We start from the raw sequence: 57,671 nt of genomic DNA, 5'->3' as shown, positions 1-57,671 counted from the left end.
GTGACCTCGACCGGTCCGGGCGCCCCTGCCGACGTGCTCTACACGTCCGGCACGACCGGCAGCCCGAAGGGCGTGCTGCTCACCCACGACATGCTGCTGCGCACGGCGTACGGCAGTGCCTTCGGCCGGGCCTTCCAGGATGGTCGCCGGGTGCTGTTCTCCCTGCCGATGTACCACGTCTACGGCTACGTCGAGGGCCTGCTCGCGACGCTCTTCGTCGGCGGCTCGATCGTGCCACAGCTGACGTTCACCCCTGCCGCGACGCTGGCGGCGATCGAGCGTCACCACGTCGACGACGTGCTGCTCATCCCGACGATGACCCAGGCCCTGCTCGACGAGGTCCAGACGGGTGGGCCGGTCCACGACCTGTCGTCGCTGAGCTCCATGATCTCCTCCGGCGGCGTCTCCCCCACCGGACTGTGGCACCGGATCGAGGCCGTCCTCGGCCCCCTCGAGCTCACCACGGGCTACGGGATGAGCGAGACCACCGCCTCGACCACCGTCACCCGGCCCGACGACCCCCGTGAGCGCCGCCTCAGCACCAACGGCAGGCTGCGCGACGTCGGCGTCGCCGGCGACCCCGCCCTGGGCGGCCGGCTCGCGGTCTACCGCGTCGTCGACCCCGCCACCGGCGCGGTGCTCGGGGTCGACCAGGTCGGCGAGCTCCAGGTGCGCGGGCCCGGGGTCACCCCCGGCTACCACCGCAAGCCCGAGGAGGACGCCGCCGCCTTCACCGCCGACGGCTGGCTCCGCACGGGCGACCTGGGCCGCCTCGACGCCGACGACTACCTCACGCTCGTAGGACGCAGCAAGGACTGCTACCGCTGCGGCGGAGAGCAGGTCGTGCCCAAGGAGATCGAGGACGTGCTGACCTCGCACGAGGCCGTCAACCAGGCCCACGTCGTGCCGCTCCCCGATCGGCGGATGGGCGAGGTCGGCGTCGCCTACGTCGTCCTGCGCCCCGGCCGCGCCGTCGACGTCGACGAGCTCCTCGCCCTGTGCACCGCCCGTCTGGCCCGCTTCAAGGTCCCCCGGCACGTGGTGGCCATCGGCGCCCACGAGGTGCCGGTCACCCCCAGCGGGCGGCCCCGCAAGTTCCTGCTCGCCGAGCGCGCCCGCGCCGAGCTCCAGCCGACCGGCGCCGCGTCGTGACCCGCGAGGCGGCCGGCAAGGAGCCCGCAGGGCCCCCGGTGGCGATCGTGACCGGGGCGGCCCGCGGCATCGGCGCCGAGATCGCCGTGCGTCTGGCCGACGACGGACACGACGTCGCTGTCGTCGACCTCGACGAGGCCGCGTGCGCGAAGACCGTGACTCGTGTGAGGGAACGGGGCCGGCGAGCGCTGGCCGTCGGGGCCGACGTGTCGCGGGAGGACACCGTCGTCACCGGCGTGGCCCGGGTGGCCGAGGAGCTCGGTCCCCCGCTGGTGCTGGTCAACAACGCGGGGGTCCTGCGCAACGGCCTCGCCTTCAAGATGAGCCTCGACGACTGGGACACCGTGGTCGACGTCAACCTGCGCTCCGCGTTCCTGATGAGCAGGGAGGCCCAGCGCCACATGACCGCACGCGGCTGGGGCCGCATCGTCAACCTGTCCTCGATCGCCGCCCTCGGCACCGTGGGCCAGGCCAACTACTCCGCGGCCAAGGCCGGGCTCCAGGGTCTCACCAAGACCCTCGCCCTCGAGCTGGGTCGCTACGGCGTGACCGTCAACGCCGTCGCGCCGGGCTTCACCGTCACCGAGATGACGCGGGCCCTGGCCGAGCGTGCCGGCGTGTCCTTCGACGACCTGGTCTCCGAGCAGGTGGCCGGGATCGCGGTGGGGAGGGCCGGCGCGCCCGACGACATCGCCCAGGCGGTGTCGTTCTTCGCCGACGTGCGATCCGGCTTCGTGACCGGCCAGGTCCTCTACGTCGCCGGCGGTCCCCACGGCTGAGGCCGGGGCGGGCCCGACGCACACGCACAGCGGCCCGGTCGTCCGAGGACGACCGGGCCGCTGCTTCCCCCGGGACCCGGGGCCGACTCACCAGTCGGCGGGGCCGTACTCGATGAGGCCGCGGATGTTGGTGCCGGCGTTCATGTCGGCGTAGCCCTGGTTGATGTCCTCCAGGCGGTAGCGGGTGGTGATCAGCTCGTCGAGCATGAGCTCGCCCTCCATGTAGAGGCGCAGCAGGTTGGGGATGTCGAAGCGCGGGTTGCCCGAGCCGAAGATCGCGCCCTGCAGCCGCTTCTGGAGCAGGGTCAGCTCGAAGAGGCTGAGGCTGACGTCGGTGTCGAGCATGGAGCCCATGCCGGTGACGACCGCCGTGCCGCCCTTGCCGACCAGCGACAGGGTGCCGGCGATGTCCTCGCCGCGGATGCGGCCCACGCAGATGATCGCCTTCTGGGCCATCGCACCCCACGTCAGATCGGTGACCGGCGCCGTCGCCTCCTCGATGCTGGCGTAGGCGTGGGTGGCGCCGAGCTTCATCGCCATCTCACGCTTGAACGGCACGGGGTCGATCGCGACGATGTGACGGGCGCCGGCAGCACGGGCGCCCTGCACGGCGTTGGCGCCGATGCCGCCGACGCCGACCACGACCACGGTCTCGCCGGCCCGCACGTCGGCGGCGTAGACCGAGGAGCCCCATCCGGTGGTGACACCGCAGCCCACGAGGGCGGCCTTGTCGAGCGGGATGTCGGGCAGGATCTTGATCGCCGAGGCCTCGTGCACGGTGACGTAGGGCGAGAAGGTGCCGAGCAGGCACATCGGCGAGGCGTTCTGCCCCTTCACCTGGATGCGGTTGGTGCTGTCAGCGATGGCCTGGCCGGTGAGCAGCGTCGCACCGAGGTCGCAGAGGTTCTGGTGACCGCGGGCGCAGGCTGCGCACTGCCCGCAGGAGGGGATGAAGCCGAGGACGACGTGGTCGCCCTCCTTGACGCTGGTGACACCGGGGCCGACCTTGGTCACGACCCCCGCGCCCTCGTGCCCTCCGATGAAGGGGAACGCGCCGGGCTCCACCATCGGGATGTCGCCGACGCGCACGTGCTCGTCGGAGTGGCACAGGCCGGAGGCGGCGAGCTGCACCTGCACCTCGTTGGCGACCGGGTCGCCGAGCTCCACCTCCTCGACCTGCCAGTCCTGGTCGGCTCCCCACAACACTGCTGCTTTGGTCTTCACGCGCTTGTCCTTTGGTCGGTCCTGACGGTGCTGGGTGGTCCCGAGAGGGTCGTGCTGGCTGGTACGTCGTGCCGGTCGGCGCCGCGGTGCGGCGCCGCTCAGCGCTGGATGGCCTTGGTCTCGAGGAACTCCTCGATGCCCGCCGGGCCGGCCTCGCGGCCCAGGCCCGACTGCTTGTAGCCGCCGAACGGAGCCGCGGGGTTGAACGCTCCGCCGTTGACCTCGATCTGGCCGGCTCGCAGCCGCTTGGCCACGCGCAGCGCTCGCTCGTCGTCGCCGGACCACACCGCGCCGGCGAGGCCGTAGTCGGTGTCGTTGGCGATCGCGACGGCCTCCTCCTCGTCGGAGTAGGGGAGGATCGAGAGCACGGGGCCGAAGATCTCCTCCCGGGCGATGGTCATGTCGTTGGTGACGTCGCTGAAGATCGTCGGCGCCACGAAGTAACCGCTCTCGTGCTCGTTCTCCAGGCCCCCGACCACCAGGCGCGCGCCCTCGTCGATGCCGGTCTGGATGAAGCCCCGCACCTTCTCGTGCTGGGTGGCGTTGACCAGCGGGCCGAGCACGCTGGACTCCTGGTCCCACGGGCCCGTGGTGTAGGTCGCGGCGACGCGGGTGGCGATCTCCTCGACCTCGGCGAGACGCGAGGCCGGCACGAGCATCCGGGTGAGGGCGGTGCAGGCCTGGCCGCAGTTGAGGTAGGCGTTGGCCAGTCCCCCGGTGACGGCCTGCTCGAGGTCGGCGTCATCGAGGATGACGTTGGCCGACTTGCCGCCGAGCTCGAGCGCGACCCGCTTCACCGTGCCGGCGGCGACCTCGGCGATCCGCTTGCCGGCTCGCGTCGAGCCGGTGAAGGAGATCATGTCGACGTCGCGGTGCGCGACGAGAGCCTCGCCGACCCCGGGCCCGTTGCCGTGGACCATGTTGAAGACACCGGCCGGAAGGCCGATCTCGTCGAAGATCTCGGCGAGGGCCACCACCAGGAGCGGGGTGACCTCGGTGGGCTTCACCACCACGGTGCAGCCGGCGGCGAAGGCCGCGGCCACCTTGAGGGCCACCTGGTGCAGGGGGAAGTTCCACGGCGTGATGCAGCCGACCACGCCCACCGGCTCGCGCACGATGAGGGAGTTCCCGATCTCGGTGCCCTCGAAGTCGTAGGAGGTGGCCAGGTCGGCGTAGTAGCCGAAGTTGAAGATCGGCAGGCCCAGCTGCACGGCCTTGACCGCCTCGAGCGGGGCTCCGATGTCCCGCGACCCGAGCTCGGCGAGGGCCTCCATCCGCTCGACGAGCAGCTCGGAGGTCCGGGTGAGGTAGGCCGCCCGCTCGGAGGGGGCCAGGGCCGCCCAGGCGGGGAAGGCGGCCCGCGCGGCGGCGACGGCCTTGTCGACGTCGGCGGCGGCGCCCTCGGCGACCTCGGCGATGACCTGCTCGGTGACCGGGCTGCGCACCTCGATGCGCCCGGGCGCGTCGGAAGCGACCCACCGCCCGTCGATGTAGAGGGCTGTGGCGTCGACGACCTCGTCGGCACGGAGGCCGGCGAGCATCGCCTCGAGGGTCGGGCTGGCGAGCGTGCTCTGCGACATGGAAAGCGTCCTTCGCGAAGGGCCTGGCGGGCCGGATGGCTGCGTGTCGCCAGGGGCACTCCGAGTCGTGCGCCGGGCTGTGGTGTCGATCACATCACCCTGCGGGATCGGGCGTCAACCCTCGTGTTGACAAAAGTCCCGGGAAGGCCAGGGGGCCTCCGTCCCCAGCGCCCTCGGGCCGGTCGGGGAAGGGCAGGCACGCAGGGCGCACCGCCGCTCGCAGCACCTCGGAGGCCGTGCCCGCTAGGGCGTCCGGCCCCACACGGGTGGGCGCTTCTCGGCGAAGGCGCGTGCACCCTCGCGAGCGTCGTCGGAAGCGGCGAGCGCCTCGAGCAGCTCGTCCTGACGGGCCACGTCGTCGGCCGAGGGCGCGAGCCGCCGGTCGAGCAGCTCCTTGCTCGCCCGCAGCGAGCCCGGCGCGCTGGCCGCGACCTGGCGCGCGAGGGCCAGGGCGCGGTCGAGCGCCTCCCCAGGCGGCGTCACCTCGTTGACCAGGCCCCACCGCTCCGCCTCCTGCGCCGAGAACGGCTCCCCCGTGAGAGCGCACCGCATCGCGACCGCCCGGGGCACGCGTGCGGAGAGCCGCAGGAGGCCACCCGCCCCCGCCACCAGGCCAAGCCTGGCCTCGGGGAGGCCGAGACGCGCGTCCAGGGCGGCCACGACGAGGTCGCAGGCCAGCACGATCTCGAAGCCACCCGCGAGGGCTGTGCCCTCGACGGCGGCCACCAGCGGCTTGACCGGCGGCCGACGGGTGAAGCCGAGACCGCGGCCGGGCACCTCCGGACGCTGCCCGGTGGCGAGGAATGTCTTGAGGTCCATGCCGGCGCAGAAGTGGCCGCCGGCGCCGGTGAGCACCCCCACGGCCAGGCCCGGATCGTCGTCGAGGCCGTCGAGCGCCTCGGCCAGGGCGGTCGCGGTCGGGAGGTCGAGGGCGTTACGCACCGCGGGGCGGTCGAGGGTGACCACGCGCACCGCCCCGACGTCCTCGACACCGACCGCGGCCCCCATCAGTCCGCCTGCCGCGACTTCTTGAGCGCCGAGCGGGCCGCCAGTCGGTCGGAGACCACGACCCCGCTCGCCACCTTCCCGCCGACCACGGTGACGAAGCCGGCCACGTCCATCACGGCGCTGCCGCCCGAGCCGTCGGCCGCCGCGCCGCCGAGGCGCCCGTGGAAGGCGACCCGCGAGCCAGCCGACACCACCACGTCGACCTCCCCGCCGTGCGCCGTCAGCGCAGGGCCGGCGTCGTCGAGGTCCGCGTCGTCCCAGACCACGCCCTCGACCGCTGGCAGCCCTGCCTCCAGCCACGCCAGCACGACGGACTCGGCGGCCGGGTCGGCGGGCTCCGCGGGGGTGTCCCACGGCGCGACGGCCGGCGAGCCGACCGGGTCGGGCGTGCCCGAGGCGAGCTGTCGACGCCGCGCGGCGTAGTCCTCCTCGGCCCAGGCGCGGATCAGCCGGTCGCCGCCGGCCCCGTTGTCCCCGACCCCGGAGTCGGAGTCGGAGTCGGAGTCGAAGAGCACCACCCCGGTCCAGGCCGCGGCGTTGCCGTCGTGGCGCAGCGAGACGCCGTGCTCGGTGAAGTGCACCGCGGCCTGGCGGCCGTTGGTCAGCACGTCGTGCACGGTCAGCACGAGCCCGGGGAACTGCGCGAGCTGGCCGACCGTGGCCTCGACGTAGTCCTCACGGCGGTCGACCTCGAAGGTGCCGATGCGCAGCCGGTAGTCCTCGGCGAGCAGGTCCTCGCACGCAGCAGGGTCGTGGCCGTTGAGCCAGCTCACCGTCCACCGCCTCACCAGCGGCAGGACGCGGTCGGACTCGGCCGCGATGGACCCACTCTCGACACCTGCCACCTCGGCGCTCACGAGACGGGACTTCCGTGGGTCATGCGCAGCTCCTTCTTGAGGATCTTGCCGGAGGCGTTGCGGGGCAGGACCTCGATGGTCTCGACCGCGCGGGGACACTTGTAGTGGGCGAGGCGGTCGCGGGCGAAGGCGATCAGGTCGGCGGCGTCGACCTCGACGCCGGGGCGGGGCACGACGAGCGCCTTGACGCTCTCGCCCCACCGCAGCGACGGCACACCGATCACCGCGACCTCCAGCACCGCCGGGTGGTGGGCCAGGACGTTCTCGACCTCGGCGGGGTAGACGTTCTCACCGCCGGTGATGACCATGTCCTTCATCCGGTCGTGGAGGAAGAGGAAGCCGTCGGCGTCTCGGTAGGCAGCGTCCCCGGTGCGCAGCCAGCCGTCGGCGGTCAGCGCCTGCGCGGTCGCCTCCGGCTGGCGCCAGTAGCCGGGCGTCACCTGGCCCGAGCGGACCCAGATCTCCCCCACGGCGCCCACCTCGGCCGCCTCGAGCGTCACCGGGTCACGCACCTCGACCTCGCAGGCCCACGGCAGGGCCTTGCCGATCGAGCGCAGCAGGTGGGCGCGCGGGCCACCCGGGTCGTGGTCGGCGGCGGCCAGCGCGACCACGGTGCCCGAGGTCTCGGTCATCCCGTAGACACCGAGGAAGTCGCATCGCAGTGCCGCGATCGCCGACTCCAGGAGCGCCTCGCTCATCGGTGCGCCGCCGTAGGCCACCACCCTCAGGCTGGCGACGTCCGAGGTGCGCAGCGCCGGCGAGCCGACGATGCCCTGGATCACGGCAGGCACCATGAAGGCGTGGGTCACCCCGTGACGCTCGATCGCACCCAGCAGCGTGAGGGGGTCCGAGTCGGGCACCAGCACGGTCGTGCCGCCCTGGGTCAGGGCGGTCGAGCCGTAGCCCGCACCACCGATGTGGAAGAGCGGCGAGGGCACCAGGTTCACCGTGTCGGCGTCCATGCCGTAGAGCAGGCGACCGCTGGTCCGGGTGAAGGCGAGGTTGTCGTTGGTGATGAGCGTGCCCTTGGGCAGGCCGGTCGTGCCGGAACTGTAGAACTGCAGCAGGACGCTCTCCCCGCGCGTGCGCGTCTCGACCGGGGTGTCGTCGGCCGCGGCGACGAGGGCGTCGAGCTCGGGGCCCGTGGTCACGACACGCACCCCGGCGTCGGCGTCGACCAGGTGCACAAGGTCGGGCGAGACCACCAGCAGCGACAGGTCGGCGTCGGCGGTGATCGAGACCAGCTCGGAGCGGGAGAGTCGCCAGTTGAGCCCGACGAGCACGGCGTCCTGGAGGCTGCAGGCCAGGGCCAGCTCGAAGAAGGCCGGGGAGTTCTTGCCCAGGAACCCGACGCGCCGCTGGTCGGCGACGCCGAGACCGTCGAGCACGTGGGCCAGCCGCGTGCCTCGGCCGTAGAGGTCGGCGAAGCTGAGGCGCTGCTCCTCGAAGAGGATGGCCGTGGCGTCGGGGGTGCGGGACGCCAGGTCGCGCAGAGCACCCGCGAAGGTGAAGGTCACGCCGCTCTCCTCAGTAGCTCTTGGGCAGCCCGAGGCTGTGCTGCGCGACGTAGTTGAGCACCATCTCGCGGCTCACGGGAGCCGTCTTGAGCATGCGTGCGGTGAACCACAGGTCGGAGAGGCCGTACTCGTTGGACAGGCCGTTGCCACCGTGGGTCTGCATCGCCTGGTCGAGTGAGAGCAGGCAGGCGTCGGCGGCGGCGAGCTTGGCGATGTTGGCCGCCTCGGCGCAGGCGGCGTCCTGGCCGGTGTCGTAGAGCTCCGCGGCGCGGAAGTTCATCAGCCGGGCCTGCTGCACGTCGATGTAGGCCTTGGCGAGGGGGTGCGACAGGCCCTGGTGGGCGCCGATGGGCTGGCTCCACACCGTGCGCTGGTTGGCGTAGAGCGCTCCGCGCTGCAGGGCGTACAACGCGATGCCGGAGGCGATCGCCGCAGCAGCGACCCGCTCGGGGTTGAGCCCGGCGAAGACCTGCTGGAGACCGCGGCCCTGGTCACCGACGATCGAGTCGGCGGCGACAGGCACGTCGTCGTAGAAGGTGACGAACTGTCGCTCCGGCGCCCGCAGGGCCGAGTCGATCACGGTGTAGCTGAATCCGGGCGCGTCGGTCGGGATCAGGAAGAGCGACAGCGTGCGCTTGCCGTCGGGACCCGGCTCGGCATCGCGGGCCACCACCATGACGGCGTCGGCCTCGTCGACCCCGGAGGTCCAGTACTTCTGCCCCTTGAGGGTCCAACCGCCGTCGGACGACCGCGTCGCGGTGGTGGAGATGTTGTGGGTGTTGGTGCCGGCGTCGGGCTCGGTGATCGCGAAGACCACCTTCTTCTCCCCGCTGCAGATCCCCTCCAGCCACCTCTCCTTGAGCACCTCGGATCCGTGGCGGGCGATGATCGATGCCGTGATCGAGCTGATGACGATCATCTGCATCGGGCAGCCCTGGGCGGCGCACTCCTCGATCACGACGGCCAGGTCGGCCAGGCCTCCGCCTCCGCCGCCCCACTCCTCGGGCATGTTGACGCCCAGGAAGCCGGCGTGCCCGAGGTCGCGGTAGAGCTCGTCGGGGAAGCCGCCCCGGGCTGCCGCCTCCTGGAAGTAGGCACGACCGTACTTGCCGGCCAGGGCCGCCACCGACTCCCGCAACGCCCGACGCTCCTCGGTCTCCGGGATGAGCGGAGAGTGGCTCAGCTTCAGGTCGGGCATCGGGACTCCTCGTGGTGGCGGGTGCTGGATGGGGCGTGGTGGGTCGACCGGGTCAGAGCAGCTCGAGGATCGTGGCGTTGGAGAGCCCGCCGCCCTCGCACATCGTCTGGAGGCCGTATCGCACGCCGGACTCGCGCATGTGGTGGACCAGCGTGGTCATCAGCCGAGCCCCACTGGCGCCGAGCGGGTGGCCGATGGAGATCGCACCACCGTGGGGGTTCATTAGGGCCGGGTCGGCTCCGATCTCCTTCTGCCAGGCGAGCGGCACCGAGGCGAAGGCCTCGCTGATCTCGAAGACTCCGATGTCGGAGAGCGAGAGGCCCGAGCGGTCCATGGCCTTGCGGGTGGCGGGGATCAGGGCGGTGAGGCTGATGATGGGGTCGTCGCCCGCGACGACGGCGGTGTGCACCCGCGCGGTCGGCGTCATGCCGAGCTCACGCGCTTTGTCGCCGGTCATGACCAGCAGCGCCGCCGCGCCGTCGTTGATCGAGGAGCTGTTGCCGGCGGTGAGCAGACCGTCCTCGGCGAAGACCGACCGCAGGCCGGCGAGCTTCTCCAGCGAGCCGCCCGGCCGGATGCCCTCGTCGTGCTCGACGGTCACGCCGTCGGCAGTGGTCACCGGGACGATCTGGCTCTCGAAGAGGCCGTTCTTCTGGGCGTGGGCCGCCTTCTCGTGCGACGACAGCGCGAACTCGTCGAGCTGGGTGCGGGTGAGCGACCAGCGACGGTTGATGTCCTCGGCGCCGAGGCCCATGTGGGGTCGACGGCCGTCGTAGCGGGCGGCGAAGCGCTCCCCGAACGGGTCCTTGTCGAGCACCGAGGCCCCCATCGGCACGCGGCTCATCACCTCGACACCGCCGGCGACGACGATGTCGGCCTGGCCCGACACGACCATGGCGGCGGCGGAGTGAACGGCCTGCTGGGAGGAGCCGCACTGCCGGTCGAGGGTCGTGCCGGGCACCGACTCGGGCCACCCGGCAGCGATCACCGCGTTGCGCGCCACGTTGTAGGTCTGCTCGGCGACCTGGTGCACACAACCCCAGTGGACGTCGTCGACCAGGGCGGGGTCGAGTCCGGTCCGGGCGGCGAGGGCGACGAGCAGGTCGGCCGAGAGCTCGACCGGGTGCTCGGCGGACAGGCCGCCGCCCCGCTTCCCGACGGGGGTACGGATGGCTTCCACGATCACGGCGTCGCGCACGGTCACTCCTCAGGTGGTGTCGGTCACACCAGTATCAACACATGCGTTGACACTTCACAAGACCTACGCACGCTCTCCTTCCGACCAGTCGAAGAACCCGCGCCCCGACTTCCGACCCAGCCGCCCCTCGGCGACCATCTCCTCGAGCAGGCGCGGGGGCGCGAACCGCGGGCCGAGGGACGCCTCGAGCTGACGGCTGATGTCGAGGCGCACATCGAGACCGACGATGTCGCTGAGCGTGAGCGGCCCGACCGGATGGCGGTAGGCCAGCCGCACGGCCCGGTCGATGTCCTCGGCCGCGGCGACACCCTCCTCGAGCATCCGGATGGACTCCAACGCCAGCGTCAGGTCGAGCCGGCTGGTGGCGAAGCCCGGCGAGTCGTTGACGACGGCGCTCTCCTTGCCCATCGCCCCGACGAGGTCGAGGGCGAGGGCGAGGGACTCCGCGCCGGTGCGGGCCCCCCGGACCACCTCGACGAGCCCGATCGACCAGACAGGGTTGAAGAAGTGCAGGCCGCAGAAACGCTCAGGATGCGCCAGGGGAGCAGCCAGGGCGTCCACCGACATCGAGCTCGTGTTGGTCGCGAGCAGTCGTGGGGCGAGCGCCTCGGCCGCGGCGAGCACCGCCGCCTTGAGGTCAGCCCGCTCGGGCACGCTCTCCACGATCACGTCCAGGCCCACGGGGAGGTCCTCGACCGACCCGACGACCACGAGGCCCTCGCGGACGGCGTCGGCCCGTGCCTCGTCGAGGCGTCCGCGGGCGACGCCGCCGGCCAGCGCGGCGTCCACCTCGTCGCGCAGGGCCCTCACGCGCTCGGCACTGGGCTCCACCACCGTGGTGCGCAGGCCGTGGGTGGCCATCACGTAGGCGATGCCCACCCCCATGGTGCCGCCGCCGACGACCGCACCCCGGAGCGCCGCCCGCACCGGAGTGCTCACCACCCGGCTCCCCTCACACGGTCGCAGCACGGACGGGAAGGTCGGGTCATCGTGGTCCTCGGCTTCACTCGGTCGGCCCGACGGTCGCGGACCGCCCCGACCGTACGGCGCCCCGTGCTCGACCGTCAACGTTCTTGTTGACGGACCGCGGCCCGCTCGCAAGGGCGGCTCAGCGACGCGAGCGCGGCGAGCGCGGCAGCAGGCAGCGCGGCGAGCGGGCGCGCAGAGCGCCCAGCCACAGGCCGGTGCCGTAGGCGAGGTCGTCGAGGCGGCGGCCGAGCAGCAGCAGGCGGGGGTCGGCGCGGGGGTGCTCGCGCACGCCGACCACCAGGTCGACCGCGAGGGCCGAGACGACGGCGCGGCGCACGTCGCGGCTCAGCGCGGCGCCGACCACGGTGAGCGGCCACCAGTGCCGCAGCAGCAGGCCGGTCTCCTGGCGCACGGCCCAGCCCAGGCCGCGGGCGGTGAGGCCGGCGGCCAGGCGCGGGCGCTCCGGCGCCTCGGGCAGCGTGGTGGCCAGGGCGTGCGCGCCGCGGGTCGCGGCCAGGGCGGCCACCGGGACCGACCAGCGGCGGCGCAGCAGCAGCGCCGCCGCAGCGAGCGCCAGCTCCGGTGAGAGCACCGCGGGCGCGCCGCGGTCGCCGTGGCGCTGGGCCAGCAGCGCCCCACCGGTGCCGTAGAGCACCTTGCGGCCCAGCCAGCCGCGCACGGTGGCCCGGGCGTCGTGGTCGACCTGCTCGCCCGCGTCGTAGCGCACGGTGCGACCGGCGGCGTCGAGGCGCCAGACGAGGTCGACGTCCTCGGCCACCCGCAGCCCGGGCTCGAAGCCCTCGCCGAGGTCGGCGACCCGCCCGACCAGACAGGCGGCGGGCAGCCAGCCGACCGCGGCACCCGGGCGCACGACCCCGCCGCGGGCCCCGAGGCCGAGCGAGGAGGCGACCTCGTCGTAGCTCTCCCACCACCGCACCCGGGTGCTGCGCGCCCGGCCGACCACCCGCGGGCCGACCAGCGCGACCGTGGGGTCGAGGAGGTGCCGGGCCAGGCGCAGGAGCAGGTCGGTGCCCACGGTGACGTCGCAGTCGACGAGGGCGACGTAGGGCGTGCGCACGTGCGCCAGGCCGGCGTTGCGGGCGCCGCCGGGCCCCACGTTGACGGCGAGCGCGAGCACCTCGGCGCCGTGGCGGCGGGCGACCGCGGCGACGGCGGCGGGGTCGCGGGAGGCGTCGTCGACGACGAGCACCCGGCAGGCCCGGCCCAGGGCGCCCAGCGCGCGGTCGAGCTGGTCGCTGCGGTCGCGCACGGGCAGCACCACGGTGAGCAGGTCGGCCGCGACCGGTGCGGGGTCGAGCACCGGCTCCGCGACGTCGGCGCGCAGCAGGCTCGCGGCCAGCGCGGCCGAGCGGTCGTCGGTCACCACGAAGCCGCCGTCGCCCATCGCGGCGAGCGCCGCGGGCGAGAGCCGCAGCGCGCGCAGCGGCGAGCCCCCGACGAGCAGGCGTCCGCCGTCGAGGCGGCGTACGTCGGGGCGCAGGGCGACCCGGAAGCCGTCGGGCAGCCGGTCGGTGCTGGCGGCGCGGGGAGCCGCGGCGTCGGCGCGGGTCGGCGCGTCGGGACTCATCGGCGCGGGACCCTCACCCGGGGAAGCCGCCGTCGGCGTGGACGACCCCGCCGTGGAGCACGGCGCCGGCCGGCGAGCAGCAGAAGGCGATGGTCGCGGCGAGCTCCTCGGGCTCCAGCGGTCGGCGCAGCAGCTGGTGGTCGGCGAGGGCGACGACGTCGGTGTCGTAGAGCGCAGCGGTCTGCTCGAGCATGGGGGTGCGGGTGGAGCCCGGCGAGACGGCCACGGCGGTGACGCCGGTGCCGACGAGGTCGGCGGCCAGGCCCTTCACGAGGCCGACCACGGCGTGCTTGACCGCGTTGTAGCCCGCCATCCGGAAGAGGCCGTGAGTGCCGGCCGCCGACGCGACCGCCACGAACCGGCAGCCCGACGGGTCGGGTCCGGCCAGCATCGCGGGCACGCTCACGGCGGCGGTGAGCCACACGCCGCGGGCGTCGACGTCCCAGAGCAGGTCGAGCTCCTCGTCGGGGGTCTCCCACAGCGCTCGTCCCCCCGCGACCACGGCCGCTGCCGCGACCACGGCGTCGAGGCGGCCCCAGCGCTCCAGCACCCGGGCGACGGCGGCGGCGAGGGCGGCGCGGTCGCGCACGTCGGCGACGCACGCCTCGGCCTCGGGCCAGGGCGCCACCACGGCGTCGAGGTCGGCCCGCGTCGGCAGGGCGTACGGCGACGCCTCGGGGCCGGCGCACGCGTCGAGCGCGAGCACCGCCCAGCCGTCCTCGGCCAGGCGCGCGACGGTCGCGGCGCCGATGCCGCGCGCCGCGCCGGTGACCAGGGCGACCCTCACGCGGGGGCCCCGGCGGACTGCGCCGCGGCGGTGCCCTCGCGGGCGAGTCGCTGCACCACGTCGCGCGCCATCGCCTCGAGCACCCGCTCGCCCTCCGCGGCGCTCGCGCCCGCGGGGTCGCCGAGCACGCCGTTGGCCGAGACCGCGCCGACTCCCCCGCTCCGCAGGGCGGGCAGCAGCTCGTGCACCGGCGTCGTGTTGCCGGCCACCGCGCGGTCGAGGCGCACCGCCGCGGGGCGCAGGTGGAGCATCAGCGAGGTCTCGGTGAAGCCGGCGTGGGCGTCGACCTCCTCGGTCGCGCAGGGCGCCCAGGTGACGTCGTGGCCCTCCGCGCGCAGCTGGCGCAGCGCCGCCCCGAGGGCCTGGAGGTTGCCGCCGTGGGCGTTGACGAAGACCACCCGGCCGGCCCACGTGCGCAGCGAGCGGGTGAGCTCGACCAGCAGGGCGTGGAGCGCGTCGGTGCCGATCGAGGCGGTGCCGGCGAACATCTGGTGCTCCCCGCTCGCGGCGTAGACCACCGGCGGCGCGACCCACAGGTCGCCCGACCCGTCGGGGTCGAGCAGCTCGGCCACCCGGCGGGCGACGGCGTCGGCGATCGCAGCGTCGGTGTCGAGCGGGAGGTGCGGGCCGTGCTGCTCCAGCGACCCCAGCGGCACGAGCACCGTCGGGGTCGCCGGGAGGTCGGGCCAGGTGGCGTCGGCCAGGTCACGGCGGTCGACCGGCGTCGCGACGCCGGCCGGCGCGGGGTGCGGGTCCACCGGGGCCCTCAGTGGTGGACCGGGTCCGGGGCCGCGTCGGGGGCCACGCCGGGGGCCGGGGCGTCGGCGGGCACGCCGAGGGCGCGGACGAAGCCGTCGGGCACGACCAGCAGGTCGGGGGTGAGCTGGTCGATCGACGACAGACCCATGCCGAGCAGAGCGGAGTCGATGCCCGAGCGCAGCACGTCGAGCACGTTGCCGACGCCCTGCTCGCCGTTGGCGGCCAGGCCCCACAGGTAGGCGCGCCCGATCATGACCGCGCGGGCGCCCAGGGCCAGGGCCTTGACCACGTCGGAGCCGCGCCGGACGCCGCCGTCCATGAGCACCTCGACGTCGTGGCCGACGGCGTCGGCGATCGGCCCGATCACGCGGATGGTGGCCGGGGTGCCGTCGAGGTTGTTGCCGCCGTGGTTGGAGACCGAGATCGCAGTGACGCCGCAGTCGCGGGCCCGCAGGGCGTCGTCGACGCGGCAGACGCCCTTGAGCATGAACGGCATGCCGCTGAGCTGGGTCCACTGCTCGCGCATCCAGGCAACGTCCTCCCAGGTGGGCGGGGTGGTGGTCATCCACTCGTAGTAGGCGCCGAAGAACGTCGGCCCCTTCGCCTGACCGGGAGGGGCGAGGTTGGGGGCGGTGAGGTCGGGGATCGTGCCCGTGCGGCCGAACTGGTAGAGCCAGCGCGCCTTGGTCGCCACCTGGGGCGCCATCCGCACCATCGTCCTCAGGTCGACCTTCTCGGGGATCTCGGGGCTGCCCCAGTCGCGGCCCATCGAGAACGACCAGTCGAGGGTGGCGATGAGGCCCTTGGCGCCGGCCTTCTTGGCCCGCTGCATGCGCTGGAGCATCACGTCGCGGTCGCCCGTCCAGTACATCTGGAAGAAGGTCTGGTCGTTGACCGCGCAGACCTCCTCCACCGACTTCGAGGCGAAGTTCGACAGCCCCATGACCGTGCCGCGCGACGCCGCCGCCCGGGCCACGGCGACCTCGCCGTCGGGGTGGACGGCCTGTACCCCGGTGGGGCTGATCACCACCGGCAGGGAGATCTGCTGCCCCATGACGGTGGTGGCCATCGAGCGCTCGGGCTGGTGGCCCGCGACGTGCGGGGCGAAGCCGATCTCGGCGAAGGCGGCCTGGTTGTCGGCGATGGTCTGGCCACGCTCGGAGCCGGCCACGAGAGCGCCGTAGACCGGCGCGGGCAGGCGCTTGCGGGCCCGCTCCTGGGCCACGGCCACCGACTCGAACCACGGGTTCTGCTTCCAGGGGTTCTCCACTTTGGAGAGCCACTCGGGCTTGGACATGGCGCTACCTCACTGCTCGGCGTGCGGGATCGACTGCGGGAGCGGCTGCTGGGGCGGCGGGGGCACGAAGCCCGCGAGCGGGCTCTCCGCACACGCCGAGACCGGCGGGGCCGACGGCAGGGTCAGGGTGTCGGGGCGCCGGCCGAGGGTGAGCATCACCGGCTGGTTGCGCGTCGGCGCGGTCTTGGAGTGGTCCTGGCTCGACGCGGGCACCTGGCGCCCGCCAGCGGCGTCGAGGGCGACCAGCGCCTGCTCGCCGTAGCCCTGCACGCACTCGGGGTCGGGGCCGTCCAGGGGCAGGCCGGTGAAGAACTTCGCGGCCATGCAGCCGCCGCGGCAGGTGTCGTAGAACTGGCAGCTCGCGCAGGCCCCGCCGGTCTGCGGCGCGCGCAGCCCGAGGAAGAGCTCGGAGGTCTGCCAGACCTTCTGGAAGCCGCCGTCGGCGAGCAGGTTGCCCGCGAGGAACTCGTCGTGGATGGCGAAGGGGCAGGCGTAGACGTCGCCGACGGGGTCGATGAGGCACACCACGCGCCCGGCGCCGCACAGGTTGAGGCCGGGCAGCGACTCGCCGTAGGCGGCGAGGTGGAAGAAGGAGTCACCGGTGAGGACGTCCTCGCCGTGGGCGACCAGCCAGTCGTAGAGCTCGCGCTGCTGGTGGGGCAGCGGGTGCAGCTCGTCCCACACGTCGGCGCCGCGGCCGCTAGGGCGCAGCCGGGTGAGGCGCAGCGTCGCGCCGAAGCGGTCGGCGAGGGCCTTGAACTCGTCGAGCTGGCCGATGTTCTCCCGCGTGCAGACCACCGAGATCTTGGCGTCGGTGAAGCCGGCGTCCTGGAGGTTGGCCAGCGCGGTCAGCGCGGTGTCGTAGGAGCCCGGGCCGCGCACGTGGTCGTTGACCTCCGCGGTCGCGCCGTCGAGGGAGATCTGCACGTCGACGTAGCCGCCGAAGGCGGGCGAGGCCAGGAGTCGTGCGTTCTCCGGGGTCAGGCGCACGCCGTTGGTGGAGAACTTCACGCCGACCTGATGGTCCACGGCGTACTGCAGCAGGTGCCAGAAGTCGGGGCGGATCGTGGGCTCGCCGCCGCCGACGTTGACGTAGAAGACCTGCATGCGCTGCAGCTCGTCGATGACCGCCTCGGCCTGCTCGGTGGTGAGCTCGCGGGGGTCTCGCCGGCCGCTGCTCGAGAGGCAGTGGGCGCACTCGAGGTTGCAGGCGTAGGTGAGCTCCCAGGTCAGGCAGATGGGGGCGTCGAGGCCGAGCTCGAACTGCTCGACCAGCGTGCCGCCGAGGGGGCGCTCCCGAGTGCTCGGGGCGGCGGTCGGGGCGGCGGGTCGGACGGGGGCGAGGGTCATGCGACGGCCTCCTGGGCGCGCGGGCGGATCATGTCGGAGTCGGCCAGGCCGCGCAGGGCCCCGGCGTACGCCGCGTGCTGCGGCTCGGGCACGCCGACGGCCTCGAGGGTCGTGCGGACGTCGGGGTGGTCGGCGAGGGCCCGGACCACTGCCACCAGCTCCGGGCGCTTGAGGAAGGTGAGCTTCCGGTTGCCGAAGTGGTAGGCCAGCGCACCGAAGGGCTCGGGTCGCAGGGCCACCGAGGGCGACAGGGTCCAGGCCTCGTCGAGCATCAGTACACGCCGCACATGCCGTCGATCGAGACCTCCTCGATGAGGCTCTCCGCGGTCAGGCCGGCCTCCGGGCCGGCGGCCTCGGGCGTGGTGTCCGGCGTGGTGTCCTCGGGGTTCATGGGTGCTCCTCTCGTGCTGCTGCGGATCGTGGTGCAGGTCACACCGGACGCTAATGGCACCCGTGGCCAAAACGCCAGGGGTCAGGGGCCCCGAATCCGGCACGGCCCCAGAACCCTCCGAACGGGCAGGTGCCGCCGCCGCCCGGCCGCGCAGGGCCGCCGCTCGTCCGCGGGTGTACCTTGCGGCCGTGGTCGACGACAGCGCGCGCCGTCAGGGGCGACCGGTCGTCACCACCCACGCGGCCATCGAGCAGGCCGCCTTCCGACTCTTCGCCGAGCGCGGCTTCGAGGGCACCACGCTCGACGCGATCGCCGACGAGGTCGGCGTCGGGAGGCGGACCCTGTTCCGCTACTACCGCTCCAAGAACGACATCCCGTGGGGCCGCTTCGACCTCACCCTCGCGCGCTTCCGACACCTGCTGGCCGACGCCCCGGCCGACGAGCCGCTGTGGCGCGGCGTGCACCGCGCCGTGCGCGCCTTCAACGAGTTCCCGCCCGCTGCCGACCCCACCCACGTCGACCGGATGCGGCTGATCCTGCGGACCCCGGCGCTCCAGGCGCACTCCGTGCTCCGCTACGCCGAGTGGCGCCAGGTCATCGCCGAGCACGTCGCCGCGCGCACCGGCGCCCGCCCCGGCGACCTGCTCCCGCAGACCGTGGGCCAGGTCAGCCTGGCCCTCGCGCTCGCGGCGTACGACGTGTGGCTCGACGACCCCGCCCGCTCGCTGCCCGACCTGGTCGACGCCGCGATGCTCACCCTGCGTGACCACCTCGACCCCACCACCTGACCGCACCGCCCGACCCCGGCGCCCGACCCCGGCGCCTGACCCCGGCGCCCGACCCCGGCGCCGGGCAAGCGTGACCCCGCCGGGCCGCGTCAGTCGCGCGGCTGGGCCTGCTTCCACTCGCGGAAGCCCTCCTCGGTGCGGCCCCGGCGCCAGTAGCCGGAGATCGACAGGTCGGCGCGGTCGACGCCGCGCTCGCCGAGCAGGTGGGGGCGCAGGCGGCGCATCACCTCGCCCGCCTCGCCGTGCACGAAGGCGCTGACCCGCCCGGGCGGCCAGTCGAGGGAGCGCACCGCGCCCTCGAGGGTGCCGCCGTCGCTGCGGTACGCCACGACCAGCTCGCCGTGCTCGCCGGGATCCAGCCGGGGAGCGTGCGCGGGCGACTCCACGAGCACCACGACCCGCACGACCGCGTCGGGCGGCAGCACCGCCAGCGCGGCGGTCACCGCCGGCAGCGCCGACTCGTCGCCGACGAGCAGGTGCCAGTCGGCGGTGGGGTCGGGCGACCAGGCACCGCCCGGGCCGTTGACCACCAGCGTGTCGCCCGGCGCGGCCGAGGCGGCCCACGGCCCCGCGACGCCCTCGTCGCCGTGCACCACGAAGTCGATGGCCAGCGTGCCGGCGACGACGTCGGGGAAGAGCGCGGTGTAGGTGCGCACGACCGGCAGGTCCTCGGGGGCCATCGTGGTGCGCAGGGCCCGCAGGTCGAGCTCCTCCAGCGGCGCGGGGTAGGCGACGCCCGGGCGGGGCAGGACGAGCTTGACGTAGCGGTCGGTGTGGTGGCTGTCGGCGAAGGCCGAGAGGTCGTCGCTGCGGAACCACACGCGGCGCAGGCCGCTCGGCGTGGTCTCGGCGCTGGTCACGGTGAGGCGGGTCGCCATGGCGCTCCTGGGTCGGTGGTCGTGGGCTGCCCCTCCTGCCTACCCCACCTGCCCAGCAGTGGTCCTCGGACCGGCTGTGGGCAGGCTGGGGATCCGGGGGGGTCTGCGGGTTTCACCGGCCGGCTGGCGAAACCCGCACCTGTCGGCCCACGCGTCGGCCGACAAGTGCGGGTCCGGGCCGACCGGTGGGACGCAGGAGGCTCATGGGACCAGCGGACCAGCGGGTGCGCCGAGGGCGCGCGCCGACGGGAGTCAGGCCGCGAGCGGGCGAGATCGGGACCGGCGTGGTCGCGAGCGGACCGGCGGAGCGGACCGAGCCCCCCGCTCCGGCAGGGCCGGGGCGGGGGGCTCGACGGGTGCCGCGGGTCGGCGGCAGGTCAGCGGCGGCGGCCGGTGAGCTTGCCGAGGACGCTGCGCACGCCGCGGCCGATGGCCTCGTCCTGCGAGCGGCTGCCGCCCGTGGCGGTGCCCCCGACGGGACGACCGGCGGTGGCGCCGGTCGAGCGGCCGCGTCCGAGGACGCGCGAGACGATGCTGGTGATCATGGTGATACCTCCAGGGCCGGCGACGGTGCCGTCCCGGAGCCCAGGATGGCGTGGCGGGACCTGCGACCGGACCACCCCCGGGGAGGACCCGGACGGCCACCGCCGGCGGGCCCGATCGGACGACGCCCGCCGGGCGGCGGCGCTGATAGCGTCGAGCCATGGACTCGGGGGGGCCGGCGCTCGTGCGCACGCACTTCGACACCGCGCGTGTCGTCGTCGCGGGCCTGCTGGTGCTGACCACCCTCCTGCTGCTGCCGTGGCTGCCGATGGGCGTGCGCGGCTCGGTCACGACCGTCGCGCTCCTCGCCGCAGGCGTGCTCGGCTCGGCCAGCGCGGCGCTGCGCGCCCGGCGTACGACGCCCCGCGACCGACGACCGTGGCTGCTGCTGGCGATCGCTGGCGTCGCGGCCATCAGCGGCAACGCGTGGTCGGCGGCCATGGGGTCGGACCCCGTCTCCTCCCCCAGCGTCGTGGGCGACGGCCTCTTCGCGGTGGCGCTGCTCATCGCCACCGCCGGACTGCTGTCCTTCCCCACCGCACGACGCCGCGGCGCCGAGCTGGTCGTGATGTTCCTCGACGGACTGGTCGCGGGCGGCGCGATGCTGCTCATCGTCTCCGTCCTCGTCTACCCCCGGCTGCTCGACTCCTCCGCGCGTGACGGGTCGGCCGCGCAGGCGCTCGCCCTGCTGCTGCCCCTGCTCGACGTCGTGCTGGCCACGGTCGCGGTGCTGCTGCTCCTGCGGGTCTCGCGCTCGCAGCGCCTCGGGCTCGGCCTGGTGGCCGCCGGCTTCCTGCTCTACGCCGTGGGCGACCTGACCTTCGCCGTGCGCGCGGCCGAGGGCAGCTTCGTCTTCGGCACGGTGCTCGACCTCGGCTGGATCGCGGGCTACGCCTTCTTCGGGCTGGCCGCCTGGGCCCCCCTGCCCAGCGAGGACGAGGACACCGGTCGGGGCCTGCCGGAGTCGATCGGCACGATGGTGGTCTTCGCGGTGCTGCTCGTCGCCGCCGTGGTGCAGGTGACCCTCGGGGAGTCGCGCAACCCCAACGGCGCGCAGGCGGTGGCGTGGCTCGTGCTGATCGTCGCCGCCGGGGTGCGGCAGGTCCTGCTCACCGCCGACAACGCCGCCCTGCGGCGCGGGCTCGAGCGGCGGGTGGCCGAGCAGACCGAGCACCTGCGCCAGCTGGCCCGGCAGAACGAGCTGCTCCTCGACTCCGTCGGCGACGGCATCTACGGTGTCGACCGCGACGGACGCATCACCTTCCTCAACCCCTCGGCCGGCGAGGCCCTCGGCTACACCCTGGCCGAGCTGGAGGGACGACCGGCCCACCCGGTGCTGCACGCCACCACCGTCGAGGGACGCCTCGTGCCGTGGGAGGAGTGCCCGGTCTTCGCGGCGATGAGCACCGGACAGGTGCAGGTGGCCGACGACGAGCTGCTGCGCCGCGCCGACGGCTCGACCTTCCCCGCCGACATGACCGCGGCGCCGCTCATCGACGACGACGAGGTGCTGGGCGGAGTCATCGTCTTCCGCGACGTCACCCAGCGCCGTGAGGTCGACCGGATCAAGGACGAGTTCCTCTCCGTCGTCAGCCACGAGCTGCGCACCCCGCTGACCTCCATCCGGGCCTCCCTGGAGATGGTCGCCGACGGCCACCTCGGTCCGCTGTCGGCCGGCGCGACCCGCATGGTCACCGTCGCGCTGGAGAGCAGCGAGCGCCTCTCCCGGCTGATCAACGACCTGCTCGACCTCGAGCGGCTCGAGACCGGTGGGGCCACCCGCTCCCACTCCGCCCACGCCGCCCGCGACCTGCTCGAGGCCGCCGCGCGCCAGATCGAGGGCATGGCGGGGTCGCTCGGCGTCGGCATCGAGGTCGGTCGCGCCGACGGCGTCGTGCACGCCGACGCCGACCAGGTGATGCAGACCCTCACCAACCTCATCGGCAACGCCTGCAAGTTCTCCGAGCCCGGCTCCGTGGTCACCCTCGAGTCCGGCCCCGCCACCACCGCCACCACACCCACCGGCACCACCCCCACCGCCACCGCCGCCGCGAGCAGGGCGGCCGAGACCGGCGCGGTGGTCGCGGGGCCGCAGGTGCTGTTCGAGGTGCGCGACCACGGTCGCGGCATCCCCGCCGACATGCTGAGCAGCGTCTTCGAGCGCTTCGAGCAGGTCGACTCCTCCGACACCCGCGAGAAGGGCGGCACCGGTCTCGGCCTCACCATCAGCCGCCAGATCGTCACCCGCCACGGCGGGCGGATCTGGATCGAGAGCGAGGTCGGCGTCGGCACGTCGGTGTTCTTCACCCTGCCCGCCGGCTGACCCTCCCCGCACCCCGGTCCGCCGCTCCCCCCGGTCCGCCGACGGACCGCCGCCGCGCGCGGGGTGGCACGGAGTCGGACGGGCACGGTCACCGCGGCCGACCCGCACCGACCCGCCGGCCCCCACCGCGGCAGGCTGCCCGGCCCGCTCGCCCGACGTCGCGCGCCCCTGTGCCCGTCCGACCCCGTCACGTCGCGGCGGCCGGGCCCCCGGGGGCCGATCGGGCAACGGGGCATGGCCCGTCCGGGGGGTGCCGGCGCGCCGATCGGCGGGGGCCGGTCGGTGCGCGGGAGAGCGCGGCGTACATAATTCCGATGACGGCACGACGTCGCCCCGGGCCGGGACGGTGGCGCACGCGGGTCGTCGACGCGTGCGGCGGGGGCCCGCGGCGGTGGACGGGAGACGCATGGGCCACGACACGACACTGCGCGCAGGACGCTCCGGCGAGGCGGCGCAGACCCTCGACATCACGGTGCGCACGGGCTCGGGGTCGGGCCGCACCCCGCTGTCGGCCTTCGACGCCGCGCTCCAGGGCGCCGGCGTCGCCGACTTCAACCTGGTCACCCTCTCCTCGGTGATCCCGCCCGGCTCCCGCGTGCGCCAGGTCGGCGCCGACCTGCCCGGTGGCCACGGCGACGTGCTGTTCTGCGTGCGCGCCGAGGCCTACGCCGAGCGGCCCGGCGAGACCGGCTGGGCCGGGCTGGGGTGGTGCGTCGACGCCGAGGGAGCCGGGCTGTTCGTGGAGCACCACGGCCCCACCGAGGAGTCGGTGCTGGAGCAGATCGAGCTCAGCCTGGCCGACATGAAGGCGACCCGCCGCGGCCACTACGGCGCGGTGCAGACGGCCGTCGCGTCGGTGACCTGCGTCGACCTGCCTGCGTGCGCGGTCGTCCTCGCGGCCTACCGCGTCTCGTCGTGGTTCGACCCCGCCGCCGTCACCGGTCCCCTCGCTCCCGCGGCCTCCACGGCCCCCGCAGGCCCCGGCGTCACCTCCGCCGTCACGCCGGGCGAGGGCGCCGGGAGCGGCAGCACCCCGGGCACCGGCGCGCTCGGGGTCGACCCGGGCGCGGCCACGCCGGCCGGCCCGCCCGACGGCGCCGTCGCGACGGCGCTCGCCGCCCGACCCGAGCCGACCGAGGGCCGGGCGCGGGCCGCGGCCTTCGCGGCGGCGCCGACGACGCGGCCGGTCGGGCGCGTGCGCCCGGGGCTGACGATCACGGTCGAGAAGGAGGTCGACGAGGCGACCTCCCAGCGCTACTACCAGCTCTACCGCGACACCTTCAGCGAGCTCGAGACCCTCGCCGCGGCGCGCCAGCTGCTGCACGAGGAGGAGTTCCACGCCGAGATGGTCGACCCGCGCGTGCAGAAGTGGGTGGCCTGGGACGAGGCCGGCGAGGCGGTGGGCATGGCCACCCTGACCGACGACCTCGACACCGTGCCGTGGATCAGCCCGGGCTTCCTGGCCGAGCGCTTCCCCGACCACGCCGCCCGCGGCGCGGTCTACTACCTCGGCTTCACCCTGGTCGCGCCGACCCACCGCAGTGCGCGGGTCTTCCACGCCATCATCGAGGAGATGGCGGCGCTGATGGTGGCCGAGCGGGCCGTGGCCGCCTGGGACATCTGCGCGTTCAACGACGACCGCCGGCTCAGCGGCAACGCGGGCCGGCTCCTCTCCCGGCTGGCCGAGGTCAGCATCGAGCCGGTGGACCTGCAGACCTACTACGCGGGCACCTTCCACGGCCCCAAGCAAAGAAGTGGCGGAAGGCCCGCGCTGGCGGCCGTGCGGGACTAGCCTGGCTCCTCCTGCTCTCGGAGGTACCCGCGTGTCCGCCCCCACGATCCTGGTCACCGACGACGACGAGGCGATCCGCGAGGTCGTCCAGATGACCCTGGAGATCATCGCCGGCTGGAGCGTGCTCACCGCCGCCAGCGGTGCCGAGGCCGTCGAGGTCGCCCGCGCCCACCAGCCCGACGCCGTCCTGATGGACATGATGATGCCGGGCATGAACGGCCTCGAGGCGACGGCCGCCCTCGCCGCCGACGAGACCACCCGCCACATCCCGGTCGTGCTGCTGACGGCCAAGGCCCAGGTCGACGACGCCCCCGGCGTGCGGGGCGTCATCGCCAAGCCCTTCGCCGCCCGCGAGCTGCCCGCCCAGGTGGCCGAGCTGCTGGGCTGGCCCGCGCCCTAGTCCGCCCCAGCGCCGCCTCGGCCGCGCGGCTGCTGCCCCGGCTGAGGTCACCGCTGGGGCAATTGCGCGATCCACGCGCGCTAACCGCGCAATCGCGCGATCCGTGCACCCCGGCCGCGCAATCGCGCGATCCGTGCCCGACCCGGGCCGAGGTGCTGCGCGCTACGGGCGCCCCTGAAGGTTTGCGCTCCTTTGACCGCCCGTCACCCCGCGAAGCTGCACCAGCCGCGCAAACCCACCCGCCCGGCCAACGACGACCCGCGCAATTGCGCGATCCACGCACACCGACCGCGCAATTGCGCGATCCACGCGCAGCCACACCGGCGGGACCGGAGGTGGTGCGCGGGCGGGGACCCTAGGGCTGCACGAGGATCCGCACGGGGCTGCCCTCGCGGTCCTTGAGCAGCCGGATGCCCTCGGCGACGTCCTCCAGCGGCACGATCCCGCTGATGGAGCGGCTCAGGTCGAGCCGTCCGGTGGAGACGAGCCGGGCGAGGACCCCGATGTCGGTGACGTCGTAGCCGAGGTGGCCGCGCACCTGCTTGCGGCTGAGGTTGAAGAGCATGCTCGGGCCCAGCGACCACTCCTCGCCGCTCATGCCCACGCCGACCAGGCGCCCGCGCGAGCCGAGGCTGGCCAGGGCCTGGTCGAAGGTGACCTTCAGGCCGACCGCGTCGAAGGCGACGTCGAGCATCTGCCCGTCGGTGACCTCGGCGATCTTCGCGGCGAGGTCGGGGTCGCGGGAGTCCAGGGCGAGGTCGGCACCGAGGTCGAGGGCGCGCTGGCGCACGGTCTCGTCGAGGTCGACGGCCACGATGGGGGTGGCCCCGACGAGGCGGGCCAGCTGCACGACGTGGGTGCCGACGCCGCCGGCGCCCCACACCCCGACCGACTCCCCGACGCGCACGTCACCGGTGTGGACGACGGCGCCGTACGGCGTGGAGACGGCGTCGGCGAGGATCGCGGCCTGCTCCATCGAGACGTTGTCGGGGATCCGGGTCAGCCCGCCGGCCTGGGCGAGGGTGTACTCCGCCCAGGCGCCGTCGTAGGCGAAGGCCATGAGGGCGAGCTGGGTGCAGTTGCTGAAGTCGGAGCGCCGGCAGAAGGCGCAGCGACCGCACGGGCGGCCCGCGGCGGGCACGACCCGGTCGCCGACGGTCCAGCCCTCGACGCCGGCGCCGAGCTCGGCGATGGTGCCCGAGGCCTCGTGGCCCTGGGTGATCACCGGCGGCCCCATGGCGGGGAAGGTGCCGTCGAGCAGGCTGAGGTCGGAGTGGCAGATGCCGCAGAACGCGACCTTCACCAGCACCTCACCCGGGCCGGGGGTCGGCACGGGCACGTCGGTGACCTCGAAGGTCAGGGTGCGGGTGTCGAGGCGCTGGGCGCGCATCGTGCGGGCGCTCACCGGCCGGCTCCGACCGGCTGCGCGTCGCGGCGTACGGCGGAGCGCGGGGTGGTCCGCAGGGTCCGGCGCAGGTCGGCCCGCAGGGTGGTGAGCGAGTCGAGCACGTAGTTCTGCCGCACCCGCCACGGGCCGCTGTCGCCCTGGCGCGGGAAGGCGCCGATGGAGCGCTGGACGTAGCCGGAGGCGAGGTCGAGCAGCGGGCGCTCGGTGAGCTCGCGGTCGGGGTGGGGCTCGACGGCGGCGAGGTCGCGGTCGTCCATCCAGCGCAGCACCTTGCACACCAGCCGGTGCGAGAGGTCGGCGCGCAGGGTCCAGGAGGCGTTGGTGTAGCCGATGCAGACGGCGAAGTTCGGCACGCCGGTCATCATCGCGCCCTGCCAGACGAACTGCTCCGAAAGCGGCACGGTCTCGCCGTCGACCTTCGGGCTGATCCCGCCGAAGGCCAGCAGCTGCAGGCCGGTGGCGGTGACGACGACGTCGGCCTCGAGCACGCGGCCCGAGCTGAGCCGCACGCCCTCGGGCACGAAGCGGTCGATGGTGTCGGTGACGACCTCGGCGTCGCCGCCCTTGATCGCCTTGAAGAGGTCGGCGCTCGGGATGGCGCACAGCCGCTGGTCCCACGGGTCGTAGGAGGGCGTGAAGTGGTCGGCGACCAGCTGCTCGTCGCCGAGGACCTTGGTGGCCAGGCCGGTCAGGAGCTTGCGGGCGCGGTCGGGGTAGCGCCGGCAGAACTGGTAGAAGGCCGTGCCGAAGGCGATGTTCTTGCTGCGGATCAGGGTGTGGGCCAGGTCGGCGGGCAGGTGCTCGCGCAGCCAGTCGGCCTTGGTGTCGCGGCTGGGCACGGCGGAGATCCAGGTGGGGCTGCGCTGCAGCATCGTCACGTGGGCCGCGGCGCCGGATCCGTCGACGCCCTCGTCGCCGGTGGAGTCGCGCAGCATCGAGGGCACCAGCGTGACCGCGGTGGCCCCGGAGCCGATGACGACCACGCGCTGCCCGGAGTAGTCGAGGTCCTCGGGCCAGAACTGCGGGTGCACCACCGTGCCGGCGAAGTCCGACAGGCCCGGCAGGTCGGGGGTGTAGGTCTCGTCGTAGTCGTAGTAGCCCGCGCAGGAGTAGAGGAAGTCGCAGGTCATCGTGGTCTCGACGCCGTCGCGCAGCAGGGTCAGCGTCCAGCGGGCCTCGGCGGTGGAGAAGTCGGCGCCGAGCACCTTGGTGCCGTAGCGGATGTGCTCGTCGATCCCGAACTCCTCCGCGGTCTCGCGGATGTAGCGCAGGATCGTGGGGCCGTCGGCGATCGACTTCGGCTCGCGCCAGGGCTTGAACTGGTAGCCCAGGGTGAACATGTCGGAGTCGGAGCGGATGCCGGGGTAGCGGAAGAGGTCCCACGTGCCGCCCATCGCCTCGCGCGACTCGAGCACGAGGTAGCTGCGGTCGGGCACCTCGGTCTGCAGGCGGTAGCCCGCGCCGATGCCGGAGAGGCCGGCGCCGACCACCACGACGTCGACGTGCGCGGGCAGCGGCTCGCGCGCGCCGGCGGTGCCGGTGTCGGAGTCAGTGCCCGCGGCGGTGCTGGGACGGGTATCGGTGTCGCTCATGCCTCCATGGTGCGCCGCCCGGCGCGCCCGTTCTTGATCTGACGCGACAGTTCCTTGATCCTGGACGACATGTCCGTGATCCGCTCCGCCGGCCTGCGCGGCTTCCGCGCGGTGGTCGAGGAGCTGGGCGGCGACGCGGACGACCTGGCCCGCCGGGCCCGCCTCGACCCCGCCGCCCTCGACGCCGACGACCTGCTGGTGCCCGACCTGGCCATGGCCGGGGTGCTCGAGCTGGCCGCCCACGAGCTCGACCAGCCCGACCTCGGGCTGCGGGTGGCGGCCCGCCAGGACCTCTCGCTGCTCGGCCCGCTGGCCCTGGCCATCGAGAACTCCCCCACCGTGGCCGAGGCCATGGAGTGCACCTCGCGCTACCTCTTCGTCCACGCCCCCGCCATGCGGATCAGCCTCGAGCCCGATCCCGACGGCGTGCGCGGCGTCGAGGCGCTGCGCTACGACGTCACCCCGCCGGGGGTCGACCCGCCCCGCCAGGGCACCGACCTCAGCCTGGGCTCCCTGCACCGCAGCATCCGCTCGCTCGCCGGGGGCGGCTACGGGCTGCGCACCGTCGACCTGCCGGGGCGACCGGTCGCGCCCAGGGCGGCGTACGAGGACTTCTTCGGGGCGCGCGTGCGCTTCGGCCGCCCCGCCGCGCTGCTGCGGCTGCCCAGCAGCCTGGGCGCCCTGCCGCTCGCCGGCCGCGACGAGTCCGTGCGCCGGATGGCCCTCGACTTCCTCGACCGCCAGGCCCCCGTGGACGGCGACCGCGTGGCCCCGCGCGTGCGCGGCGCGGTCGACCAGCTGCTCGGCACGGCCAGCCCGGAGGTCGGCGCGGTGGCCCGCCTGCTCGACCTGCACCCCCGCACCCTGCAGCGGCGCCTGGCCGCCGAGGGCACGACCTTCGCGGCGATCCTCGACGACGCCCGCCGGGCCGCGGCACGGCGCTACCTGCTCACCACCGACCTCCCGCTCGCCCAGGTCGCCGGCCTCCTCGGGCTCTCCGAGCAGGCCGTGCTCACCCGCGCCTGCCGCCGCTGGTGGGACCGCACCCCCCGCGACGTGCGCCGCCACGGGCTCGACCCCGCGTCGTAGTCACCGCCCGTGCCCGCCCGTGCCGCCCGTGCTCGCCCCGGCTCTCGCCGGTCGACCGGGTACGAGCCATCAGCGATGCTGATACCCACCCCTCCCCCAGCGTCCTTCCGGCGGCGGCGGACGCCGTGGTTGCCTCGACCCGCGTGACCGTCACCACACGGCGGGCACCGGACCGAAGGAGCGCGACCGTGACCATCCTCCACGCCTGCATCGCCATCGGGGCCGTGCTCGCCCTCATCATCTGGCTCAAGGTCGAGCCGGTGATCGCCCTCGTCGTCGGCTCGCTCTACCTCGGCCTGGCCGCCGGCGTCGGCCTGACCGGCACCGTGGAGGCCATCGCGGTCGGCTTCGGCGACATCATGGCGGAGGTCGGTCTGCTCATCGGGTTCGGTGTGCTCGTGGGGGCGCTGCTGTTCGCGCTCGGCGCGCTGCAGGGGCTCGTGGCCCTGCTGCTCCGCCTGCTCGGCGCGCGCCGCCTGCCCTACGCCATCAGCGCCGCGCTCACCACGCTCTTCCCCTCGATCTACGTCGACGTGCAGCTCGTGCTGGCCTCTCCGCTGGCGCGCTCCGCCGCACCGCAGGTCGGACGCAACGGCCTGCCGCTGCTGGCGGCCTCGCTGACGGCCGGCATCCTCGTCGGCTACGTCTTCGTCATCCCCGGCCTCGGCACGCTCTCGATCGCCGGGCTGCTCGACATCCCGCTCGGCACGATGCTGCTCTTCGGCCTGCTCGTCGGACCGGTCACCGCCGTGCTGACCACGCTGGTCTTCAAGCTGCTGCTCGACCGTGGCCTCTGGCGCCCGGAGACCGACGAGGACCCCTCCGAGGCGCTGCTCGAGGCCGAGCGGCAGGCCGCCGTCGAGCAGGACGCCACCGCCGCCGACGCCCGCGCCACCACCCCGCCGCTGGGGGTCTCGCTGCTGCCGATCCTCGTGCCGCTGCTGATGATCGCCTTCGGCGCCGTCGCCGACGCCGCCGGCTTCGCCACCCCCCTCACCTCCTTCGTCGGCAACGCCGTCTTCGCCCTCTTCGTGGGGCTGGTGATGGCCTACGCCCTCGCGCGCCGCAGCCTGGGCCGCGAGCGCACCGAGGAGGCCGTCGAGCGCGGCCTCAGCACCACCGGACAGATCCTGCTCATCACCGGCGTGGGCGGGTCGCTGGGCGCGGTGATCGGCGAGACCGACCTCGCCGACGTGCTGGGCGGCCTGTTCTCGGCCGAGGCCGGGGCCCCGGTGGTCCTCACCGTGCTGCTGGCGTGGTTCGTGGCGGCGCTGCTGCACTTCGCGATCGGCTCGATCTCGGTGGCCGCGATCGCCGCGGCCGGCATCATCGAGCCGATCCTGGGCAGCCTCGACGTGGCCCCGGTGGTGGTCGGGCTCTCCATCGGCGCCGGCGCGCTCTTCGCGCTGCAGGTCAACAGCAACTTCTTCTGGATGTTCCAGAGCCTGCTCGGCGTCTCCACCCAGGGCGCCCTCAAGGCGCTCACCCTCGTCACCGGCATCGCCTCGGTGATCGCGCTGCCGCTCATCATCGTGCTCGGCTTCCTGGTGCCGGCCTGACGTGGACGCCCCCGACCCCCGCCGGCCCGGGCGCACCCCCGGCCTCGACGTGGCCGCCCTGCGCGACCTCATCCTGGTCGTCGACACCGGCAGCATCACCCGCGCCGCCGCGGCCGCCGGCGTCTCGCAGCCGGCGATGAGCGCCCGGATGACCCAGCTCGAGGCCGAGGTCGGCCGCCGGCTGCTCGAGCGGGGCCCCCGCGGGGTGGAGGCGACCGCCGTCGGGCTCGAGCTCTACCGCGGCGCCCAGCAGGTCGTGCGCCAGGTCGACCGGCTCGCCGAGCAGCTCGGCGCGGGGAGCCGCGAGATCCACGGGTCGGTGTCGGTGGGGCTCCCCGCCACCGTCGCCGGCACGCTCGTGCCCGCGCTGCTGCCCCTGGTCGCCGAGCGCCACCCCGGCGTCCGCCTGGAGCTGTTCGAGTCGATGAGCGGCTACATCCAGGAGCTGCTGGGGCGCGGCCGTCTCGACCTCGCCGTGCTCTTCCGCGACGACCCCTCCCCGCGCCCCGGGGAGCTGGCCGTCTACGACGAGCCGCTGCTGCTGGCCACCGCCGCGTCGGTCGACGCCTCCACCGAGCCGGTGCGGGTGCGCGACCTGCGCGAGCGGGCGCTGGTCGCCCCCGGGGAGCGCAGCAACCTGCGTGCCCTGGTCGACCGGGCGTTCGCCGAGCACGGCCTCGCGCCCCGCGTGGTCGCCGACGTGGAGTCGCTCACCGCCATGGTCCGCCTCGTGCAGGGCGGTGCGGTCAGCGCCGTGCTGACCCGCTCCGCCGCCGCGCACTACGCCGGGCCCGAGCTCGCGCTGCGCCCCGTCGTCGAGCCGCTGCTGCGCCGCACCGTCTCGGTCTGCGTGGCCGCGGAGTTCTACGAGCCGCGCCTGGCCGTGCTGGCCGTGCGCGACGCGGTCGTCGACGCCGTGCACGCCCTCGCCGACCGCGACGCCTGGCCCGGCATCACCCTGCTCGACCGCCGCCCGCCCGACTGACCGACCCGACCCGACCCGCCGACCCGGCCCGGGCCGACCGCCCTCACCACGTCCGCACCACCACCGCCCGACCGTCGGGCCGGAAGGAGCACCCGCCCATGACCAGCCCGACCGCCGGGTCCGCACCCGACCCCACCCCCGCCGCCGGCGCGCCGGCCTCGCCGCAGGCGGGGCCGAGCCTGCTCGAGGGGCTGCGGGTGCTCGACCTCTCCACCATGATCGCCGCGCCGCTGGCCGCGACCCTGCTCGCCGACTACGGCGCCGACGTCGTCAAGGTCGAGATGCCCGGCCCCGGCGACCACGTGCGGCGCTTCGGGGCGCAGAAGGACGGCCAGGGTCTCTACTGGAAGGCACTGAGCCGCGGCAAGCGCAGCGTCTCCCTCGACCTGCGGCGCCCGGAGGGCCGGGACCTGCTGCTGCAGTGGGTGCAGCAGTTCGACGTGCTGGTCGAGAACTTCCGCCCCGGCACCCTCGAGCGCTGGGGCCTGGGCCCCGACGTCCTGCGCGCCGCCAACCCCCGCCTGGTGGTGCTCCGGGTGACGGCCTACGGACAGGACGGGCCCTACGCCGAGCAGCCCGGCTTCGGCACGCTCGCCGAGGCCCTGGCCGGACTGGCCTCGGTGTCGGGCTTCCCCGACCGCCCGCCGCTGCTGCCCGCCTACCCGCTCGCCGACATCATGGCCGGCAACCTCGGGGCGACCGCCGTGCTCGCCGCCCTCCAGCGCCGCCACCTCACCGGCGCCGGCGACGTCGTCGACCTGGCGATCTACGAGGCGGCGCTGAAGCTGGTGGAGATCAACGTCGTGGAGTACCAGCAGCTCGGCACCGAGCACGGCCGCACCGGCAACCGCTACGGACCGGCCGCCCCGCGCGGCAGCTACCAGTGCCGCGACGGGCTGTGGATCGCCCTGTCGGGCAGCACCCAGGCGATGGCCGTGCACGTGCTGCGCACCATCGGCGGCGAGGAGCTCGTGGCCGACCCGCGCTTCACCACCAATGCCGAGCGACGCACCCACGTGGAGGAGCTCGACGCGCTCATCTCCGCCTGGTGCGGCGCCCGCGACCGCGCCGAGGCCCTGGCCGGGCTCACCGCCGGCGGCTGCGCCGTCGGGCCTCTGGAGTCGGTGGCCACGATGATGGACAACCCGCAGGTCGCCCACCGCGGCTCGATCGCCACCGTCGAGGACCCCGACCTCGGGCCGGTGGCGATGACCGGGGTCTTCCCCCGCTTCCAGGAGGCCCCCACGGGCGTCGGACGCCCGGGTCCCGCCGACGTCGGCGCCGACACCGACGCGGTGCTGGCCCACGACCTCGGGCTCGACGCCGCCACGCTCGCCGCCCTGCGCGCCGACGGCGTCACCGACGGCCCCGACCGCGGCCACGAGTCGATCCCGGGGGCGGTGTGAGCGCCGAGGCCGCGCTGCGGCGGCGCACCCAGCTCTTCCTGCCGGCCAACCGCGCCGAGCGCGCGACCAGGGCCGCGACGTCGGGCGCCGACGCCGTCGTCCTCGACCTGGAGGACAGCGTGCCCCCGGGCGAGCGCCCGGCCGCGCGCGCCGGCCTGGGCGCCGCGGTGGCGGCCCTGCGCGAGGCCCGGCCCGGCCTGCACGTCGTGGTGCGGGTCAACGCCGGCGAGGACCTCGGCACCGACCTGGCGGCCGCCGTCGGGGCCGAGGCCGACGCCGTCCTCGTGCCCAAGGTGGAGGCGGCCTCCGACGTCGAGGAGGTCGACCGGCTGCTCGACCGGGCCGAGGCCGCGCGCGGCACCACCGGTCGACGCACCGAGGTGCAGCTGCTCGTCGAGAGCCCTCGCGGGCTGCTGTCGGTGGCGCAGGTCGCCGCGGCGGGCGCGCGCACGGTGGCGCTGGCCCTCGGCACCGAGGACCTCTCCGCCGAGCTCGAGGTCGACCCCACCGACCCCGACTTCGACCTGCGCTGGGCCCACGGTCTGCTGCTGTGCGCGGCCCGCGCCCACGGGCTGGCGGCCTACGGCCTGCTGGGCAGCCTGGCCGTCGTGCACGACCTCACGGCGCTGGCCCGCGACGCGCGTCGCTCACGGGCCTTCGGGTACCTCGGGGCGCTGTGCATCCACCCCGCGCAGGTCCCGGTGCTCCACGAGGCCTTCTCCCCGACCGCGCAGGAGGTCGACCACGCCCGGCGCGTCGTGGCCGCCCTGGCCGAGGGCGAGCGGGCCGGCACCACCGCGGTGCAGCTCGACGGGCGCATGGTCGACACCCCCGTCGCGCTCCGCGCCCGGCGCCTGTTGGCCCGCGCCGGGGAGGACGCCTAGCCCGGACGTCTCGGACGTCCCGGACGTCCCGGACCGCCGGACCGCCGACGGCGGCCCCAGGTGGGCTCGGCTCGACCGGTCGGCCGGGCCACCGGTCGACCGGGTCGGCCCCACCGGGCGGCAGGGGCGAGGGGTGGCCACGCCGGAGCGGCGCTCAGGCGGCGCGCGCCTCCCGGGCGCGGGCCAGCAGCGGCGCGCCACCCGGCACGCGGGAGAGCACGGCCACGGCGAGGGCGTCACGCAGGCCCGGCGGACGGTCGAGCGCGGCGCCGGCCTGCTGCAGGCTGCGCAGACCGAAGCCCGACCACACCAGGGCGACGGCGGCGTCGGCGAGGCCGGCGCGGGCGCACCGCGGCTCCGCCCCGACCAACCCCAGCGAGGTCGCGGCGTGCACCCCGTCGACCCACGCACCGAGGGCGAGCACCTCCGGCGAGGGGCTGCTGCCCGACAGGGCGGCCTGGGCCAGCTGCCGGGCGCCGAGCACCCGCACCACGCCCACCGCGAGCGGGGCGGGACCGCCGGGCACCATCGGGCGCAGCACCGTGCGCGGCGCACCCAGCAGCAGCAGGCCCCACGCGCCGCGGGCCAGCTCCACGGGCCGGGCCGGGCGCGCACGGCGCCGCGGGCCGGTGGACGGGAGCGCCGCACCGGGCGGCACGACGCTCACCGGCGCGCGGCCCGCAGCGCACCACCGGTCAGCCCGGCGAGCACCCCGGCGCCGACGACGCCGGTGAGGGCGCGTCGGTGGCGGCCGATCGCCGAGACCGGGTCGCGCTGGCCCGACTGGTCGGAGAAGGGGCCCCGGGCGCCCTGGTCGCGCTCGGCGTCGCGGGGCTCGAAGACGTTGGAGCCCAGCCGCGGGGTCTCCTGCTCGGTCTGCTGGGAGTCCACGCCGGTGCGGGCGAGGTAGCGGTCCATGAACGCCGGGGCGAGGCGGTTGCCCAGCACGGTGTAGACCGCGGCGATGCCGACCCAGGCGTTGCGGCGAGGGTGCTCGGCGACGTGCCGGATGGCCCGGGCGGCCACCTCGGGCTCGAGGATCGGCGGCACCGGCATCGGACGGCCGGCCATGCGGTTGAGGTTCCAGGTGAACTGCGGGGTGTTGAGGCCGGGCAGGGTCACCAGCGAGACGCGCACGGCGCTGCCCGTGGCGAGCAGCTCGGTGTGCACCGACTCCGTCAGGCCCTTCACCGCGTGCTTGGCGCCGCAGTAGGCGGCCTGGAGCGGGATCGAGCGGTAGGCCATCGCCGAGGAGACGTTGACCACCGACCCGCGGTCGCGGGGCCGCATCACGCGCAGCGCGGCCCGCAGCCCGTGCACCTGGCCGTGGTAGGTGACGTCGGTGAGCCGTCGGTGCTCCTCGGGCGTGGTGTCCCAGAAGTACGACAGGGCGCCGACGAAGGCGTTGTTGACCCACACGTCGATCTCGCCGAGCTCGGCCTCCACCCGGTCGGTGGCGGCCTCGACGGCCTCGCCGTCGGCCACGTCGACCTGCAGCGGCAGGCAGCGGCGCCCGAGGCCCTCGACGTCGCGGGCGGTCGCGGCCAGCCCGGCCTCGCCGCGGGCGAGGACGGCGACGTCGTAGCCGGCCCCGGCGAGCTCGCGGACCACCGCGCGTCCGACGCCGGCGGTGCCTCCGGTGACCACGGCCACGCGAGGGGTGGTGGGTGCTGTGGATCTGCTCATGCTCGACCTCCTGGTCGCTCTGCGCGCCCGCCGCGACCGCGCCCGACGGGCGCCGGCGGCGGGGCCGCCCTGCCACCATGACGGCCGCCGCCGGGGCCCGACAGGGGCTCGCGCGAGACCTGGTCCAAGGGGTGAGGCGGCCTCACCCCACCGGCTCCCCCCGCAGGGATGGAGCGCCCCGGAGGCGGGGGGCCGTAGAACGGAGGTCCGACAACCGAAGGACTCCGCCGTGCCCAGCGTCGAGCGCACCGTCACCACCCACACCCCCCTCCCGCGGGTCTGGGACTACCTCTCCGACTTCACCTCCACCGAGGAGTGGGACCCGCCCACGCAGCGCACCACCCGCACCTCCGGCGACGGCGGGGTCGGCACGACCTACCACAACGTCTCGTCCTTCCTCGGCTCCGAGCAGGAGGTGGAGTACACCGTCGTGGAGCGCGTCGAGCAGGAGCGCCTGGTGCTCACCGGCGACGCCGGGTCGGTGCAGCTGCGCGACACCCTGACCTTCGCCACGACCGCCCTCGAGGACGGCACGACCGGCACCGCGGTGACCTACCACGCGGATTTCGAGCCGCAGGGCGCCGCCAAGCTGGCCACCCCGGTGCTCCCGGCCGCCCTGACGGTCCTGGCCGACAAGGTCGCCTCCAGCCTCGAGGAGCGCCTGGAGCGCCTGTCGTGACCCTCGACGTGGCCCCCCGCCCCTCCGCCGGCGCCCCGGCGTCGGGCGGAGCGGGCACGCCGGACCGGGCGGGCGCGCGCACCCTGCGCGTCGCCTCGGTGCCGTCGGGCCACGTCTACGTGCGCCACCTCGACCGCGAGGACGGCCTCGACGCCGTCGAGCGGCTCCCCGACCCGCACCCCGACGACCCCTCGCGGGTCGCGGAGGAGCGGTGGTGGCCCCCGGTGATGCTCGACCCGGAGTGGGTCGAGCGGGCCGCGCCCGACGCCTTCGACGTCTACCACCTGCAGTTCGGCTTCGACGCGCGCGAGCCGGCCGAGCTGGAGCGCCTGGTCGCGGCCCTGCGGAGACGACGTACGCCGCTCGTCTACACCGCCCACGACCTGCGCAACCCCCACCACCTCGACCGCGCGGCCCACGACGCCCAGCTCGACGTGCTCGTGCCGGCCGCCGACGCGGTCGTCACCCTCACCCCCGGCGCCGCCGCGGAGATCCGCGCGCGCTGGGGCGTGGAGGCCGTGGTGGTGCCGCACCCCCACGTCGTCGACACCGACACCATGGGCGTGGCCCAGGACTGCCGCGCGCGCCGGCGCACCGGCGCCTTCCGGATCGGGCTGCACCTCAAGAGCCTGCGCGCGAGCATGGACCCGATGGCGGTGCTGCCGACCCTGGTCGAGACCGTGGCCGCGCTGCCCGACGCCGTGCTCCAGGTCAACGCCCACCACGACGTCATGGATCCCGGCTTCGTGCGCCACGACGCGGCGCTCGCGGCCTACGTGCAGGACGCCGCCCGCGCCGGGCTGGTCGACCTCGAGGTCCACGACTACCTCCCCGACGACGCGCTGTGGCGCCACCTGGGCTCGCTCGACGCCTCCGTCCTGCCCTACCGCTTCGGCACCCACTCGGGCTGGCTGGAGGCCTGCCGCGACCTCGGCACGACCGTGCTCGCCCCGACCTGCGGCTACTTCGCCGAGCAGGGCCCGGTGCTGTCCTACGCCGCCGACGAGCACGGCGTCGACGCCGACTCGCTGGCCGCCGCGGTGCGCCGCGCCCACGACGAGCGCCCGCGCTTCGGGGCCACCATCGAGGAGCGCCGTCGTCAGCGCGACGCCGGCGCCGCCACCCACCTGGAGCTCTACCGCTCGCTGGTCGCCGCCGCACGAGGGGTCTCGTGAGGGACCGGCTCCGCATCTGCCTGGTCGCCTCGAGCCTGTACCCGATCGGCGAGCCCTTCGCGGGCGGGCTGGAGGCGATGACCCACCAGCTGGCCCGCGAGCTGCTGCGCCGCGGCCACGAGGTGTCGCTCTTCGCGGCCCCCGGCAGCGACCCCGCGCTCGACGTCACCGAGCTCGACGTGCCCCGCTTCGTGCCGTCGCCGGCGGCCGAGGCCGACGTCAACGCCCCGCCGCGGCGGTGGATGGCCGAGCACCACGCCTACCTCGGGCTGATGCTCGACCTCGCCCGCGACGCCTCGACCCGCTTCGACGTCGTGCACAACAACAGCCTCCACCACCTGCCCGTGGCGATGGCCCACACCGTCGACGTGCCCCTGGTGACCACCCTGCACACCCCGCCCGTGCCGTGGCTGGAGTCGGCCGTGGCGCTGTCGCCGGCCAGCAGCTCCTTCGCCGCGGTCTCCGAGCACACCTCGCGCGCCTGGGCCCACCTGGCCCCGGCGGTGCCGATCCTCAACGGCGTCGACGTCGACCGCTGGACCCCCGGCCCCGGCGGCGGGCCCGCGGTGTGGTCGGGCCGGCTGGTCGCCGAGAAGGCGCCCCACGAGGCCATCGACGCCTGCCGGTTGGCCGGCATCCCGCTGGTGCTCGCCGGACCCGTGCCCGACGAGGCCTACTTCGAGCGCGAGATCGCCCCCCGCCTGGGTCGCCAGGCGGTGCACGTGGGCCACCTCGACCACAAGGCGCTCACCCGCCTGCTCGGCCGGGCCTCGGTCGCGCTGGTCACCCCCGCCTGGGACGAGCCCTACGGCCTGGTCGCCGCCGAGGCGATGGCCTGCGGCACCCCCGTGGCGGCCTACGACCGCGGCGCGCTGCGCGAGGTCGTCGCCGACGAGGCCGGCGCCCTCGCCCCCGGCGGCGACGTCGAGGCGCTCGCCGTCGCGGTCACCGCCGCGCTCGGGCTCGACCGGGGCGCGGTGCGGCGCCACGCCGTGCAGCACTGCTCGCTGCGGCGCATGGTCGACGAGTACGAGCGGCTCTACCGCTCGCTCGGCCGGCTCCGGGACGCCGCGTGATCGGCTACTACGTCCACCACCACGGCAAGGGCCACCTCCACCGCGCCACCGGCCTCGCCCGGGTGCTGCACGACCGCGGCGTCGAGGTCACCGGCCTGTCGTCGCTGCCCGCGCCCGAGGCGTGGCCCGGGCCGTGGGTGCGCCTCGACCGCGACGACGAGGGCTCCCAGGCCCTCGACGTGAGCGCCGGCGGCCGCCTGCACTGGGTGCCGCGCCACGACGGCGGCCTGCGCCGCCGCTCGGCCCAGGTCTCGCGGTGGATCGAGGAGGCCGTGCCCGACCGCGTGGTCGTCGACGTCTCCGTCGAGGTCGCGCTGCTGGCCCGGCTGCACGGCGTGCCCGTCACCGGCGTCGTCCTGCCCGGGCGCCGTGGCGACGCCGCCCACCTGCTCGGCCTCGACGTGTGCGACCAGCTGGTCGGCTTCTGGCCCGCCGTCGCCACCGGGGCGCCGGGCGGGCCCGGCATGCTCCGCGACGTGCCCGACACCGTGCTCGAGCGGCTCCACGCCGTCGGCGGTCTCTCCCGCCTCACGGCCCCGCCGGCCGCCGAGGCACCGGAGCGTCGTACGCCGGGGCGCGAGCGCTCCGTCGTGGTGCTGCTGGGGGCCGGCGGCGACACCGTCGGCGCCGACGTGCTCGACCTCGCCCGCGCCCAGACGCCCGGCTGGCGCTGGACCGTGCTCGGCGGGGCCCACGGCGCCTGGGTGCCCGACCCGACCGCGCTGCTGGCGGAGGCCGACGTGGTGGTCACCCACGCCGGGCAGAACGCGGTGGCGGAGGTGGCCACGCTGCGCCGCCCGGCCGTGGTCGTGCCCCAGGACCGCCCCCACGACGAGCAGCACTGCACCGGCGAGGCCCTCGCCGCCGGACCCTGGCCGGTCGTCGTCGAGCCCCACCTGCCCGCCGACGGCTGGGCCGCGCGCCTGGAGGCCGTGGCCGCCCTCGACGGCGAGGCGTGGGCCGGCTGGTGCCCGCCCGACACCGCCGAGCGCTTCGCCGACCTCGTGACGGGGGCTCCCGCGTGACCCGGGTCGCCGTCACGACCATCGCCCACGGCCGCGGCGACCACCTCGCCGCCCAGCACCGCTCGCTGGCGGCGGGCGGCCGGGTGCCCGACGACTACCTCGTCGTCGCCATGGACGACCCGTCGCTCGAGCCCGCCACGGTCGACGGCCTGCGCCGCCGCGTGGAGCGCGTCGGTCGCGACGCGGTCGGTCTGCCGCTCGCCCGGGCCCGCAACCGCGGCATCGAGGACGCCTTCCGCTCCGGCGCCGACGTCGTGGTCGCGCTCGACGTCGACTGCCTGGCCGGCCACGACCTCGTCGCGTCCTATGCCGACGTCGCGCTGCGCCGCCCCGACGCGGTCTGGTCGGGCCCGGTCACCTACCTCCCGCCCTCCCCCGGCGGCTACGACCTCTCCCGGCTGCCCGCGCTCGACGACCCCCACCCCGCACGCCCCGACCCCGCGCCCGGCGAGGAGCACGTGGGCGGGCGGCCCGACCTCTTCTGGTCGCTGTCGTTCGCGCTCTCGCGCGAGGCGTGGAGCCGCGCCGGCGCGTTCTGCGAGGAGTACGTCGGCTACGGCGGCGAGGACACCGACTTCGGCCACCAGGTCGCCGCCGCGGGCGTCGGGCTCGGCTGGGTCGGCGGCGCCCGCGCCTACCACCAGCACCACCCCACCACCGACCCCCCGGTGCAGCACGTCGACGACATCCTGCGCAACGGCGCCCTCTTCGCCCGCCGCTGGGGCCGCTGGCCCATGGAGGGCTGGCTCGAGGCCTTCGAGGCCCGCGGCCTGGTCCGCCGGGTCGACGGCGGCTGGGCCCGCGCCTGACCCGCACCGCCCGGTGGTCGAGGCGGGGGCGCCGGCGACCGTCAGGAAACCACCCAGCCACGGTGGTTGCAGAGAGAGCGCCAGCGACCGTCTGGACACCACCCGGCCACGGTGGTTGAGGAGGGAGCGCCAGCGACCGTCTCGAAACCACCCAGCCACGGCGGTTGAAGAGAGACCGCGCCAGCGACCGTCTCGAAACCACCCAGCCACGGCGGTTGAAGAGAGACCGCGCCAGCGACCGTCTCGAAACCACCTGGCCACGACGGTTGAGGAGAGACCGCGCCGGCGACCGTCCCAGCACCACCGACGCGTGCCGGCCGCCGGTGACCGGCCGCTCGGTCAGCCCCAGCCGCCGAGGTAGGACTCGAACGAGGCGTCGGGCGCGACCGGCCGCAGGTCGAGGCCGGTCAGGGTGGTCTCGCCGAAGAGCGCGTCGACGCCCTCGGCGCCGGCGCGGGCCCAGCGCCGCCGGCGACGCACCGTGCGCAGGTCGGTGAGCCGCAGCCACTCCACGGCACCGTCGCCGGAGCCCCCGCCCGGCGCGCCCTCCCCGTCCACCCGGACCGCCCCGGGGGCGTCAACGCCCGCGACGGCGTCGAGCACCGCCCGCCAGCCCGCGGCGGGGCCGCGCACGGGTCGGCGTACCTCGAGCAGGCGGGAGGCGGTGCGCAGGTCGGGGCGGCCCAGCCGCAGCCGGTCGTCGGCGCCGCCCAGCCGGGCGTGGTCGGCGCGGGAGAGGTGCACCCGGGCCCGCGGGAGCGCGGCGAGCAGGCTGTCGACGCAGACGGCGACGCCGGTGGGGTCGAGGCCCTCGGCCACGACGACCACCGGGTCGGGCGGGCCGAGGCGCAGGCCGGTGGTCGTGGCGCCGGGGCCGTCGAGGCGGCGCGCCACGGCGAGGGTCTCGTCGAGCTTGCGGGCGCGACGCTCGACCTCGTCGCGACCGGCCCAGTCGGGTCCGTCGTGCCAGGCCACCGCGTCGGGGGCGTGGGCGAGCAGCCCGCCGTGGCGCCACACACGGGCCGCGAGCTCCCAGTCCTCGCCGCCATAGGCGCGGAAGGTCTCGTCGAAGCCGCCGAGACCCTCGAAGAGCCAGCGACTGCACGCCAGCACCGCCGCGATGACGAAGCGGTAGGAGCGCTCGTCGGCGTCGAGCAGGTCGCGGCTGGCGGCGTAGGCGTCGTCGAGCCACGCGGGGGCGGGCAGCTCGCGCTGCGGACCGACCTGCTCCACCGGCGCCGCGGGGTCGGTGGCGGCGAGGTCGGCGTGGCGGCGGCGGCCCACGACCAGCGCCTCGGGGCAGCAGGCGGGCAGCCTCACCATCGCGGTGAGGAAGCCCGGCTCGGGGGTGGTGTCGGCGTCGAGGAAGACCAGCACCTCGCCGCGGCCGGCCGCGGCGCCAAGGTTGCGCGCGGCGCCGGCACGGAAGCCGCGGTCGGCCTGGCGCACGAGCCGTACGCCGTCGGGCACCGCCGGCGGCTCGCGCGAGCCGTCGTCGGCGACCACCACCTCGACGTCGCGCCAGGTCGTGCCCGCGCCGGTCTGGCGGGTGAGCGCGTGCAGGGTGCGGGCCAGCTCGCGGGGCTGCTCGAAGTGGGTGACGACCACCGTCACCGACGGCGGGCCGCCGCGGGCGGGGTCGCCGGTGCGAGCGTCGGCGTGGGTGCCGGAGTGGGTGCCGGACCGGGCGGGAGCGGAGTCGTAGGCGTCGGCGGGGTCGCGGGCGTCGGCGGGGTCGCGGGCCTCGGCGGGGTCGGGGTCGCGGACGGGGGCGTGGTCGCGGTCGCGGACGGGGGCGCGGTCGCGGTCGAGGGCGCGGGCGTCGCCGGGAGCGGCCGCGAGGGCGAGGTCCCACCGGTTGCCCGACACGGGCAGGACGCCGGGCGGCGCGACCTCGAGGCCCGGGAGGTCGACGGGGCCGGCCAGCGGGCCGGTACGCTGGGCCGCACGACGGCCTCCCGTCACCACGGCTCGAGCACCGGCTGCGGCGGGTGGGGCAGGGCGCGGTGCACGCCGGCCCACCAGGCGGCGTAGGCCCGCGCGGTGTCGCTCAGCAGGGGGCGCAGGTCGTCGGCCGCGGCGTGGGTGCGGGAGGGGTCGGCCAGGGCGGCGCGCAGCTCGTCGACCAGTGAGTCGTCGTCGTAGAGCCGGAAGCCGCCGGGGCGCAGGGCGTCGACCTCGCGCACGTAGGGCCCGTCGAGCGCGAGCGGGCGGCGGCCGGCGGCGAGCCAGGAGTTCATCGACCCCGACGCCGAGACGTGACGGTGGCCGGTGACCGGCACGTCGACGGCACGCATCCAGGCCGCGAGGTCGGCGTCGCCGAGGTAGCCGGTGACCCGCCAGCCCACCCCGCCGGTGCGGGCACGCGCGGCGAGCTCGTCGAGCAGGTCGTCGTGGCCGGCCACCGGCGCCCCGAGGGCGACGACCTCGACGTCGTGCCCCTCCTCGGCCAGCGCCGCGGCCGCGCGCACGAGCTCGCGGTGGCCCTTGTCGGGGTAGACGAAGCCCAACAGCGCGAGGCGCACGCGCCCCGCCGGGGCCTGCGGCACGACGCCGTCGCCGGGCTCCGTCGCGTCCGCGGCATCCGCGGCCTCCACGGCATCCGCGGGATCGACCGGGTCGAGCGGCACGACGGGCAGGTGCACCACGGTCGAGCGCAGCGCCCCGGGAGCGGGCGGCCCGGGCACCCGGTCGAGCACGCCCGCGAGCAGGTCGGCCTCGTGGTGGCTGTTGACCGCCCAGGTGCGCACGCCGCGCACGACCTCGGCGTACGCCGCGGCGCGGGCCTCGCCCGCCCACGGCTGGGGCACGTCGTGCAACGTCAGTGTCGTCGGCACCTGCGCGGCCAGCGCCACCACGGCCGCCGCCGACTCCGCGGACGAGTCGCCGAAGAGCCGGTCGGTCCAGTGCACGTGCACCGAACCCGCGCCGGTGCGACGCGCCTCGGCGACGGCGTCGGCCGGGGTGCCGACGAGCACCCGGGCGCCCAGCGCCTCGGCGACCTGACGGGCGTAGAGCGCCACCCCGTGGCGCGCGTCGTCGTGCACCAGGTGCAGCGGGAGCGCCGCCCGGCGACGGGTCTCGGCCGGGTCGGTGCGATCGGCACCGGAGTGGTCGGCCCGGGGACGACCGGCGCCGGAGCGATCGGCACCGGAGTGATCGGCACCGGAGTGATCGGCACCGGAGTGATCAGCCCCGGGGCCGACGGTCGACGGACCGACGGCCCGGGGGTCGCCGGAGGTGGGTCCGGGGGCCGCGCCACCGGTCCCGGCGTCGCGGGTCAGGTCGCGGGTCAGGTCGCGGGTCACGGGGCGAGCCCGAGGTGGTCGAGGGTGCGGCCGTGGCGGGCGAGGGCCTCGCGGACCATGGCCGGGTGGTCGGCGTACCAGGCCAGCTGCGCCGCCAGCACGTCCCGCTCGGCGACCGACCGGCCCCCGACCCGCCAGTGGTCGGGCGAGGGTGCGGGGCCGTCGGCCGGGCGGCGTACGGCGGCCACCACCGGGTGCACCGGTGCGTGCACGTCGTCGAGCAACGGGCGGCCCGGGTCGACCTCCAGCGGAGCCAGACCCAGGGAGGCGCGCACCCGCCGGGCGACCCCGGTCAGGACCCGCGGACCGGGGTGGTTGACCGTGCGCATGTCGTCGACCGCCGGGTCGTCGAGCAGGTCGGCCACCGCGACCCCGCCGTGTTGCTGCTGGCGGCGGAGCAGCTCGGCGCCCGAGTCGTCGCCGACCGCCCGCACGGCGTCGGCGGTGAGCGGGGGGAGGTCGTCGAGCAGGTCGTCGAGGCGGCTGCCGTCGGCGCCGGGGTCGGTGTGGCCGCGCGCGGCCAGCACGACGGCGCGCAGGTCGTGGTAGGCCACGACCGGGGGCACCACCCCGTCGAGCTCGGGCGGGTGGACGACGACGTGGAAGGGGTGCAGCCCGGCGTACCGCACGCTCGACACCAGGGCCGTGCGCAGGTCGGCGCGGGCGCGGGCGAGCACCTGCTCGGTGCCGAGCGGCAGGTCGCGGTAGTCGGCGCGGGTCGGCTGGGCCACGAGGAGGTCGGCGCGCTCGAGCAGCGCGTCGAGGTGGGGCAGGTCGTCGGCGGTGAGCTCGTGGATCGGCGGCACCCGCACACTCACGACGTCGCTCGTGGGCCGTGTCGGGTGGGCGCCGCGCAGGACGGCGGAGCCGGCGCCGCCTGGGTCGGTGGAGTGGGCGCCTCGCGTGTCGACGGGTGCATCGGTCGGCGGGCCGGCGGGCGCAGGGCCGGCCGGCTGGTCGAGGGGCTCGGCGGCGGCGGGGTCGAGGAGCAGCCGCAGCGACTCGGCCTGGCAGTTGCCGAGCAGGAGCAGCAGCGGGCGGCCGGTGGGGACCGGGTCGAGGCCGTAGAACGCGCCGTAGTGGCGCTGACGGCCGAGGTCGACGATGGTCGCGGGCACCGGGCGGCTCCTGGGGATCTCTGACGGGCGGGGGTGGTGCGGGGGCGGCCCACGGATGCAGCGGCTCGAGCCGGTGACGCAGGCCGGTGACGCGAACCAGCGGTCCGGCCGACCCGGCGACCGGACAGCGCGGCTGGCTCACCGGCCGGACCGCCTCGTGGCCGACCACCCACTCCACCACTCCCCCGCCCCGTGGGGCTCACCCGCAGGGCGGAGGGCCGGCGCGGCGGGCCGCACCCGGGGCAGGGCGTCGTAGCCGAACGGGCGCACCACCGCCGCCGCGCCCCGTCGTCCCGGGCGCGGCCCGGGGCAGGGCGGGTCCGCACGGGAGCACGTGCCGCCGGCGAGCACTGTGCCCGTTCGGCTACGCCGCCCACCCGCCGCCGGACGTCATGCGTCCCGTGGATGCGCATCCACCCTCCGCATGACGTCCCACCCTGGCCCCGCGCGCCCGCCCCGGGACGTCATACGCCCCGTGGATGCGCATCCACCCTCCGCATGACGTCCACCCCGGGCCCCGGCCCCGACCCGACCCGGCGCGCCCGCCGTACGCCGCGATCCGCCGGCTCGAGGACCGCCCTCGGCCGAGCCTGTCGGCCCGGACCCGCACCTGTCGGCCCGTGCGCCGGCCGACAGGTGCGGGTGTCACCAGCCGGCCGGTGAAACCCGCGCAGCCCGACCCCCGGTCAGTCGGCGGCCAGCTCGGGGGCGAGCGAGGAGTCCTTGAGGCGCACGCCGGAGGCGCCGAGCTCGCGGGCGCCGCGCACGAGACCGGCCACGACGGCGGCGGCCCGCTCGTAGGAGAGTCCGTCGGGCGGGTGCACGTTGGAGACGCAGTTGCGCTCGGCGTCGCTGCGGCCGGGGCGGGGGTGGTGGGTGAGGTAGATCCCGAGGCTGTCGGCCACCGAGAGGCCCGGGCGCTCGCCGATCACCACGAGGAGGGTCTCGACACCGAGGGCCTCACCGACGTGGTCGGCCAGGGCGACGCGGGCCTGGGTGGCGATCACCGGCGGCGCGATCGTGCAGTCGTCGCCGAGGGCGGCGCGCAGGGCGGCCACGATCGCGGCGAGGAGGCCGGGGCCGTGGTCGACCAGGGCGCGCGGGGAGAGCCCGTCGGCCAGCACGATGCCGACCTGGGCCTCACCCCCGGCACCGACGCCGGCCCCACCCCAAGCCAGCCCCGCGAGGTCGGCGGGCTGACGGCCGAGGTCGGGCCGTCGCAGGTACTCCGCGCGCGAGGTCGCCCTGCTGGTGACCCGCAGCGGCTCGCCGAGCCCGACCGCGGCCACCGCGGGCGCCAGCACGTCGACGTCGAGCGGCTCGTGCACGGCGTCGCGCGCCGCGGCGTGGGCGGCCTGGAACTCCAGCACCCGCCGGGTGGGCAGTGCGTCGCCGGCGCGGCCGAGACCGATGCGGGCCTGGGTCGTCGTACGCAGCGACGACCACAGGTCGCCCACCACGGCCGGGTCGACCCCACCCTCCGGCGCACCGACACCCTCCGCGGCGGATGCCGTACGCCCGCTCCCCCCGCCCGCTCCAGCGGCCCCGGTCGTCCCGGCCGTCCCGCTCACCCCGGTCACCGCGCTCACCCCGGTCACCGTGCGGTCAGCTCGCGCAGCGGCGAGGCGTCGAGGTCGGTGGGCAGGATCCGGCCGGCGTCGCCGAGCATGCCGAGCCCGTCGAGCCACGCCTCGAACTCCGGCGCGGGCCGCAACCCCTGCACCTGGCGCAGGTAGAGAACGTCGTGGAAGGACAGGCTCTGGTAGCCCAGCATCACGTCGTCGGCGCCGGGCACGGCGATCACGAACGACGCCCCCGCGGTGCCCAGCAGGGTCAGCAGGGTGTCCATGTCGTCCTGGTCGGCCTCGGCGTGGTTGGTGTAGCAGACGTCGACGCCCATCGGCAGGCCGAGCAGCTTGCCGCAGAAGTGGTCCTCGAGCCCGGCGCGCACGATCTGCTTGCCGTCGTAGAGGTACTCCGGGCCGATGAAGCCGACCACGGTGTTGACCAGCAGCGGGTCGAGCATCCGGCACACGGCGTAGGCCCGGGCCTCGAGCGTCTGCTGGTCGACCGGGCGCCCGCCGACGCCGAGGTGGGCGCCGGCGCTGAGCGCGGAGCCCTGCCCGGTCTCGAGGTACATCACGTTGTCGCCGACCGTGCCGCGGCGCAGCGAGCGCCCGGCCTCGTTGCCCTCGCGCAGCAGGTCGAGGGTGACCCCGAAGCCGGCGTTGGCGCCCTCGGTGCCGGCCACGGACTGGAAGACCAGGTCGACCGGCGCGCCGCGCTCGACCAGCTCGATGGTGGTCGTGACGTGCGAGAGCACGCAGGACTGGGTCGGGATCTCGTAGCGCTGGCGGATGTCGTCGAGCAGGTGCAGCAGGGTCGCGGTGGCCTCGGGCGAGTCGGTCGCGGGGTTGATCCCGATCACCGCGTCGCCGCAGCCCAGCAGCAGCCCGTCGAGGGTGGCGGCGGCGATGCCGCGCGGGTCGTCGGTGGGGTGGTTGGGCTGCAGGCGGGTGGCCAGGCGTCCCGGCAGCCCGATCGTGGTGCGGAAGGCCGAGGTCACCCGCGCCGCGCGACCCACCGCGATGAGGTCCTGGTTGCGCATGATCTTGCTGACCGCGGCCACCATCTCCGGGGTCAGCCCCGGCGCGAGCGCGGCGAGCACCGCGGCGGCGTCGGGGCGGGTGCAGGTCTGCAGCAGCCAGTCACGCAGTCCGCCGACGGTCAGGTGCGAGACCGGGGCGTAGGCGGCGCGGTCGTGCCCGTCGAGGATCAGCCGGGTGACCTCGTCGGAGTCGTAGGGCACCAGCTCCTCGGTGAGGAAGGTGTCGAGCGCGACGTCGGCCAGCGCCCACGCGGCCGCCGCGCGCTGCTCGTCGGACTCCGCCGCGCAGCCGGCCAGCTGGTCGCCCGAGCGCACCGGGGTCGCCTTGGCCATCAGGTCCACCAGCCCATCGAAGGCGTACGTCGTGCCGCCGAGGTGCTGGCTGTAGCGGGGGCCGGTCACCGCACCGACGCCTCCGCCTCGGCGAGCGCCGCGAACTCCTCGTCGGGCGAGCCGGCCACCAGGTGGTGGCGGCTGTAGAGGCCGAAGTAGGCCATGAACGCCACGAAGACGCCCAGGCACGACAGCGCGGCGACGGTGTCGACGAGGAAGGTGGCGACCACGGCGAGGGCGGCCACGACCAGGGCGAAGCCGGTGGTCACCGCACCGCCGGGGGTGCGGTAGGGCCGCGGCATGTCGGGCTCGCGGCGGCGCAGCACGACGTGGCTGGTCATCATCAGCACGTAGGACAGCGCGGCCCCGAAGACGGCCATGTTGAGCAGCACGGCCCCCTGGCCGGTGAAGGTCAGCGCGAAGCCGATGACACCGGGCACGACGAGCGCGAGGAGCGGCGCCTTGCGCCGGGTCGTGATCGACAGCACCCGCGGCAGGTAGCCGGCGCGCGAGAGCGCGAAGAGCTGGCGGGAGTAGGCGTAGATGATGGAGAAGAAGCTGGCGACCAGACCGGCGAGGCCGATGTAGTTGACCGTCGTGGCCGCGGCCCCGGAGCCGAGCGCCTCCACCAAGGGGTTGCCCGAGCCCTTCATCGCGTCGGCGCCCCCGGCGCCGGTGACCAGCAGCAGCATCGCGGCCGCGCTGACCAGCAGCAGCGCCATCGCGGCGATGATCCCGCGGGGCACGTTGCGCTCGGGCTCGGCCGCCTCCTCCGCGGCCAGCGGCACCCCCTCGATGGCGAGGAAGAACCAGATCGCGTAGGGCACCGCCGCCCACACCCCGAGCACCCCGAAGGGCAGGAAGGCCGAGGAGCCGGCTGCGTCGGTGGGGGCGATGTCGGTGAGGTTGTCGAGGTCGAAGAGCGGCACCGCCGCGACCGCGAAGACCACCAGCCCGAGCACGGCCACCGCGGTGATCACGAACATCACCTTCAGCGCCTCGCCCACCCCGGCCAGGTGCACCCCGATGAAGAGCGCGTACGCCGCGAGGTAGACCCACCAGCCGTCGGTGATGCCGAACAGGCCGAGCGACTCGACGTAGGCCCCGATGAAGGTGGCGATGGCCGCGGGCGCGATGGCGTACTCGATGAGGATCGCGGTGCCCGTCGCGAAGCCGCCCCAGGGTCCGAGCGCGCGGCGGGCGAAGGTGTAGCCGCCGCCGGCGGCGGGCAGCGCCGAGGACAGCTCGGCCATGCCGAGCACGAGGGCGAGGTACATCGCCGCGATCAGCACCGTGGCGATGAGCAGGCCGCCGAAGCCGCCCTGCTCGAGGCCGAAGTTCCACCCCGAGTAGTCACCGGAGATGACGTAGCTGACGCCGAGGCCCGCCAGCAGCACCCACCCCGCCGAGCCCGAGCGCAGGCTCCGCTTGGCGAGGTACTCCGCGTCTGCGCCTCCCGGGTCACCGGGCGGCGCAGCCGTGGACGTCGCGGCGGCAGGGGTGGTGAGACGTTCCGACATGGCGGACCAACCTTCGACGGGGTGCTGCTCGGTCTAGTGGGTCCGGCGACGCTAGGTCAAGGGTGTGACGGCCCTGCTCCGCCCGCGTTGCGACCACGTGACGCGCGCGTCGGGCTCGCGTGCGACCCCCGCGACGGAGCCGGGTGGCCCGTCCGGCACCGCCGCCCAGGCCCGACCGTGCGCAGCGCATGGCCCGACCGTGCGCCGCGCATGGCCCGTCCGGGTGGTCCTGGCCCGATCGCGCACGACGTCGACCGCATCTCTTTACCTTCGGGGCATGACCTTCGCCCCCCGCATCGCCGCCGTCGCCCTCGCCCTCGGCGTCGCCGCCTCCCCCGCCCTCACCTCGGTGAGCGCCGACGCGCACACCACCGGCATCCACGACAACTGCACGAACCTGCAGAAGCAGTGGAAGCACGGGGTGGGTCGCAGCAACGCCGTGGACAAGACCTCGGGCAAGAAGGTCACGAACTTCTACCGCAACACCAAGGCCTACAACACCGCGGTCGCGCACAACGGCACCCTCGACGCCGACAAGGACGGCATCGCCTGCGAGAAGGCGTGAGCACGCCCGGGCCGGGGTGGCACCAGGACCCGGGTCGCCCGGCCGGGCACCTGAGGTACTGGGACGGCCGACGCTGGACCGAGGCCGTCGCCACCCCGCCGTCCGCGGCCGCCGGGCGCCCCGTGCCGTACGCCGCACCGCAGCCGCGACCCGCCCCACCCGGTGCGCCGCGCGGTCCGGTGCGCTGGGCCGCGCAGCACCGGCGGCTCACCGCGGCAGCGGCCGTGGTCGCCCTCGTGGCCCTCGCCGGAGCGGTCGGCGCCGAGGACGACCGCCCGGTCGAGACCACGTCGGCCGACCCGGTCGCCACCGCCCCCGGACCGACCGACCCGGCCACGGCACCCCCGCCGACGCCGTCCGACGCCGTCGAGCCCGCCGCCGACGCGAGCACCGACCCCGCCGCGACCGGCGCCGGGTCGGGCAGGGCCACACCGGCGCAGCGTCCGCCGCGCACCTACCTCGTCACCCGGATCATCGACGGCGACACCCTCGAGCTGGGCAACGACACCACGGTGCGCCTGGTGGGTGTCGACACCCCCGAGGTCGGCGAGTGCGGCTCGGAGAGGGCCACCGCGCTGCTCGGCCGGCTGGTGCTGGGCGAGCGGGTGGTCCTGCGCCGCAGCGACGAGGACCGGGACCGCTACGGGCGTCTGCTGCGCTACGTCGACCTCACCTCGGGCCCGCGCCCCGACGCCGGGATGCGCCTGATCGACGCGGGTCTCGCCGTCGCGCGCTACGACTCGCGCGACGGCTACGGCGCGCACCCCCGCGAGCGGTCCTACGTCGCCGCCGACCGCGCCGCCCGCGACCTCACCTGCCGTACGCCGGCGCCGGTGCGCGCGCCGGCCGCGGCCCCGGCGTCGTGCGCCGCGGGCTACTCGCCGTGCCTCCCGCTCTTCCCGCCCGACGTCGACTGCGCCGACGTCAACGGGCCGGTGCGGGTGACCGGACCCGACCCGCACGGCCTGGACGCCGACGGCGACGGCACCGCCTGCGAGTAGGGCAGGCGGGTCCGCCACGGAGCCGGACGGGCACACCGCCCCGACCCGCGCCGGGCCTGGCCGGGTCGTCGCGTCCCTGCGGGCGGCGCACGGCCGGCGCGCGCCCACCCGCGGGACAGTGCCCGTCCGGCTCCGCGGGCCCGGTGCTCGGGCCGAGCCGGGCCCGGTCAGAGCCCCCGGCGGGTCGAGCGGATGCTGTCGCGGCCGTTGCGGGCGAGGTACTGCGCCACGTTGAGGGCGGGGTGGCGGTCGGGGGCGGGGTCGCGGCCGTCGGCCATGCGCCACATCTGCACGGAGTAGTGGACCAGCTCGGTGAGGTTGTCGAGGGTCCTGATGCCACTGCGGCGCGGGCGCACCTGGCTGCTGGTGACGCTGCCGTCGAGCAGGCCGGCGGGGGCGTGGGGCTCGACCGTGAGCGGGCGCCCCAGCCCGACGACGTCGACCGCGCCGCTGGCGACGGCCTCGCTCATCGCGCCCAGGGTGCGGAAGCCGCCGGTGAGCATGAGCGGCAGGTCGGGCACCTCGCGGCGCACGCGCTCGGCGAAGTCGACGAAGTAGGCCTCCCGGCGCCGCGTGCTCTCCTTCAGGCTCGAGTCGACACCGAGCATGGCCGCGCTGGAGTAGGTGCCACCGGAGACCTCCAGCAGGTCGACGCCCTCGTCGGCGAGCACGCGCGCGACCTCCAGGGAGTCGTCCTCGCCGAAGCCGCCGCGCTGGAAGTCGGCGGAGTTCAGCTTCACCGACAGCGACCGGTGCTCCCCGATCTCGGCGCGCACCGCGCGCACCACCTCGACCAGGAACCGGCGCCGACCCTCGGCGTCGCCGCCCCAGCGGTCCTCGCGGCGGTTGGTCACCGGGGAGAGGAACTGGCTGATGAGGTAGCCGTGGGCGGCGTGCACCTGCACCCCGTCGAAGCCTGCGCGGCACACGATGCCGGCGGTGCGCGCGAAGCGGGCCACCAGGTCGACCACCTCGTCGTCGGTGAGCGCGCGCGGGGTGGCGAAGAGGCCGCCGGTGCCGGGCACGGCGATCGCCGAGGGGGCGACGGGCCGGGGGGTCAGCGTGCGCGGCGCCTGGCGCCCGGGGTGGTTGAGCTGCACCCACACCCGCGCGCCGCCGGCCTTGGCCGCGCTCGCCCAAGCGCGCAGGTCCGCGAGGTCGCGCTCGTCCTCGACCGCGACGTTGCCGGCCTCGCCGAGGGCGGTGCGGTCGACCATGACGTTGCCGGTGACGATGAGCCCGGTGCCGTTGTCGGCCCAGCGCTCGTAGAGCCGTCGGATCCGGCTGCCGGGCGAGAGATCGCGGCGACCGAGCCCCTCGCTCAGGGCGGCCTTGGCCAGCCGGTTGGGCAGCGGGTCGCCGTGGGCCAGCGCGAAGGGCCGGGCGAGCAGGGCGCGCTGCTCCTCCGGGGACGGGCCGGCGTCGGGCGTCGGCGGGGTCGGCGAGGCGGCGGTCACCGCAGCATCCTCGCCCGACCCGCGGCCCGCGCGCAGCCGACGTGACGCGCGACACGTCCGCCCGTCAGCACCGGGCGATCTTGCCGATTCCGTCGTACGGCGGGGCCCTCGGCTACGATTACCGCAGTCCGGACCCCGATCGGACACCATGATCCGCAGCGCCACCTCACGTGGACGACCTCGCACCGACCACCTCGCACCAGCCTCCTGGAGAGACCGCATGACGACCACGCCCGACCCGCAGTCCGCGACGAGCGCGCCCGACCGCGACGTGGTGGTCGTCGGCGCCGGACCGGCGGGGCTGATGACCGCCCGCACGCTGCAGGCGGCCGGGCTGAGCGTGGCCGTGCTCGAGGCCCGCGAGCGGGTCGGCGGGCGCACGTGGAGCGACGTCGTCGACGGCGCCTTCCTCGAGCTGGGCGGGCAGTGGGTCTCCCCCGACCAGACCGCCCTGCTGGGGCTGCTCGACGAGCTCGGCCTGTCGACCTTCCCGCGCTACCGCGAGGGCCGCTCGCTCTACCGCACCGCCGAGGGGGAGACCGTGGCCTACGAGGGCGACACCATGCCGGTCGGCGACGCGACCGCGGCCGAGATGGAGCGGCTCACCGCGCTGCTCGACGACCTGGCCGCCGAGATCGGCTGCCGCGAGCCGTGGGCCTCCCCGCGCGCCCGCGAGCTCGACCGGATCTCCTTCCACCACTGGCTGCGCGAGCAGTCCGGCGACGAGGTGGCCTGCGACAACATCGGGCTCTTCATCGCCGGCGGCATGCTCACCAAGCCCGCGCACGCCTTCTCCGCGCTCCAGGCCGTGCTGATGGCGGCCTCGGCAGGGTCGTTCTCCCACCTGCTCGACGACGGCTTCATCCTCGACCGGCGCGTGGTGGGCGGCATGCAGTCGGTGAGCGAGGCCATGGCCGCCGACCTCGAGGTGCACCTCGAGACCCCCGTGCGCACCATCCGCACCCACGCGGCCGGCGTGACCGTCGAGTCCGACCGGACCACCCTCACCGCCCGTCGCGTCGTCGTCGCGGTGCCGCCGAACCTCTACACCCGCATCAGCTTCGACCCGCCCCTCCCGCGTCGCCAGCACCAGATGCACCAGCACCTCTCGCTGGGCCTCGTCATCAAGGTGCACGCCGTCTACGACCGCCCGTTCTGGCGCGAGCAGGGCCTGTCGGGCACCTGCTTCGGCCCGAGCTCGCTGGTGCAGGAGGTCTACGACAACACCAACCACGACGACCCCCGCGGCACGCTGGTCGGCTTCGTCTCCGACGAGAAGGCCGACGCCCTGCTCGAGCTCGACGACGACGCGCGGCGCGCGGCCGTGCTCGGGTCGATCGCGGAGTACCTCGGGCCCGACGCCCTGGCCCCCGAGGTCTACGCCGAGTCCGACTGGGCCAGCGAGGAGTGGACCAGGGGCGCGTACGCCGCGTCCTTCGACCTCGGTGGGCTCTCGCGCTGGGGCCGCCACCAGACCGCGCCCGTGGGGCGCATCCACTGGGCCTGCTCCGACACCGCCGCCGAGGGCTACCAGCACGTCGACGGGGCGCTGCGCCGCGGGGCGGCCGCCGCCCGGGAGGTCCTCGACGCCGGCTGACCGCCCCGACCGGCGGCGGGGTCGTCGACCGCCCAGCGGCCGCGGGCGGCGGGGCGCGGTGCGCCGTACGGCTCGCTCTCGGCGCCGTACGGCGGGTCAGCACCCGGCTGGCCCGGCCGATCGGATCTGCGAGCCGAGGGTCCCCCCGCCCTCCCGCCCGACCCCGCGTCGCGGCGCCCCCTTCCCCTCTCGGAGACCGTCATGACCCTCGACACCCTCGCGAGCACGCCCACGAGCCCCTCGTGCGTCGCCGGCGCGCCGACCAGACCGGGTCGCGGGCACGCGGCCCGGCCGACGCCGCACGGTCGGCGCCGCCCCGAGGACTCCGGCGCGGCCGGCGCGGGCTGGCTCCTCGCCGCGGCCGGCACGTCGTCGGCGGTGGTCACCCTGCTGACCACCGCGGCCGCGCAGCCGGCGCTGGCGGGCGCCGCCACCCCGGCCACCGCCGCCGCCACGACCGGCGCCGTCGCCCTGCTGGCCGGCGGAGCGGGCGCCCACCTCGCCCGCGACCACGCGCGGTCGGCGTCGGCCCACCGCCTGCTGCGTCGCTCCGGGCGCAGCGCGGCCGCCGCCGCGGTGACCGCCGCGGTCGCGCTCTGCCTCGGACCCACGGCCCCGGTGCCCCACGTCGTGGCGGGCGCCGTGGTCTGGGCCCTGCTCGGCTGGACCGCGTCGTGCCTACTCGCGGCCCACCGCGCGCAGGGGCCCTCGCGCCGGAGGCGGCGTCTCGTGACCGCCGGCCTGCTGGCCGGTGCCGTCGGCCCGCTCGCGAGCGGGGTCCTCGCCGCCCACCTCACCGCCGCGGCCGCCGGACCCGGCGCCGCCGCCCACGGGGCGCAGGTGGCGACGCTCCTCGTCGTGCCGCTGTCGCTCTGCCTCGCCGCGCTCGGCGCCTCCGGCGAGGCCGCTCGCCGCGGCCGCAGGACCGGCTCGGTCCGGCGCTGAGGCCCGGCGGCCCACCCTCGGCCACCACCCCCCGCGCCACCCTCGGCCCCGCCCCACCCCGGTCACCAGCGGACGGTCGGAGGGCAGGCGCTCAGTAGAGGCCGGGGCGCCCGTAGTTGCGCTCGAGGCGCCGCAGCGCGAAGGCCAGGTCGAGCCGGAGCCGGCCGGCCGGCTCGGTCACCGACCAGCCGAGCTCGCGCTCCAGGCCCTTGACCTGGCGCTGGAGCGTCGAGTGGTGCACGGGGATCCGCTCGGCGGCCGAGCGGATCGTCGTGGTCTCGGAGATCGCGGTCAGGGCCCGGCCGGCGGGGCTGTCGGGGGCGCCGACGGCGTCGAGGGCGACGACGTCGCGGCTGCGCATGGCCCCGGCCACGAAACCGGCGGCCAGGGCGAGCAGCCCGCTGCCGACCTCCTCGGCGCGGACCCAGCGCTCGCCCGGGTCGTCGGCCTCGCCGGTCGCGGTGAGCCGCAGGGCCATCCGGGCCTCGTTCCAGGCGCTCGGCAGCTCGGAGGCCGGCCGCACGCGCGACACCCCGCCCTGCGACCACGCCGGCGGCTCGACGAGGGAGGGCCGCGGTCCCGGCACGGCGTAGAGCACGACCGGCGTCTCGGGGCGCAGGCGCAGGCGCAGCAGGGCGTCGCGCCGGTCCTCGGGCCCGGCGTCGGCGTCGACCGCCACGGCCAGCGCGGCGTGGACGGTGTCGGCCGGGGCGACCTCACTGCGCCGCTGCTCGAGCAGCGGGCCGAGGATGCGGGCTGCCCGCGCCATCACGACGGAGGCGAGCAGGTCGTCGTGCTCGCCACGGCGCAGCAGGAAGCCCGCACCACGGGCCAGCGGGGCCAGCGGGTGCTCGGGGCCGGGGGTGTGTCGCCCGGCGCCCACCGGGATCACGTCGACCCGGCGCGCGCTCGCCCGCAGCCACAGGCCGCGGGCCGGCGCGTGGAGCTCGACCTCGGAGCCGACGAGAGCGGCGACGGTGCGCAGGCACTCGTCGACGCCGCTGACCCCGCTCCAGGCGCTGTCGAGGTCCTCCAGCGCGCGCAGCGCCTCGGCGGCCTCCTGGTCGACGTCGGCGATGCGCTCCACGAGTCGCGTCAGCGCGTCCATGCACCACCTCCGTGATCGCCCGAGAAGTCCACGTCGATGGCGCGACGCGTCGGTGACGCTACACAGCGCTGTTTGACGTATCACCTAGCTCCCGATGTCACGCCGGTAAAGTTGAGGTCGATGAGTCCCGCGGTCGCTCCCCCGTCGTTCCCCGAGTCCCTGTCGGCCGCCATCGCCGCCCGGGGCGTCACCCTGCGTGAGCTCGTCGACTCCCTCGGTGTGCGCGGGCACTCCGTCAGCCTCTCGACCCTGTCGTCGTGGCGCAGCGGACGGCGTCGACCCGACGGCGCGGCCTCGCGGGAGGTCGTCGAGGCCCTCGAGGACGTGCTCGACCTGGCCGAGTCGACGCTCTCGAGCCTGCTGGGGCCCAGTCGCCGCCCGGGCCCGCGCGACACCACGCCCTACAGCGTCGGCGGGGAGGAGGGCACCACGGAGGCCCTGCGCGCCCTGGGCATGAGCGACCCGCACGCCCTGGTGGAGAGCAGCTCGCACGTCGTGCTCGACGTCGACCTCACCGGCCGCGTGACCCGCCTGACGGTTCGCGCGGCCTGGCTGGCGCGCACGCCGGGTGCCCACCACGCGCCGTACTTCGTCGCCGTCGACACCCCCGCCGCCTCCTCCTCCTCCTCGACCGCGGAGGCCGCCGTCGCGACCCCCCACACCGCCGACGCCACCGACGGCGTGGCCCCGGCCCTGGAGCCCCCGACGATCCGCGCGGTCGCCGGCTGCACCATCGGGGCCACCCACCACCGCGCCGACACCGGACTCTTCGCCGCGGAGCTGCGCCTGCACCGGCCGCTGGAGACCAACGAGACCGTGATCACCGAGATCGAGCTCGGCGGCATGCTCGGCGGTCCCGACGAGCCCGGGTGGGACCTCATGGTCACCCGTCGCCAGCGGGTGCTGGCGCTCTGGGTCCGCTTCGACCCCCGGCGGGTGCCGCGCACCATCCACGCGATCACCCACGACGCGCGCGGCAGCGTGCGACGCCGCGTGGCCGCGATCGGGCCCGAGGCCCACCTGCTCCAGCCCGGCTTCGGCCCCGGCACCGCCGGGCTGCGCTGGGAGTGGTGAGCACGCCGTACGGCGGGTGACTCCCGCCACCCGGCGGCTCGGACCGGGCCCCCCGGGTGCCGACCGGTCTGGTGACCGGCTGCACCAGCGGGTCTTCCCCCACCCGCCCGGAGGCCCCCGCATGAGCCAGCTCGCTCCCGACCGCCCGCACTCACCCGAGGGCGACGAGCCCAGCCCCGTGCCGCGGCTCCAGGCACCGCTCACCGCGCCCCTCGCCGACCTGCCGTCCGGCGCCACCGCCCCCACCCGCGACGAGCCGACGGGCGACCAGCTGCTCGCCGCCCTGCCGACGCCGGCCGTCGTGGTCGACGCCGCCGGCACGGTGCGCCACGCCAACGACCTGGCCGACCTGGCCTGGCGGATGACCGCCAGCCCCGGCAGCGAAGACTCCGTCGTCGACCTGCCGCTGGCGCGGCTGCTGCCCCTGGAGCCCGGCACCCTCACGCCCGGGCCCGCCGACCGCGGCCCGCGCCGGCTCCGGGTCTCCCACGTGGGTCGCGACCTCGACGTGGTCGTCACCCTGGTCCGCGAGGGCGCCCACCCCCTGCAGCTGGTCACCCTCACCGACGTCACCGACGCCGTCGCCACCGAGCGGGTCCGCGAGGCCGACACCCGCGACCGCGCCGCGGTCCACCGCGTGGAGGCCGGGGTCGCCGCCGCCACGACCGAGCTGGAGGCCGCCCGCACCGCGATCGAGCGGGTGCGCGAGGAGTTCGGGTGGGCCTACGGGTCCTACTGGCGCATCGACGAGGCCGACCGCACGCTGAAGTTCACCCTCGAGTCGGGCGACGCCGGACCGGAGTTCCGCGAGGTCACCAGGCGCTCCTCCTTCGCCGAGGGCGTGGGCCTGTCGGGGCGGGCCTGGCGCAGCCGCGACCTGTTCTTCACCCCCGACCTGGGCGAGATGACCGACTGCGTGCGCGCCCCCGTCGCCCAGCGGGTCGGGGTGAAGTCGGGGGTCTGCTTCCCGATCGTGGTCGACGGCGACGTCGTCGGCACCATGGACTTCTTCGCCACCGAGACCCTCTCACCCTCACCCCAGCGCCTCGAGGCGCTGCGCAACGTCGGGCGTCTCGTCTCCGCCGCGCTGGAGCGGATCGCTCGCGACGACGCCGAGAAGGCCGCCGCGGCCGACCTCGCCGAGAAGGTCGAGCAGGTCCTCGAGGTCGTGCGCGCCGCCTCCGCCGGCGACCTGACCCGCGAGGTCACCCTCACCGGCACCGACGCCATCGGCCAGCTCGCCGCCGGCCTCTCCACCCTGCTCACCGCCCAACGCGACTCCATGA

51 protein-coding genes (1 of these 51 running past the window's edge) are annotated in these 57,671 nt (G+C 75.6%); 22 read left to right on the top strand and 29 right to left on the bottom strand.

The features are described 5' to 3' along the window. Window positions 1-1,152: the 3' portion of a class I adenylate-forming enzyme family protein gene (locus IR170_RS18370; RefSeq protein ID WP_319805164.1), read on the top strand. The gene continues 567 nt to the left of window position 1, outside the view; the window shows 1,152 of its 1,719 coding nt (coding positions 568-1,719); its start codon lies beyond the left edge, outside the window; its stop codon occupies window positions 1,150-1,152. Then, window positions 1,149-1,931, top strand: a complete 783-nt coding sequence (locus tag IR170_RS18365; RefSeq protein ID WP_319805163.1) for an SDR family oxidoreductase — start codon at window positions 1,149-1,151, stop codon at window positions 1,929-1,931. The genes IR170_RS18370 and IR170_RS18365 overlap by 4 nt, the downstream gene beginning before the upstream one ends. Before the next feature lie 87 nt (window positions 1,932-2,018). On the opposite strand, the gene IR170_RS18360 is transcribed toward IR170_RS18365, so the two are convergent. The 15 genes from IR170_RS18360 to mftA all read right to left on the bottom strand — a co-directional run bounded on the left by IR170_RS18360 (window position 2,019) and on the right by mftA (window position 17,654). Then, window positions 2,019-3,155: an NDMA-dependent alcohol dehydrogenase gene (locus IR170_RS18360; RefSeq protein WP_056903115.1), complete on the bottom strand. Its 1,137-nt coding sequence runs from the start codon at window positions 3,153-3,155 to the stop codon at window positions 2,019-2,021. A gap of 98 nt (window positions 3,156-3,253) precedes the next feature. After that, window positions 3,254-4,735, bottom strand: coding sequence for an aldehyde dehydrogenase family protein (locus IR170_RS18355; RefSeq protein ID WP_227489591.1), 1,482 nt, complete (start codon window positions 4,733-4,735; stop codon window positions 3,254-3,256). 243 nt (window positions 4,736-4,978) lie between these two features. After that, a complete protein-coding gene (locus IR170_RS18350; protein WP_193666359.1) occupies window positions 4,979-5,743 on the bottom strand; it encodes a crotonase/enoyl-CoA hydratase family protein in 765 nt (254 codons plus the stop codon). Continuing rightward, window positions 5,743-6,516: a nuclear transport factor 2 family protein gene (locus tag IR170_RS18345; protein ID WP_193666358.1), complete on the bottom strand. Its 774-nt coding sequence runs from the start codon at window positions 6,514-6,516 to the stop codon at window positions 5,743-5,745. Before IR170_RS18345 ends, IR170_RS18350 begins: the two co-directional genes overlap by 1 nt. Window positions 6,517-6,596: 80 nt before the next feature. Further along, window positions 6,597-8,117, bottom strand: coding sequence for an AMP-binding protein (locus tag IR170_RS18340; RefSeq protein WP_193666357.1), 1,521 nt, complete (start codon window positions 8,115-8,117; stop codon window positions 6,597-6,599). A 10-nt stretch (window positions 8,118-8,127) separates the two neighbouring features. Continuing rightward, the gene (locus tag IR170_RS18335; RefSeq protein ID WP_193666356.1) at window positions 8,128-9,315 is read right to left on the bottom strand and encodes an acyl-CoA dehydrogenase family protein; all 1,188 of its coding nucleotides are present in this window, start codon (window positions 9,313-9,315) and stop codon (window positions 8,128-8,130) included. A gap of 52 nt (window positions 9,316-9,367) precedes the next feature. After that, window positions 9,368-10,513 (bottom strand): thiolase family protein, encoded by a 1,146-nt coding sequence (locus IR170_RS18330; RefSeq protein WP_193666355.1) that lies wholly within the window; start codon window positions 10,511-10,513, stop codon window positions 9,368-9,370. A 63-nt stretch (window positions 10,514-10,576) separates the two neighbouring features. Further along, a complete protein-coding gene (locus tag IR170_RS18325; protein ID WP_319805162.1) occupies window positions 10,577-11,455 on the bottom strand; it encodes a 3-hydroxyacyl-CoA dehydrogenase family protein in 879 nt (292 codons plus the stop codon). Between the two features lie 166 nt (window positions 11,456-11,621). Further along, the gene (gene mftF, locus IR170_RS18320; protein WP_193666354.1) at window positions 11,622-13,070 is read right to left on the bottom strand and encodes a mycofactocin biosynthesis glycosyltransferase MftF; all 1,449 of its coding nucleotides are present in this window, start codon (window positions 13,068-13,070) and stop codon (window positions 11,622-11,624) included. Window positions 13,071-13,083: 13 nt separating this feature from the next. Continuing rightward, window positions 13,084-13,857, bottom strand: a complete 774-nt coding sequence (locus IR170_RS18315) for a mycofactocin-coupled SDR family oxidoreductase (protein WP_193666353.1) — start codon at window positions 13,855-13,857, stop codon at window positions 13,084-13,086. Next, window positions 13,854-14,615: a mycofactocin biosynthesis peptidyl-dipeptidase MftE gene (gene mftE, locus IR170_RS18310; RefSeq protein ID WP_319805161.1), complete on the bottom strand. Its 762-nt coding sequence runs from the start codon at window positions 14,613-14,615 to the stop codon at window positions 13,854-13,856. Before mftE ends, IR170_RS18315 begins: the two co-directional genes overlap by 4 nt. 8 nt (window positions 14,616-14,623) lie before the next feature. Beyond that, complete coding sequence (gene mftD, locus IR170_RS18305) at window positions 14,624-15,913, bottom strand: pre-mycofactocin synthase MftD (RefSeq protein WP_193666352.1); 1,290 nt, start codon at window positions 15,911-15,913, stop codon at window positions 14,624-14,626. Between the two features lie 9 nt (window positions 15,914-15,922). Continuing rightward, window positions 15,923-17,263, bottom strand: coding sequence for a mycofactocin radical SAM maturase (gene mftC, locus IR170_RS18300; RefSeq protein WP_193666351.1), 1,341 nt, complete (start codon window positions 17,261-17,263; stop codon window positions 15,923-15,925). Then, complete coding sequence (mftB, locus tag IR170_RS18295) at window positions 17,260-17,535, bottom strand: mycofactocin biosynthesis chaperone MftB (protein WP_156697810.1); 276 nt, start codon at window positions 17,533-17,535, stop codon at window positions 17,260-17,262. The genes mftC and mftB overlap by 4 nt, the downstream gene beginning before the upstream one ends. Next, a complete protein-coding gene (mftA, locus tag IR170_RS18290; protein ID WP_082502570.1) occupies window positions 17,535-17,654 on the bottom strand; it encodes a mycofactocin precursor MftA in 120 nt (39 codons plus the stop codon). Before mftA ends, mftB begins: the two co-directional genes overlap by 1 nt. Window positions 17,655-17,842: 188 nt before the next feature. Between mftA and mftR the strand changes: the two genes are divergently transcribed. Next, the gene (gene mftR / locus IR170_RS18285) at window positions 17,843-18,442 is read left to right on the top strand and encodes a mycofactocin system transcriptional regulator (RefSeq protein WP_251534685.1); all 600 of its coding nucleotides are present in this window, start codon (window positions 17,843-17,845) and stop codon (window positions 18,440-18,442) included. Between the two features lie 89 nt (window positions 18,443-18,531). Here mftR and IR170_RS18280 read toward each other — a convergent pair whose 3' ends face one another. Next, complete coding sequence (locus IR170_RS18280; protein WP_193666349.1) at window positions 18,532-19,320, bottom strand: siderophore-interacting protein; 789 nt, start codon at window positions 19,318-19,320, stop codon at window positions 18,532-18,534. A gap of 377 nt (window positions 19,321-19,697) precedes the next feature. Continuing rightward, a complete protein-coding gene (locus IR170_RS18275) occupies window positions 19,698-19,865 on the bottom strand; it encodes a hypothetical protein (RefSeq protein WP_193666348.1) in 168 nt (55 codons plus the stop codon). Window positions 19,866-20,023: 158 nt separating this feature from the next. On the opposite strand from IR170_RS18275, the gene IR170_RS18270 reads away from it, so the two are divergent. The 3 genes from IR170_RS18270 to IR170_RS18255 all read left to right on the top strand — a co-directional run bounded on the left by IR170_RS18270 (window position 20,024) and on the right by IR170_RS18255 (window position 24,378). Then, complete coding sequence (locus IR170_RS18270) at window positions 20,024-22,186, top strand: ATP-binding protein (RefSeq protein ID WP_193666347.1); 2,163 nt, start codon at window positions 20,024-20,026, stop codon at window positions 22,184-22,186. 406 nt (window positions 22,187-22,592) lie between these two features. Further along, on the top strand, window positions 22,593-23,978 hold the full coding sequence (locus tag IR170_RS19730) for a pyruvoyl-dependent arginine decarboxylase (RefSeq protein WP_227489589.1): 1,386 nt from the start codon (window positions 22,593-22,595) through the stop codon (window positions 23,976-23,978). A gap of 31 nt (window positions 23,979-24,009) precedes the next feature. Further along, window positions 24,010-24,378, top strand: coding sequence for a response regulator (locus IR170_RS18255; protein ID WP_193666346.1), 369 nt, complete (start codon window positions 24,010-24,012; stop codon window positions 24,376-24,378). 355 nt (window positions 24,379-24,733) lie between these two features. Here IR170_RS18255 and IR170_RS18250 read toward each other — a convergent pair whose 3' ends face one another. Both IR170_RS18250 and IR170_RS18245 read right to left on the bottom strand, forming a co-directional pair. Beyond that, window positions 24,734-25,768 (bottom strand): zinc-binding dehydrogenase, encoded by a 1,035-nt coding sequence (locus IR170_RS18250; protein ID WP_193666451.1) that lies wholly within the window; start codon window positions 25,766-25,768, stop codon window positions 24,734-24,736. 11 nt (window positions 25,769-25,779) lie between these two features. Beyond that, window positions 25,780-27,378, bottom strand: coding sequence for a flavin-containing monooxygenase (locus IR170_RS18245; protein ID WP_193666345.1), 1,599 nt, complete (start codon window positions 27,376-27,378; stop codon window positions 25,780-25,782). A gap of 69 nt (window positions 27,379-27,447) precedes the next feature. Between IR170_RS18245 and IR170_RS18240 the strand changes: the two genes are divergently transcribed. The 5 genes from IR170_RS18240 to IR170_RS18220 all read left to right on the top strand — a co-directional run bounded on the left by IR170_RS18240 (window position 27,448) and on the right by IR170_RS18220 (window position 33,301). Then, window positions 27,448-28,467 (top strand): AraC family transcriptional regulator, encoded by a 1,020-nt coding sequence (locus IR170_RS18240; protein ID WP_193666344.1) that lies wholly within the window; start codon window positions 27,448-27,450, stop codon window positions 28,465-28,467. A gap of 188 nt (window positions 28,468-28,655) precedes the next feature. Beyond that, on the top strand, window positions 28,656-30,026 hold the full coding sequence (locus tag IR170_RS18235; RefSeq protein WP_193666343.1) for a GntP family permease: 1,371 nt from the start codon (window positions 28,656-28,658) through the stop codon (window positions 30,024-30,026). Between the two features lies 1 nt (window position 30,027). Next, the gene (locus IR170_RS18230; RefSeq protein ID WP_193666342.1) at window positions 30,028-31,011 is read left to right on the top strand and encodes a LysR substrate-binding domain-containing protein; all 984 of its coding nucleotides are present in this window, start codon (window positions 30,028-30,030) and stop codon (window positions 31,009-31,011) included. A gap of 98 nt (window positions 31,012-31,109) precedes the next feature. Next, entirely contained in the window at window positions 31,110-32,417 is a 1,308-nt protein-coding gene (locus IR170_RS18225; RefSeq protein ID WP_193666341.1) for a CaiB/BaiF CoA transferase family protein, read from the top strand. Continuing rightward, complete coding sequence (locus tag IR170_RS18220) at window positions 32,414-33,301, top strand: HpcH/HpaI aldolase/citrate lyase family protein (RefSeq protein WP_193666340.1); 888 nt, start codon at window positions 32,414-32,416, stop codon at window positions 33,299-33,301. Before IR170_RS18225 ends, IR170_RS18220 begins: the two co-directional genes overlap by 4 nt. A gap of 154 nt (window positions 33,302-33,455) precedes the next feature. Here IR170_RS18220 and IR170_RS18215 read toward each other — a convergent pair whose 3' ends face one another. Both IR170_RS18215 and IR170_RS18210 read right to left on the bottom strand, forming a co-directional pair. After that, on the bottom strand, window positions 33,456-33,968 hold the full coding sequence (locus IR170_RS18215; protein ID WP_227489588.1) for a hypothetical protein: 513 nt from the start codon (window positions 33,966-33,968) through the stop codon (window positions 33,456-33,458). Continuing rightward, the gene (locus IR170_RS18210) at window positions 33,965-34,987 is read right to left on the bottom strand and encodes an SDR family oxidoreductase (protein ID WP_056903107.1); all 1,023 of its coding nucleotides are present in this window, start codon (window positions 34,985-34,987) and stop codon (window positions 33,965-33,967) included. Before IR170_RS18210 ends, IR170_RS18215 begins: the two co-directional genes overlap by 4 nt. A gap of 229 nt (window positions 34,988-35,216) precedes the next feature. Here IR170_RS18210 and IR170_RS18205 point away from each other — a divergent pair, with 229 nt between their 5' ends. The 5 genes from IR170_RS18205 to IR170_RS18185 are packed head-to-tail and all read left to right on the top strand — an operon-like array spanning window position 35,217 to window position 39,751. Next, entirely contained in the window at window positions 35,217-35,666 is a 450-nt protein-coding gene (locus IR170_RS18205; protein WP_193666339.1) for an SRPBCC family protein, read from the top strand. After that, window positions 35,663-36,841, top strand: coding sequence for a glycosyltransferase family protein (locus tag IR170_RS18200; protein WP_319805160.1), 1,179 nt, complete (start codon window positions 35,663-35,665; stop codon window positions 36,839-36,841). The genes IR170_RS18205 and IR170_RS18200 overlap by 4 nt, the downstream gene beginning before the upstream one ends. Beyond that, window positions 36,838-37,917: a glycosyltransferase gene (locus IR170_RS18195; protein WP_319805159.1), complete on the top strand. Its 1,080-nt coding sequence runs from the start codon at window positions 36,838-36,840 to the stop codon at window positions 37,915-37,917. The genes IR170_RS18200 and IR170_RS18195 overlap by 4 nt, the downstream gene beginning before the upstream one ends. Beyond that, window positions 37,914-38,942: a glycosyltransferase gene (locus IR170_RS20490; RefSeq protein ID WP_193666338.1), complete on the top strand. Its 1,029-nt coding sequence runs from the start codon at window positions 37,914-37,916 to the stop codon at window positions 38,940-38,942. The genes IR170_RS18195 and IR170_RS20490 overlap by 4 nt, the downstream gene beginning before the upstream one ends. Next, a complete protein-coding gene (locus IR170_RS18185; RefSeq protein WP_193666337.1) occupies window positions 38,939-39,751 on the top strand; it encodes a glycosyltransferase family 2 protein in 813 nt (270 codons plus the stop codon). The genes IR170_RS20490 and IR170_RS18185 overlap by 4 nt, the downstream gene beginning before the upstream one ends. Window positions 39,752-40,090: 339 nt before the next feature. Here IR170_RS18185 and IR170_RS18180 read toward each other — a convergent pair whose 3' ends face one another. The 6 genes from IR170_RS18180 to eat form a co-directional block, all read right to left on the bottom strand. Further along, the gene (locus IR170_RS18180) at window positions 40,091-41,719 is read right to left on the bottom strand and encodes a glycosyltransferase family 2 protein (RefSeq protein WP_319805158.1); all 1,629 of its coding nucleotides are present in this window, start codon (window positions 41,717-41,719) and stop codon (window positions 40,091-40,093) included. Then, the gene (locus IR170_RS18175) at window positions 41,713-43,059 is read right to left on the bottom strand and encodes a glycosyltransferase (RefSeq protein ID WP_193666336.1); all 1,347 of its coding nucleotides are present in this window, start codon (window positions 43,057-43,059) and stop codon (window positions 41,713-41,715) included. Before IR170_RS18175 ends, IR170_RS18180 begins: the two co-directional genes overlap by 7 nt. Continuing rightward, a complete protein-coding gene (locus IR170_RS18170) occupies window positions 43,056-44,177 on the bottom strand; it encodes a WcbI family polysaccharide biosynthesis putative acetyltransferase (protein WP_193666335.1) in 1,122 nt (373 codons plus the stop codon). The genes IR170_RS18175 and IR170_RS18170 overlap by 4 nt, the downstream gene beginning before the upstream one ends. Before the next feature lie 686 nt (window positions 44,178-44,863). Then, window positions 44,864-45,637 (bottom strand): ethanolamine ammonia-lyase subunit EutC, encoded by a 774-nt coding sequence (gene eutC, locus IR170_RS18165; RefSeq protein WP_193666334.1) that lies wholly within the window; start codon window positions 45,635-45,637, stop codon window positions 44,864-44,866. Window positions 45,638-45,771: 134 nt separating this feature from the next. Then, window positions 45,772-47,187 carry an ethanolamine ammonia-lyase subunit EutB gene (locus tag IR170_RS18160; protein WP_193666333.1) on the bottom strand — a complete coding sequence of 472 codons (1,416 nt, stop codon included), beginning with the start codon at window positions 47,185-47,187 and terminating at the stop codon, window positions 45,772-45,774. Next, window positions 47,184-48,638 carry an ethanolamine permease gene (gene eat, locus IR170_RS18155; RefSeq protein WP_193666332.1) on the bottom strand — a complete coding sequence of 485 codons (1,455 nt, stop codon included), beginning with the start codon at window positions 48,636-48,638 and terminating at the stop codon, window positions 47,184-47,186. The genes IR170_RS18160 and eat overlap by 4 nt, the downstream gene beginning before the upstream one ends. Window positions 48,639-48,915: 277 nt before the next feature. On the opposite strand from eat, the gene IR170_RS20105 reads away from it, so the two are divergent. Continuing rightward, the gene (locus IR170_RS20105) at window positions 48,916-49,203 is read left to right on the top strand and encodes an excalibur calcium-binding domain-containing protein (protein WP_193666331.1); all 288 of its coding nucleotides are present in this window, start codon (window positions 48,916-48,918) and stop codon (window positions 49,201-49,203) included. Beyond that, window positions 49,200-50,204: a DUF2510 domain-containing protein gene (locus IR170_RS18145; protein ID WP_193666330.1), complete on the top strand. Its 1,005-nt coding sequence runs from the start codon at window positions 49,200-49,202 to the stop codon at window positions 50,202-50,204. The genes IR170_RS20105 and IR170_RS18145 overlap by 4 nt, the downstream gene beginning before the upstream one ends. Window positions 50,205-50,371: 167 nt before the next feature. On the opposite strand, the gene IR170_RS18140 is transcribed toward IR170_RS18145, so the two are convergent. Further along, a complete protein-coding gene (locus IR170_RS18140; RefSeq protein WP_319805157.1) occupies window positions 50,372-51,661 on the bottom strand; it encodes an NADH:flavin oxidoreductase/NADH oxidase family protein in 1,290 nt (429 codons plus the stop codon). 220 nt (window positions 51,662-51,881) lie between these two features. Here IR170_RS18140 and IR170_RS18135 point away from each other — a divergent pair, with 220 nt between their 5' ends. Further along, window positions 51,882-53,258: a flavin monoamine oxidase family protein gene (locus tag IR170_RS18135; RefSeq protein WP_193666328.1), complete on the top strand. Its 1,377-nt coding sequence runs from the start codon at window positions 51,882-51,884 to the stop codon at window positions 53,256-53,258. 201 nt (window positions 53,259-53,459) lie between these two features. Then, window positions 53,460-54,203 (top strand): hypothetical protein, encoded by a 744-nt coding sequence (locus tag IR170_RS18130; RefSeq protein WP_193666327.1) that lies wholly within the window; start codon window positions 53,460-53,462, stop codon window positions 54,201-54,203. Between the two features lie 91 nt (window positions 54,204-54,294). On the opposite strand, the gene IR170_RS18125 is transcribed toward IR170_RS18130, so the two are convergent. Further along, window positions 54,295-55,311, bottom strand: coding sequence for a helix-turn-helix domain-containing protein (locus IR170_RS18125; protein ID WP_193666326.1), 1,017 nt, complete (start codon window positions 55,309-55,311; stop codon window positions 54,295-54,297). Between the two features lie 120 nt (window positions 55,312-55,431). On the opposite strand from IR170_RS18125, the gene IR170_RS18120 reads away from it, so the two are divergent. After that, a complete protein-coding gene (locus tag IR170_RS18120) occupies window positions 55,432-56,385 on the top strand; it encodes a hypothetical protein (protein WP_193666325.1) in 954 nt (317 codons plus the stop codon). Window positions 56,386-56,506: 121 nt separating this feature from the next. After that, window positions 56,507-57,671 (top strand): GAF domain-containing protein (locus tag IR170_RS18115; RefSeq protein WP_227489586.1); only part of this gene is annotated, 1,165 nt, incomplete at its 3' end.

Origin of the sequence: Nocardioides kribbensis, from assembly GCF_015070375.1 — a bacterium.
Lineage (GTDB): Bacteria > Actinomycetota > Actinomycetes > Propionibacteriales > Nocardioidaceae > Nocardioides > Nocardioides kribbensis.
The sequence above is the reverse complement of the archived record's forward strand: the minus strand, read 5'-3'. Positions and strand labels throughout refer to the sequence as shown.

Excerpts from the sequence above, each read along its gene's own strand:
- IR170_RS18130 (WP_193666327.1), top strand. The coding sequence starts at position 53,460 with ATGACCCTCGACACCCTCGCGAGCACGCCCACGAGCCCCTCGTGCGTC.
- IR170_RS18240 (WP_193666344.1), top strand. The coding sequence starts at position 27,448 with ATGTCCGTGATCCGCTCCGCCGGCCTGCGCGGCTTCCGCGCGGTGGTC.
- IR170_RS18350 (WP_193666359.1), bottom strand. The coding sequence starts at position 5,743 with ATGGGGGCCGCGGTCGGTGTCGAGGACGTCGGGGCGGTGCGCGTGGTC.
- IR170_RS18270 (WP_193666347.1), top strand. The coding sequence starts at position 20,024 with ATGGACTCGGGGGGGCCGGCGCTCGTGCGCACGCACTTCGACACCGCG.
- IR170_RS18120 (WP_193666325.1), top strand. The coding sequence starts at position 55,432 with ATGAGTCCCGCGGTCGCTCCCCCGTCGTTCCCCGAGTCCCTGTCGGCC.
- IR170_RS18225 (WP_193666341.1), top strand. The coding sequence starts at position 31,110 with ATGACCAGCCCGACCGCCGGGTCCGCACCCGACCCCACCCCCGCCGCC.
- IR170_RS19730 (WP_227489589.1), top strand. The coding sequence starts at position 22,593 with ATGGGCCACGACACGACACTGCGCGCAGGACGCTCCGGCGAGGCGGCG.
- IR170_RS18250 (WP_193666451.1), bottom strand. The coding sequence starts at position 25,768 with ATGCGCGCCCAGCGCCTCGACACCCGCACCCTGACCTTCGAGGTCACC.
- mftD (WP_193666352.1), bottom strand. The coding sequence starts at position 15,913 with ATGTCCAAGCCCGAGTGGCTCTCCAAAGTGGAGAACCCCTGGAAGCAG.
- IR170_RS18135 (WP_193666328.1), top strand. The coding sequence starts at position 51,882 with ATGACGACCACGCCCGACCCGCAGTCCGCGACGAGCGCGCCCGACCGC.
- mftB (WP_156697810.1), bottom strand. The coding sequence starts at position 17,535 with ATGCTCGACGAGGCCTGGACCCTGTCGCCCTCGGTGGCCCTGCGACCC.
- eat (WP_193666332.1), bottom strand. The coding sequence starts at position 48,638 with ATGTCGGAACGTCTCACCACCCCTGCCGCCGCGACGTCCACGGCTGCG.
- IR170_RS20105 (WP_193666331.1), top strand. The coding sequence starts at position 48,916 with ATGACCTTCGCCCCCCGCATCGCCGCCGTCGCCCTCGCCCTCGGCGTC.
- IR170_RS18335 (WP_193666356.1), bottom strand. The coding sequence starts at position 9,315 with ATGCCCGACCTGAAGCTGAGCCACTCTCCGCTCATCCCGGAGACCGAG.
- IR170_RS18355 (WP_227489591.1), bottom strand. The coding sequence starts at position 4,735 with ATGTCGCAGAGCACGCTCGCCAGCCCGACCCTCGAGGCGATGCTCGCC.
- IR170_RS18210 (WP_056903107.1), bottom strand. The coding sequence starts at position 34,987 with ATGAGCAGATCCACAGCACCCACCACCCCTCGCGTGGCCGTGGTCACC.
- IR170_RS18245 (WP_193666345.1), bottom strand. The coding sequence starts at position 27,378 with ATGAGCGACACCGATACCCGTCCCAGCACCGCCGCGGGCACTGACTCC.
- mftA (WP_082502570.1), bottom strand. The coding sequence starts at position 17,654 with ATGAACCCCGAGGACACCACGCCGGACACCACGCCCGAGGCCGCCGGC.
- IR170_RS18280 (WP_193666349.1), bottom strand. The coding sequence starts at position 19,320 with ATGGCGACCCGCCTCACCGTGACCAGCGCCGAGACCACGCCGAGCGGC.
- mftF (WP_193666354.1), bottom strand. The coding sequence starts at position 13,070 with ATGAGTCCCGACGCGCCGACCCGCGCCGACGCCGCGGCTCCCCGCGCC.
- IR170_RS18125 (WP_193666326.1), bottom strand. The coding sequence starts at position 55,311 with ATGGACGCGCTGACGCGACTCGTGGAGCGCATCGCCGACGTCGACCAG.
- IR170_RS18275 (WP_193666348.1), bottom strand. The coding sequence starts at position 19,865 with ATGATCACCAGCATCGTCTCGCGCGTCCTCGGACGCGGCCGCTCGACC.
- mftC (WP_193666351.1), bottom strand. The coding sequence starts at position 17,263 with ATGACCCTCGCCCCCGTCCGACCCGCCGCCCCGACCGCCGCCCCGAGC.